The sequence below is a fragment of the Ruegeria sp. YTSA075 genome, from assembly GCF_059610245.1.
Window position 1 is genome coordinate 53,980 of the sequence record NZ_JBXWNG010000012.1, and the last position, 55,354, is coordinate 109,333.

The following is a 55,354-nucleotide window of genomic DNA, read 5'->3' on the forward strand; positions in this document are numbered from 1 at the left end:
GGGGGGTCAAAGTGACCTTGGTCGAAATGGCCGAGCGTATCTTGCAACGTGTCGCTGCGAAGGAAACCAGCGATTACTTCCGTGCGCTGCACAGCGAATACGGTGCGGATATCCGCGAAGGCGTTGGGTTGGATCGGCTGATCGGTGACAGCGGCAGAGTGGTCGGCGCCGTTTTGACGGACGGGTCCGAGATCGAGGTAGATTTCGTGGTTGTCGGTGTTGGCATCGCACCATCGACGCAACTGGCCGAGATGGCGGGGCTGGAACTGGACAACGGCATTAAAACCGACGCCCACGGCCGTACCTCTGACCCATCGATCTGGGCGGCAGGCGATTGTGCATCCTTCCCGCATGGCGAAGGGCGTATTCGTCTTGAAAGCGTCCCAAACGCTATCGACCAGGCCGAGACCGTGGCTCAGAACATGCTGGGTGCCGCCAAGGACTACACCGCAACGCCGTGGTTCTGGTCAGATCAATATGACGTCAAACTGCAAATCGCTGGGCTGAACACGGGGTATGACCGGGTTGTGACCCGCAAAGGCGAGGGCGCGACGGTGTCGTTCTGGTACTATAAGGGCGATCAGTTAATCGCGGTCGACGCAATGAACGACCCTCGCGCCTATATGGTTGGCAAACGCCTGATCGATGCAGGCAAGACAGCGGATCCATCGGTGGTCGCAGACCCGGAAGCGGACCTGAAACCGCTGCTCAAAGCGTGAGGATCATCGCCGGAGACTTCCGGGGCCGCGCCTTGGCCTCCGTCGGCAGGGGCGATGCGGGCGCGCATCTGCGCCCCACCACTGACCGGGTGCGTGAAAGCCTGTTCAACGTCCTGATGCATCAGATCGACTTCGACGGTCTGCGCGTGTTGGACCTGTTTGCAGGCACCGGCGCACTGGGGCTTGAGGCGCTGTCGCGCGGCGCGTCCCATGTCACGTTTGTCGATGACGGTCGGGTTGCGCAGGGTTTGATCCGCAAGAATATCGAGCTGACGGGCAGCCGGACGCAGAGTGATCTGATCCGGCGCGATGCAACCCGCCTTGGTGACAATCCCGGCGCGCCATATGACCTTGTCTTTCTTGACCCGCCCTATGGCAAATCCCTGGGCCAGAAGGCATTAGCCATGGCGGGGCAGGGCGGATGGCTCGCCACCGATGCCCTGATTGTCTGGGAAGAGAGTGCCTCGATGCCTGCGCCCGAAGGGTTCGATCTGCGCGACCAGCGAAAATATGGCGACACGCATATCTCACTGATGTGGCGCACAGAGGGCTAAGATGCACGATCTGGTAATCTTCGATTGCGATGGCGTTCTGGTCGATAGCGAGCCACTGATGAACCAGGTGATGATCGATAGTCTGGCCCAGTATGGCCTGCACCTGACCATGGCCGAGTGTATGGATACGTTCGTCGGCACCACCATGGCCCGCGCGCAGGAGATCGCGGGCGAAATGGGCGCCGCCCTGCTCGGCGACTGGATCGATGAAGTCTACGCAGAAACCTATGCCCGGCTGCGCAACGGTGTGCCGCTGGTCAAAGGCATACCCGAATTGCTGACAATCCTGGACACGCAAGGCCTGCCGTTCTGCGTCGCTTCAAATGGCCATGTCGAGAAGATGAAGATCACGCTGGGCCAGCATGGTCTTTGGGACCGGTTTCAGAATGTGATGTTCTCGGCCTATACAATCGGCGTTGGAAAACCGGACCCGACCATGTTTCGCACCGCTGCCGCGCAGTTTGGGGCCAAATCTCCGGTTGTGATCGAAGACAGCGCCAGCGGTGTGACCGCAGCCATCCGCGCCGATATGCGTTGTTTGGCTTACGCACCACATGGGGGTGGCGCGAGCCTTGCAGAGCTTGGGGCGGAGGTCTTTGAGGATATGGCAGCAGTTCCCGATCTTTTGGGGATTTGATCGAACCGTGCTATCGTCGGCGCTATGGACCGCGCCTTATCCCTGCCAATCTGGAGCATTGCGCCAGATACCGATACAGCGACAAACCCGCCGCCAAAGCCACGGAATGCGCCGGTGTTGATCCATGATGCTGTCACGCCATGGGGGGCAGAGACGATGTTGCTGAAGCTTCTGCGCGAACAGGCCGCCGATCAGGACGAGTAGGTCGGGTGATACTTCCCGCCAGGTGACAGGGTGAAAATCTCAACCCCATCTGCCGTGACACCTACTGAATGCTCAAACTGCGCGGACAAGGATTTGTCGCGGGTTACGGCGGTCCAGTCATCGGCCAGCGTTTTGGTTTCGGGACGTCCCAGATTGACCATTGGTTCAATGGTGAAGAACATGCCCTCTTCCAGCACCGCGCCGGTTCCCGGACGGCCGTAATGCAGAACGTTCGGCGGTGCGTGGAACACTCGGCCCAGACCGTGGCCGCAAAAATCGCGGACAACGCTCATCCGGTGCGCCTCAACATAGGCCTGAATGGCGTGGCCGATATCACCGAACGTGTTGCCGGGCTTGACCATCTCGATGCCCTTGAACAGCGCGTCATGGGTGACCTGGATCAGGCGCTCGGCTTTGCGAGGCAGTTTTCCCGCCACGTACATGCGCGAGGTGTCACCGAACCAACCATCGACAACGACGGTCACGTCGATATTCAGGATATCGCCCTCTTTCAGCTTCTTGTCGCCGGGGATGCCATGGCACACGACGTGGTTCACGCTGATACAGCTGGCGTGCTGATAGCCTTTGTAGCCGATGGTCGCCGAGGTCGCGCCTGCATCCTCGACCATCTGCGTGATCAGCCCATCAATCGCGCCGGTTGTCTGACCGGGAAACACATGCTCGGCAATGTCATCGAGTATCCGCGCAGCCAAGGCCCCTGCCGCATGCATGCCAGCAAAGTCACCCTGTTCATATATGCGAATGCCGTCCTTCGTCATACGGCCGCGATGCTCTTTCATCGACGCTCAGCTCCAAATATGTCGCGCAGCACTTTATTTACGCTGCTTGTGCAGAAAGTTCCAGAGGGCGTGGGGCTGAGATCCCCAAATTGGCGGGTGTGTCGCAGTGTTCAAGTATCGCCAGCAAGGGCGTATTGCCTTAAATTTCTTTCACGAAGTAGTGCATATGCGGGCGCAGCATAGGTTGGTCTTTGTAGGTTGTCGTCTCAATTGGTTCATCCAGTTCTACAAAGCCCAGTTTTGGATAAAGGCTGCGCATTTCGACATTGGGCGTCAGCGTATCGGCGACCAATCGTGTCAGACCCATCGCGCGCGCGGCCGTTTCTCGGGCTTCGATCAGTGCTTTTCCGGTGCCTGTTCCTCTTGCGCCCTCAACAACAAAGACTCTCTTGAGTTCACCAGTCTGGTCATCAAGCCGTTTCAGCATGCCACATCCGATGATTTCACCGGCGGCATCTCGCGCCACAACGATGCAGCCGTCCGGAGGCAGATAATCGTTCGAATTGGCCCAGAATTCGGCCATTGCGCTTTCGGGTGCGGTTGGGTCTATGTCGAAACCCATTTCCTGCATTCGTTGGACGATGAGGCCATAATACTGCGATAAAATGCTGTTGAATGCGTCCTTTTCCGGTAACTCGGTACAGGTTTCAATCGATACTTCTACCATCAGGGGGCTCCTAGCTGGCCGTACTGGCTTTTGCCGCGAACAGGTTTCACCGACATCCTGCGATCATATCTTGGTTTCAGATCCGATGCAGGCATTTGTATCAACCCAAACGCCCTCGGGCGTTATCCGAGTGCCATAGGCCAACCGTTCCACTCCTTTCACCTGTGCAGCCTTAAACGCCGCCGCATAGGCTGGATCGATGTCTGCGGCCAGCGCGAAGCGTTCGCAATCGGTGCGCTGCACCAGATACAGCATGATCGCCCGGTGCCCTTGCTCGACCATCGCGGCCAACTCGCCCAGATGTTTGGTGCCGCGTGCGGTGACGCTGTCGGGGAACTCGGCCAGCCCGGGTTCACGAGACAGGGTGACGCTTTTGACCTCGACATAAGCATCGGGCAGGCCGGGACCGGATAGCAGGAAATCGATGCGGCTGTTCTGGCCGTATTTCACCTCGGCCCGGACGCTATCATAGGCGGCCAGTTCGGGAATCTCACCCGACTGCAACACCAGACGCAGGGCTTTGTTGGGCACGGATGTATCGACCCCGGTGAAATGTCCGTTCTCATGGTCAACCAGCCGCCAACCGTATTTCAGCTTTTTCTTTGGATCGTCATTCGGTTCCAGCCAGATTTTCTGCCCAGGTTCCGCCAGCCCCAACATCGAACCAGGATTGGCGCAATGGGCGGTGATCTGGCTGCCGTCCTCCAGTGTGCAATCGGCCAGAAAGCGTTTGTAACGGCGGATCAGGCGGGCGGGGACAAGAGGGGTTTCAAATCGCATAGCCTAGGGCCTATACCTGCCCCTAAGGTCGATCAAGAGGGGAAGCGCTATGGCCAATCCAACCGCTGCAATGCTGGTGATCGGGGATGAAATTCTATCCGGCCGGACGCGCGATGCGAATATGCACTACCTCGCTGGAGAGCTAACCAAACACGGTATCGACCTGAACGAAGTGCGCATTGTCAGCGATGATGCCCCGGCGATTGAGGCCGCTGTGAAGGCTTTGTCCGGCAGCTATGACACTGTGTTCACCAGCGGTGGGATCGGCCCGACCCATGATGACATCACTGCCGATTGCATAGCGCGCGCTTTTGGGGCGCATATTGATGTGCGAGATGATGCAAGGGCCCTGTTGCAGGCACATTATGACAAATCGGGATTGGAGCTGAACGAAGCGCGCCTGCGCATGGCCCGTATCCCCGATGGTGCGGCTCTGATTGACAACCCGGTCTCAACCGCGCCGGGTTTTACCATCGAAAACGTCCATGTCATGGCTGGGGTGCCATCGGTGTTTCAGGCCATGGTGGCGAGCGTTTTGCCCAAGCTGACCGGAGGCAGCCCGCTCTTGTCTCAGACCCTGCGCGTGGACCGGGGTGAGGGCGACATCGCGGCGACTTTGGCCTCTTTGGCGGACACCTATGATGACCTGTCGATCGGTTGCTACCCGTTCCAAGTTAACGGGGTTTTCGGCGCAAACGTCGTGATCCGTGGAACCGAAGGGACACGCATCGACGCCGCCATGACCCAACTGGCAAAAGAGCTGGAATTGTGAGCGTCAATTGGGCCGAGGTTGTCGATGGCACCTGGCCCGCGGCTGGGTATGGGCAGTTGGGCCCTTTTCAGCTGCGCCGGGGTCAGGGCGGCGGGTCGCGGGTTTCGGCAGCCAGTGCCGTAGGCCTGGTCAGCGAAGCGGATATTGATGCGGCAGAACAGGCAATGCTTGCCATGGGGCAAAAGCGCATCTTTTGCCTGCGCCCAGGTGATGAAGCGTTGGATGCGCAGCTTGCCGCGCGCGGTTATCAGGTGCTGGACCCGGTTAACATCTACACCTGCCCTGTTTCAGAACTGACAGATCGCCCGATCCCGTTGGTCACCGTTTTCCAGATCTGGGAACCGCTTGCAATCATGCGGGAAATCTGGGCCTCCGGTGGGATCGGCCCTGAAAGAGTGGCGATCATGGAGCGCGCCAAAGGGCCCAAGACCAGCCTGCTCTTGCGCCATTCGGATCAACCTTGCGGAGCTGCATTTGTTGCGATGCACGAGAACATCGCCATGCTGCATGCGCTTGAGATTCTGCCAGATCACCGACGGCAGGGTATGGGCGAATGGACGATGCGGGCCGCTGCCATATGGGGGCGCGACAACGGTGCGCAAACGCTCAGCGTGATCTGCACCAAGGCGAACCAAGGGGCAAATGGTCTCTACCGCGCGCTTGGGATGGAGATCGTGGGCGAATACCATTACCGTCAACTTATCTGACGAAGAGAGGTCCCCGTGACACAACAAGATATGCCTACCGCGCTGGACCTGCCTATGGTCGATCCGCTGCCACCTGAGACGCAGAAATACTTTGATATCTGTGTCGAGAAACTGGGCATGGTGCCAAATGTGCTAAGGGCCTACGCGTTCGATATCGATAAGCTGAACGCCTTTACCGCCATGTATAACGACCTGATGCTGGCCGATAGCGGGCTGTCCAAACTGGAACGTGAGATGATCGCGGTTGTCGTGTCATCAATCAACAAATGCTTCTATTGTCTTGTTGCCCATGGTGCGGCAGTGCGGCAGCTGTCGGGTGATCCGCAATTGGGAGAGATGCTGGCGATGAACTATCGCGTTGCACCTTTAGATGCGCGTCAGCGTGCCATGCTGGATTTTGCCGCCAAAATGACCAAGGCCAGCGCCGAGATTGAAGAACCTGGCCGTCAGCACTTGCGCGATGTGGGGTTCAGCGACCGTGACATCTGGGACATCGCCAATGTGGCCGGGTTCTTCAACATGTCCAACCGGGTCGCCAGCGCCACCGCCATGGCACCAAACCCCGAATACCACGCGCAATTTCGATGATCCGAACGCTTGTATCTGTTTTGCTGGTTTGTGCTGGACCTGTGGTGGCGCAAGAACTGACCTTGCCGCAGACGGCACAGCAGATCAGCGACCGCAGTTCGGCCCTGGACAGCTATGATCTGCCAACCGGATCGTTTGCAGATGGGGCTGTGCCATCACGAACCGTCGAAGGGAAGGTTGAGCGGTACACTTGGCGCCTGCAGGCCGGGTCCAGCACGACCCTGCAGTTGCTGGCCCCACTGCGGGATCAGATCGAAGCGCAAGGATATGACATCCTTTTCGAATGCGAGGCCCGTGTCTGTGGCGGTTTTGACTTTCGGTTTGGAACCGAGGTCGTACCCACGCCCGACATGTATGTGGCCATTCAGGACTACCGGTTTCTGGCAGCACAGAAAGGGCAAACCGTGCTGAGCCTGCTGGTCAGCCGGAACACGCCCGACGGCTATGTGCAAATGATCCGCGTCACACCGGCCGATCAGCCCGTGCCAGAACCTATTGTTGTTGAACAATCCGTCGACGGAACCGAGGGCCTTTTGGTCGAGTTGCAGAAAAACGGGCACGTCATTCTGGACGACCTGCATTTCCGAACGGGTGAGGTGGCGCTGGGCGACAGGCCATTTTCCTCGCTCTCGTTGCTGGCTGGATTTCTGGCTGACAATCCAGGCATGCGTTTGGCGCTGGTTGGCAACACCGATGATACCGGCGATCTTGACGCGAATATCCAGGTCAGCACACGCCGGGCCGAGGCGGTCCGTAGCCGGTTGATCGAAGCGCATGGCGTGGCTGCTGACCGGATCGAGGCTCAGGGCGTGGGATATCTTGCCCCGATCACCTCGAACGCGACGCCCGAAGGGCGCGACCTCAACCGCCGGGTTGAGGCCGTTTTGCTGGTCAACTGACCCACCACAGGTAAAGCGGCAATCCGACGGTGATGTTGAACGGGAACGAAACACCCAACGAAAGCGTCAGGTAAATCCCGGATTCGGCCTTCGGTAGCGCGATTTTCATGGCAGCCGGAACCGCGATGTATGAGGCGGAAGCCGACAGCACCATGAACAGGAACAAGCTGCCCTGTGGCAAACTGATCATGGTTCCGACCGCCCATGCCATCAATGCACCGATCAGAGGCATCAGAACGCCAAAGGCAAACAGACCGACCGACAGCTTGTCCCGATTGCTGATCAGGCTGCGTCCAGCCGACAGGCCCATATCCAGCAGAAACAGGCACAGGATGCCGGTAAAAGGTGTGACGATGAAGGGCGCGATCATTTGCATTCCGTCACCACCGGTAATGGCCCCGATCACAAACGCACCGGTGAGCAGAACAATCGAGCCATTGGCCAGCAGGTCCCGCCACAGCTTGTCATCCTTGACGCCATTGCTGCCGGTCTTGTGCGCAAGCCAAAGCGCCGACAGAATGGCTGGAACCTCCATCGCTGCCGCAACGGCCACCATGAAACCGTCATGACTGATGCCCACAAGATCCAGCAGGCTGGTGGCAGTGACAAAGGTCACAATCGAGATGGACCCATAGTGCCCTGCAACCGCTGCTGCGTTCAGCGGATCCAGCCGTGTCATGACCCTAAGCATACCAAAGGCAACAAATGGGATGGCAAATGACAAGGCAACACCGCCTATCAGGGTCAGGAACAGTTGCAGGTGAATGCCGTGGGCGGCCAGGCTGGCCCCTCCTTTGAACCCAATGGCCAGCAGCAGATAGAGCGACATGAACTTGGCCGCTCCTGCTGGAATCGACAGATCGCTGCGCACGAAGGCCGCCAGAAGCCCAAGGGCAAAAAACAATATGGTAGGCACCAGCAGATTGCTGGACAGCGTCTCGATCACTCCGGGCATTTATAGGCTCCTGTTCCCTCGGTTTCGGGCTAGGTGCCTTGCAAATTCATTTTCGCCAAATACTATCTTTCTAAATTATAATTAGTTTAAGGCTATGAAATGCGCCCAACCTTGCGTCAGTTGGAATACATCGTCACGGTCAGCCGCCTTGGGCGGTTCAGCCTCGCGGCTGAAGTGCTGAATGTCAGCCAACCCAGCCTTTCGACACAAATTTCGACTGTAGAACAAGAGCTTGGCACTCGCATCTTCGAGCGCAACCGAGGTGGAATTCAGGTGACGACAAAAGGGGAAGAGTTCATCTCGCGCGCTCAAAAGATTCTTGCGGACGTCAAAGACCTTCGCCACGCGATGACCACTGATATGCCGGTCGGGGGAAGGTTGAGACTGGGCGTCCTGCCGTCAATCGGACCATATTTGTTGCCGCAAGCCATCAAGGAGGTGCATCGGCAGCGTCCAGGGTTGCGCATTGTCGTGCGCGAGGAAAACACATTGGATCTGGAGCAGGGCCTGAAATCTGGCCGATTTGATTTGATCCTGTCAACACCAGAAGACCACGCCAACACGCTGCAATACCGTTTGTTCAACGAAACGCTTTGGATCGCCGTGGCAGTGGATGACGTGTTGGCGCAAGATATCCATGGTGTCAGCGCTGCGGATTTGCAGAATCGATTGTTCCTGACCCTTGATCAGAGTCACCGCTTGTCGCGCATCGTCTACGGGTTGGCGGCAGAATGTGGAGGAGTCGTTTCGGATGAATATGAGGGCACGACCCTCGATTCCATTGTCCTCATGGCCGCCTCAGGTGTTGGTGTTGCGATTCTGCCTGATCTATTTGCCCGTAGACAAGGGATTTACCGTGACGAGGTGCGGTTGCGTCCGTTGTCCATTCCCAACGCCAATCGTGATATCGCCCTGCTGGCACGCAATTCTGAGACCCCACCGCCGGGTCAAAATGTGCTGAAGGACGCTTTGCGCTCTTCCGCCCGGTCTATAGGTCTGTCGATAATCCGCCCATAAAAAAAGACCCGCACATTTCTGCACGGGCCGTTCCAGTTCACAGGGAGAGACTTACCAATCCATCGGACCCTTCTCGTTGAAGGACTCGACCAGAAAATCGATGAATGCGCGCACTTTCGGCTGGGTAAAGCGGCCGGGAGGATAGACCGCATATACTCCCTGCACCTCATCCGGTAGCGATGGCATAGCATCCAGCACAAGGCCGGATTTCAATGCTTCCGCATAAAGGTAGCTAGGCAGGTGGGCGATGCCCAAGCCCGAAATTGCGGCATTCAAAAGAGACTGCCCGTCATTCACACTCAGCCAGCCGGCGGTGCGGACCTGCCGTTTTTCACCCGAAGGTGCGGTCAGTTTCCACACACTGCCCGAGGACTGGCTGGAATAATGCAGCAGTTTGTGTTCGTTCAGATCGTCGATCTTTTGCGGGCGTCCGAACTTTTCGATGTAGCTGGGCGCCGCAACCATGCGTTTGACGGTTTCCGTCAGCTTACGGGCGCGCAGGGTGCTGTCTTCCAGCTCTCCAATGCGAACGGCCACGTCAAAGCCTTCGGATATCAGCTCAACATACCGGTTATTCAAAACCATGTTCACGGTGATGTCGGGATAGGCTGACAGAAACTCGGACAGGACTGGCGACAGGTGATTGACGCCAAAATCGGTTGCAACGCTGATGCGCAGCAGGCCCGATGGTGCCGATTGCATCGAAGTGACCAGCGCATCCGCCTCGCCCGCATCATTCAGAACGCGGCGCGCGCGGTCATAATAGGCCAGCCCGATCTCGGTTGGTGAAACCCGACGCGTGGTGCGGTTCAACAGCCGTGCACCCAGCCGCGCCTCAAGGCTCGACACGTGTTTGGACACTGCCGATTTGGAGATACCCATCTTCTTGGCCGCATCGGTGAAGCCACCTTGGTCCACCACGTTAGCGAAGGCTTCCATTTCGGTCAGTCGATCCATACTCGTTCCCCAGGTCTTGCTTTCGAAGGTGATATTGGTTCCGAATCTGGGCGGAAACGGGGCAGACATGGGATAATATCAGGGTTTTGAATCGGATCGTTTGCAGTTCAGAAACGCGGAAACAGTGGTTTCCGGTCCGTCAGCATCGACGATAAGCACCGAATTCTACATAATTTCGCGTTTGTGCTATGGTTAGAATGGCAATTTTGTGACCTGGGAGGAGTCTATGAAATCGTTTCTAACCATCGCCGCGTTCTGTCTGAGCGCAAGTTTTGCCTGGGCTGGGGGCGAGACCCCTTCGAATCCCGATGCCAAGGTCTATTTTGTGAATCTTGCCGATGGCGACATCGTTCAATCTCCGGTCACTGTCGTCTTTGGCCTCAGCGGAATGGGTGTTGCGCCTGCGGGAACCGAGGCTGAGAATACGGGTCATCACCACCTGCTGATCAACCGCCCACCGATTGGTGAGGGCGAAGACGGAGAGGATGAGTTGGCCTATGGCCTGCCCGCCGATGACAACCACATGCATTTTGGCGGCGGCCAGACGGAGGTGACACTGGGCCTGCCTGCCGGACAACATACGCTTCAGCTGGTGCTGGGGGATGCGGGCCACGTGCCGCATAATCCACCTGTGATGTCCGAGGTGATCACGATTACCGTCGAATAAGCGGCGCGATTGCGGTCGCTGTTTACATCCTATCAGAAGTGATGAACTCTGCGCGGACAAGTCGGAGGGGACCATGTCGCTTGAGTTTCTATTCACGTCTTTGATCGTTGTGCTATTGCCGGGTACGGGTGTGATCTACACGTTGGCGATTGGCCTCGGGCGTGGGTTCCGCGCCAGCGTCGCGGCAGCGGTTGGGTGTACTGTTGGTATCCTTCCAGCGGCTTTGGCAAGCATCGTTGGTCTGGCGGCACTCTTGCATACAAGCGCTTTGGCCTTTCAGGTGCTCAAATACCTTGGCGTGTTGTACCTGTTCTATATGGCCTGGGGAATTCTCCGCGATGGCGGTGCGATGGAAGTGAATGCCGATAAGTCTGCCCGGAGCTACCTTAAGATTGCCGTGACCGGCACTTTGATCAATGTGTTGAATCCTAAGCTTTCGCTGTTCTTTCTAGCTTTCCTGCCTCAGTTCCTACCAACTGACACAGCCCATGCGGGTGTGGCACTGATTCAGCTTGCCGCCATCTTTATGGTGATGACGTTTATTGTCTTTGTTGTGTATGGCGCATGCGCTGCGTTTGCGCGTGACTATATAGTCCACCGACCATCGGTCATGGCGTGGATCAAACGCTGCTTTGCCACAACCTTTGGTGCGCTTGGGGTCAAGCTGGCCCTATCTGACTGACAGCGCCTAAAGCGCTGCCGCCAACCTTGTCCCCTGGTTGATCGCCCGTTTGGCATCCAGTTCGGCCGCCACATCGGCGCCGCCGATCACATGCGGGGTGATCCCGCGATCAATCAGTGCATCGGCGAGGCTGCGGTCCGAGACCTGACCTGCGCACAGGACAATCGTGTCCGCCGCAATCACCGTAGGATCGGCGCGCTCTTCGCCAAAGCTGACGTGCAGGCCATCTTCGTCGATCCGCTCGTAATTCACGCCGCCAACAAAATTGACGTCCTTCATCTTCAGCGTCGCGCGGTGAATCCAGCCGGTTGTTTTACCCAAGCCTTTGCCATGTGCCTGTTTCTTGCGCTGAAGCAGGGTGATCTGACGCGCAGGCGCTTCGGGCTGCGGCCCTTCGGGTGCAAGGCCCGAGCGGTGTTCGGCAGGGTCCGTCACGCCCCATTCCTTCATCCATAGCGGCAGATCGGTGGTGGCGCTGTGCCCGTCTTCCAGAAGGAATTCAGAGACGTCAAACCCGATGCCTCCCGCGCCGATCACAGCCGCTGATCTCCCGACATCAGCCTTGTTGCGTAGAACGTCGATATAGCTGAGCACGTTGTCCCGATCCTGACCGGGGATTTCCGGATCACGGGGGATGACGCCGGTGGCGATGACCACCTCATCAAAGCCGATCAGGTCATCCACACCGACCTCGCGGTTCAGTTCCACGTTTACGTCCAGATCGTCCATCATGGTGCGGTACCAATCGACAAGGCCCCAGAACTCCTCTTTCCCCGGAACCTGCTTGGCCATGTTTAGTTGCCCGCCGACCTCGGGCGCGCGGTCGAACAGGGTGACGCTGTGGCCGCGCTGGGCCGCAGTCATCGCAGTGGACAGGCCTGCGGGGCCCGCGCCTACGATGGCTACGGATTTCGGTGCGTCGGCTTTCTCGATCACCAATTCGGTTTCGTGGCATGCGCGCGGGTTGACCAGACACGAGGTCAGCTTGCCGCTGAATGTGTGATCCAGACAGGCCTGATTGCAGGCAATGCAGGGCGCGATTTGCGCCGACTGCCCCGCGATAGCCTTGTTCACAAAATCCGCATCCGCCAGCATTGGCCGGGCCAGCGACACCATGTCGGCACAGCCGGTGGCCAGCACCTCTTCGGCCACTTCGGGCGTGTTGATCCGGTTCGAGGTAATGACCGGGATCGTTACCTTGCCCATCAGTTTCTTGGTCACCCAAGCAAAAGCCGCACGTGGAACGCTGGTTGCAATGGTTGGAATGCGCGCCTCATGCCAGCCGATGCCGGTGTTGATGATTGTGGCCCCAGCCTTTTCGATCTCTTGCGCCAGTTGCACGACCTCGTCATGAGTCGAGCCATTGGGCACCAGGTCGATCATCGACAAGCGATAGATGATGATGAAATCCGTGCCTACAGCTTCGCGCGTTCGGCGCACCACCTCAATCGGCAGGCGCATGCGGTTTTCATAGGACCCGCCCCAGCGATCCTCGCGCTTATTGGTGTGCGTCACCAGAAACTGGTTCAGGAAATACCCCTCGGACCCCATGATCTCGACCCCGTCATAGCCCGCCTTTTGCGCCAGCACGGCGGCGTTGACGATGTCGCCTATCTGCTTCTCGATGCCGTCTTCGTCCAGCTCGGTCGGCGGAAAGGGTGAGATCGGAGACTTGATCGGGCTGGGCGCCACGCATTTCGGCCCATAGGCATAGCGGCCCGCATGCAGGATCTGCATGGCGATCTTGCCGCCCGCCTGATGCACCCGGTCGGTGGCGATGGAATGGTTGGCCACATCCTTGTCGCTGGTCATCATCGCGGCTCCGGGCAGGACCGAGCCTTCGAGGTTCGGCCCGATGCCGCCCGTGACCATCAGCGCCACGCCACCACGCGCGCGGGCGGCATAGAACTCGGCCACCCGATTCCAGTCACCGGTTTCTTCCAGTCCGGTATGCATCGAGCCCATCAGCACGCGGTTCTTCAGCGTGGTAAAGCCCAGATCCAGCGGGGCCAGCATGTTTGGGTACGCAGTCATGGCGAAACTCTCCCTCCCGAAGTTGTGGTCTAAATTGACCTGCACGTCACCTTTGTCACGCAAAACCTAACGTCACCCCCTTTGCGTGCGCTTTCACCCTTGTTAGAGGTTGGCCTCACAAGTGACGAGGCCGCATATGACCCCTGAAGAGATTGCCAAACTGCCCTATCGCCCCTGCGTCGGGCTGATGCTGATGAATGCCGAGGGCAAGATCTTTGTGGGTATGCGAAACGACGGCCCACAAGACGCATGGCAGATGCCGCAGGGTGGGGTGGACAAGGGCGAAGACCCGCGCGATGCGGCCTTGCGAGAGCTTTGGGAAGAAACCGGGGTGACCGCTGATCTGGTCGAGATCATCGCCGAAACCGACGGCTGGCTGCCATATGATCTGCCGCATGACATCGTTCCGAACATCTGGAAAGGCCGCTATCGCGGGCAAGAGCAGAAGTGGTTCCTGCTGCATTTCAAGGGGACTGACGATCAGATCAATATCGCCACGGATCATCCCGAATTCACCCAGTGGAAATGGCAAGAGCCGAACCAACTGGTGAACGAGATCGTGCCATTCAAACGTGATGTTTACGAACAGGTTCTGAGCGCGTTCAAAGCGCATCTGTCCTGAAGGCACCGTTTGCGCGGCGTCTAACGTCGGGGAAGATTGGACATTTCCCAGGCTGGTGGTTAGCGCCGAGATGACATTTCCGGATTTCTCATGACGTATACGACCTATCCAAGCACCTCTCAGGCACACCGTAGTGCAGACATGGCCGTTCATGCGGTCGGGTTGCTGCTGATCCTGTCAGCAGGCAGCGTTCTTTTGATCAATGCCTATGCCCGACTTGAGACGGCTTTGTTTCTTGCGGTTGTGGTCTATGTTCTGTGCGCGTTGGTCTCGAACCTGGCGTCCTGGGCCTATCACTTCGCCCCCTGGCATGATCGTCGCATGGTGTTGCGCCGGATCGATCATGCAGCAATCTACCCCAGTATCTGCGGAACGTTTACGCCCTTCTTCGTTCAGGCGGGCACGACGTGGACCATGACCTTGCTTTGGGTCTGCTGGGGTCTGACCATCGTGGCTGTCTGGAACAAGATCGCCAACGAAACCATCAAATCCAAATGGTCGACCGCCTCTTATCTGGGGCTTGGGGCCATCGGGTTAAGCGCGATGCCCGATATGACGACCGTACCGATGGCGACCCTGTGGTGCATCGTCGCCGGGGCCTCCAGTTATGTGATCGGAACGGTTTTCTACGCGCAAAAAACCATGCCGTTTCGTTATGCGATCTGGCATGTCTGTGTGAATCTCGGCGGGGTATTCATGTTCGCCGGAATTTGGCTCGCGCTGTTCTCGGACAAATGAAAAAGGCCGGAGCGTGCACCCCGGCCTTTCTGAATTCAACCAGAAGACCCGGCTAAAGCAGCCCTTCGCCTTTCAGCAGTTCAACCATGTTTGCCTCGGGGCGCGGGCCGATATGGCTGATCACTTCGCGGGCGCAGACATTGCCGATCTTGGCACATGTCTCAAAATCCCGGCCCGTGGCCATGCCAAACAGAAACCCGGCGGCGAACTGATCGCCTGCACCGGTTGCATCCACCGGAACCACCTTTTCGACGGGCACATTCACGCGCTGACCATTATGCAGCACGGTCACGCCGTCGCCCGACCGTGTACACACGACCAGCGGGCAAATACCGGCTGTTTTGGCCAGCGCCTCCTCCAGATCGTCGGTTTCGAACAGGGATTTGATCTCGGCCTCATTGCCTATCACGAAGTCTAGCTCATTCTCGATCAGCAGCAGGAAATCGACCCGATGACGTTCCACGCAGAACGGGTCAGAGATTGCGATCCCTGCTTTGCCGCCACCTTTGTGGCAGGCACGTGCGGCTTCAAGAAATGCCGCCTTGCCTTTTTCCTTGTCGAACAGATACCCCTCAAGGAACATGATCTGACTGTTGCCCGCGACCTCGTCCGACACGTCCTGAGACGACAGTTCCGAGGAAATCCCCAGATAGGTGTTCATCGACCGCTCGCCATCGGGCGAGACGAAGATCATTGAGCGTGAGGTCGGCAGCTCGCCACCCGGCACAGGCGGGTTGACGAAATCCACGCCGTCTTCGTTCATCGCATCGGCATAAAAGCGACCCAGTGCGTCATCATGCACGCGGCCAATAAAGGCGGCATCAAGACCCAGGGCACCCGCGCCCGCAATGGTGTTCGCGACCGAGCCGCCCGGCGTCTGCACCCGACCCTCCATCGAGGCATAGAGCACTTCGCCGCGCTCCTGCTCGATCAGTTGCATGATGCCTTTTTCGATGCCCATCAGTTCCAGGAAACTGTCATCGGCTTGGGAAATGACGTCCACAACGGCATTTCCGATGCCGGTCAGTTGGTAGGTCTTCATAGGTTCTTGTCCTCAAATTCGCAGAGATCGCGGATGATACAGGTTCCGCACATGGGTTTGCGCGCTTTACAGTGATAGCGACCGTGCAAGATCAGCCAGTGATGCGCGTGGAGTTGAAAGTCAGCTGGAATGTTGTCTTCGACGGCGCGTTCGACCGCGTCGACATCTTTGCCGGGGCAGATGCCGGTTCGGTTGCCGACGCGAAAGATGTGGGTGTCCACCGCTTGTGCGGGTTGCCGCCACCACATGTTCAGAACCACATTGGCTGTCTTGCGCCCCACACCGGGCAGCGATTGCAGTGCGGCGCGGGAATTGGGAACCTCACCGTCGTAGTCATCGACCAGAATGCGGCTCAGCTTGATGACATTTTTGGCTTTCTGACGGAACAGGCCGATGGTCTTGATATGTTCGATCAGGCCCTCTTCGCCCAAATCCAGCATCTTTTGCGGGGTGTCGGCGATCTTGAACAATTCGCGCGTGGCCTTGTTGACGCCCGCATCGGTCGCCTGCGCCGAAAGCGCCACTGCCACGACCAGCGTATAGACGTTCACATGCTCCAACTCACCCTTGGGTTCGGGGTCGGCTGCCTGAAAACGCGTAAAGATCTCTCGGATCGTATGATAATCGAGTTGCTTGGCCATCCGGGCCTTAATGCCGCCTTGGTCTGGACTAGACAAGCCAAAAGGTTTTGCGCGGTCATTGCGCATGTTCCGGGTCGCACGCAACGGGCGCGCGCGATATGGTCAGCACAACGAATGAGGTGACCGCCATGAACGTCCAGACCCCCGAGACCGGATACCATTACAACGTTATGCGCCGCGCTATTGACCTGATTGATCAGGGTGGTGAGTTGTTGAGTCTTGAAGATTTGGCCCGTCAGATGGATATGAGCCCGGCCCACTTCCAGCGCCTGTTCTCGCGCTGGACCGGGGTATCGCCGAAGCGCTATCAGCAATATCTGACGCTGGGCCATGCCAAGGCGTTGCTGCGTGAACGGTTTACGACGCTCGAAACCGCACATAATGTCGGCCTGTCCGGCAGTGGGCGCCTGCATGATCTGTTCCTGAAATGGGAATCGATGAGCCCCGGTGAATATGCGCGCAAAGGTGCGGATCTGACGATCTATTGGGGCTGGTTCGAATGCCCCTTTGGTCCGGCCCTTGTTATGGGTACGGACAAAGGCATCTGTGGTATGGCCTTCGGAGCTGAAACAGGTGAAGAGGCCGCGATGAAGGATATGACCGCGCGCTGGCCCAAGGCCAGTTATGTCGAGGACACAGAAAAGTTGCGCCCATGGGTCGAAGCCTCATTTGGGTCTGACCGGTCCGAGACGCCTTTGCACCTGATCGGTTCACCCTTGCAGATCAAAGTGTGGGAAGCGCTGATGCATATCCCCTCGGGTCAGGTCACCACCTATTCCGAGATCGCGCAGCGCGTGGGGTCCCCTCAGGCTGTTCGCGCGGTAGGTACCGCCGTTGGCCGTAATCCCGTCAGTTGGCTGATCCCATGCCACCGTGCGCTGCGCAAATCGGGTGGCCTTGGTGGGTATCACTGGGGTCTGCCGGTCAAGCGGGCGATGCTGGCCTACGAGGCGGCGCAAGCAGACGCCTGATTGACAAGCCATACAGATATCGCCAAAAGGCGCGGCAGGTTCGGGTCTCCTGCCGTTCGCAGCCTTTGGCTTTGGTGAAACCCGGTTGAATGAACATCTGTTGCCCTTTTCTGGCGCGTGGATGGAAATGCGAACCCCGTTCTGACTTCGCGCCCGTTGCAGAAAACGAGGCACATGATGACACGATCTGACTCAATCGCTCCGGTGGTGGAGCTAAAATCACAAGCGAAACGCCTGCGGGAGGCTTTGAAAACCACCGGGGTAGTTGTTTCGCACAGCGCGGCGCTGGAGCTTCTGGCCCGGCAGCACGGTGTACGGGATTGGAACACGCTGACGGCAATCGCGGGAAACCGGATGCATCTCAGCGTGGGTGACCGGGTACAGGGCCGATATCTGGGCCAGCCCTTCACGGCCGTAATTCGCGGATTGACCGTTCTGGGTGATGGCGCGAAACGCCGTTTGACCCTGCATTTTGACACGCCCGTGGATGTGGTGCGGTTCGACAGTTTTTCGGCGATCCGGCAGCTCGTTACAGGCGTGATCGGTTGGGATGGCCGATCCACCCGGTGCACCTCGGATGGCGAGCCTCAGCTTGTGGTTCAACCGGCCTGAAAAAACGCGGCGAGGCAAAGGATGCGCCTCGCCTTTTCATAGCTAGATACGCGCTGAGTTACTCGGCAGCCCAGCCGCCAACAGCTTTGACTTCCAGGAAATCTTCCAAACCCCAGATGCCGCCTTCGCGCCCGTTTCCGGATTGCTTCATACCCCCGAACGGAGAGCCTGCGCTGCGCGATTTGCCGTTCATCTCAACCATGCCCGACCGCAACACCCGCGCCATGCGGTTGGCGCGTGCAACGTCCTGCGTCTGGACATAGTTGGTCAGACCATAGGGCGTGTCATTGGCGATCTCGATGGCCTCTTCTTCAGTATCAAAAGGGATCATGGTCAGAACCGGGCCAAAGATTTCCTCGCGCGCGATGGTCATCTGGTTATTGGCGTCGGCAAAGACCGTGGGGCGGACATAGTAGCCCTTGTTCAGCCCGTCGGGTCGCCCGGTACCACCGGCGACAAGGCGGGCACCTTCATCGATGCCTTTTTGGATCAGGTCCTGAATCTTGGTCCACTGAAGTTCGTTCACCACGGGTCCGATATGACGGCCTTCCTCCGCTGCGCTGGCGACTGAAACGGAATTGGCCACTTCGGCCGCGGTTTCAACGGCCTGATCATAGATCGGGCGCTGCACCAGCATCCGACTGGGGGCGTTACAGCTTTGGCCCGTGTTGTTCATCATATGCAGCACACCGCGCTTGACGGCTTTCTCATCCGCATCGGCGAAGACCACATTGGCGCCCTTGCCGCCAAGTTCCAGATGCACCTTCTTCAGGGTATCCGCTGCATTCTTGGAAATGGCCGTCCCGGCGCGAGTGGAACCTGTAAAGCTGACCATATCCACGTCCGGATGTGCCGACAGTTGCGAACCAACCCCGACCCCGTCGCCGTTCACAAGGTTGAACACGCCGGGCGGGAAACCTGCTTCATCCATCATCTCGGCAAAGATCATCGCGTTCAGCGGGCTTTGTTCCGATGGTTTCAAAACCATGGTGCATCCCGCAATTGCAGCCGCACCCACCTTGAGCGTGATCTGGTTCATCGGCCAGTTCCAGGGGGTGATCAGGGCGGCGACGCCAACCGCTTCATAGATGATGCGGTCATTTGGTGCGTGATCACCCAAGGGCCGTTCAAACGAAAACGCCTTGGCGGCTTTGATGAAGTTTTGCAGATGCCATGTTCCGGCGCCAGCCTGCTGCGTGCGGGCCATATCGATGGGCGCGCCCATCTCAAGTGACATGGCTTGGGCCAGATCTTCGCTGCGGGTCTGGTAAATCTCGATCAGTTTTTCGACCAGCGCGATGCGCTGTTCAACCGGCGTGGCCATCCAGCCGGGCAGCGCGGATTTGGCTGCTGCCACGGCGGCATCTGTGTCTGCCTCTGACCCCAGTGAAATCACTGCACAAGGGTCTTCGGTTGATGGGTTGATCACCTCAAAATCATGGGCCTGGGACGGGGTGGTCCATTGACCATTGATATAGAAATTACGCTTTTCGATCATGGCGAATTCTCCTGGTCGTGATGTCCGAAACTGGGGTTGCGCACACACTGTCATTGACCCTGGCGCGCGACAAGAGGGGAATTTGATCAAATTTCTTACGGATGTGTTTTCAGAAAAAAACAAAGCCGGATTTGCGAAAGGTTTAACTCTGGCACAAAGTGGTTAGGTTCACAGCAATCGACTCGGTCAGCAACCAAAGAAGGAGATGCCCCATGGGTTTGCGCATCAACGACACGGTCCCGAATTTTACCGCAGAAACAGATCAAGGCACCATTCAGTTTCACGATTGGATTGGTGACAGCTGGGCGATCCTGTTTTCGCATCCCAAGGACTTTACCCCGGTTTGCACGACCGAGTTCTCAGCTGTTGCTCAATTGAACGACGAATGGGCTGCACGCAACACCAAGGTGATTGGCGTTTCAGTCGATGGGGTTGAGGACCACAAGAAGTGGAAGAAGGACATCGAGGAATACGGTAAGGCCAATCCCGGCTTTCCGATCATTGCGGATGATGGTTTGGCTGTGTCCAAAGCCTTTGACATGCTGCCCGCCGAAGCCTACCTGCCCGATGGCCGCACCCCGGCCGACAGCGCAACCGTGCGGTCCGTCTTTATCATCGGTCCCGACAAGCAGTTGAAACTGTCGATGACCTACCCGATGACCGTGGGTCGGAACTTTGCCGAAATCCTGCGGGCGCTGGACGGGTTGCAGATGTCGTCCAAGGGTGTTGCGACACCTGCGAACTGGGTTCCGGGCGAGGATGTGATCATCCCGCCGAGTGTTTCAAACGAAGATGCCAAGGCGAAATTTGGTGAGTTTGAAACGATTTTTCCCTATCTGCGTAAGACCAAGGCCCCGTCGTAAGGCGGGACCGGGTCAGGGGGGCTGTCTGCCCCCCGCCGCGCCTGTTGGCGCGCCTCCCCCCGAGGATATTTATGGCCAGATGAAGCACGTGGGGCCGGACTTTTGGGGATACATGCTGCCCCCATGCAACTGACACGGGGGCCGTCTGACCGAGGAGCTTTCGCAGATCAGAAGCTGTAGCGCAGCCCGAAATTCACACTGAACGTTTCCAGATCATCTTCGACCGTGCCGGTCAGCGCGCCATTGGGGGTCGAGCGATCCGATGACACATCGAAAGCGCGTGAATAGCGGGCATCAACCGTGAAGGCAGTGTCTGAGTTGATTTCATAAGCCACACCCGCGATCAACTGCGCAGCAAAATTGGTGTCACTGTCATCAAGCGCAACGCCTGGGCCGTAGGCAAAGTCGATGTCAGAATAGGTAGCGCCCAGACCAAAACCAGCAAACGGGGTAACCTTACCGGACTGTTTGAAATCAAACAGAACATTGGCAAACAAAGAGGTTTGCGCGATATCGCCCGAGATATTGCCTTCTAGCGCTGGCCCGTTGCCCGAGAAGTTTACGCCATCGACATCATTGTCGCGATAGGACAGTTCCAGCTCCAGGCGAGTGCCGATCCGGTCATTTGACCATTGCGGAATTTCTTTTCCGATCGCGATACCAATGCCATATCCTGCATCGAAATCGGTATCGACAGACTGTGTTGTGCCTCCGACCGTGCCGGAGAAGTCACTGTCCTGAAGCTGACTATAGCCCAGAAACCCCTGTATATATGTACCTTCACTCAGGTTTTGAGCTGAGGCATGAGTTGCGACAAGGGCCAGCGTTGCCGATGCCAGGATACCGCGAATGACCATAATCGTTGTCCTTTGTTCCGATTGGCTTCTGGCGGCAATATGAGTGCGGTGGCGGAGATAAAAAGGCAGCGGGTCTTCACATTGGATCACTCTAATTTATGCGCCTGTGAGAGAATAAATCTCTGCTCCAAGCTGTTCTCACGGGTCGTGCGCGTTGGTTGCGAAATCGGCAAGCTCTTTGTTTCGGGCTACGCTGCTTTCTCATTGGCGGGGCGATGATCATCCCATTGCGGAGTGGTCAGGACAGATTGCAGAGCCCGCACCTCGTAAGGTTTCAACACAGGGAGAACAGTTGATCCGTAACCCCTCGTACCTTTTACCAGGCTCGGGAAAAGTTCGAACAACTCTCGACGTGTGGCTGGGGTCAGAGCGTCAATGGTGGTGTCCCCTGGAAAGAAGGATTCCGACCAGACACCTTCGACATTCACCAACTCATGCTTGTCGAACAGGATGTGAATGTACTCAACACCGTTTTCCGGTGTCTCTTGAAGGATGGTTTTCTGGTTGATCATCCCTTTGGCCGGGGCCAGCATAAGTGGTTCGCAATGCGTCAGCTCCATCACGGGGGACGCAACGGCGATCCGGTGTTGTGGAGAGACCAGCAAATCGCGGCAGGGGCAACCGGGGCCAAAGCTGTTTGTCTTGATCCGAACCGGGCACAAATGGGGGTTGGCCTGCAAATCGCGGCGGCTTAGGCGACGTCGCCCAATCCAGCGGATGATACGGGTTTCACCTTGGGCAACACAGGTCGGATCGCCGGGCTGGAGGTTTTCAACCTTGCGCAGGCCGCGGGGTGTCAGGATCAGCGAGCCGGATGTGAAACATACGAAGGAAGGCAGGGTTTGATACGCTGCGGGCTGCGCGGTTCCGGCAAAGCCCGTATCCGAGATCGTGTCCCCCAGCGCAGCCTGACCTGAGGTGACAATGATGTAGCGTGGATTGCTGAACTGGATCAGGGTAAATCGAACAGGGGCTCCGTTGACGGTACCTGTATAGCTTTCAAACGTGCTGAAATTCTGGGATGAGCCTGAAAATCCAGGCAGAGATGCGAGATCAAGCTGCGCACTGTCGGGATCAGGGTCTTGGAGAAATGCATCATTGTCGATGATCTCAACTGAATACGCCTGCGTGATGTCGACGCTACGATTGCTGAACGGATCCGCGCTGATTTCGAATACGGTAACTGAGGCCACGGTCGAAAGGCACCCTTAGAAACGACAAAATAAATCTTAAGCTTGAGCAAATACACGCAATACGAGTTAACAATTGATTTACCAATCCAAGGTGCAGTCGTGTCATGGGCGGAGCTGCGCGAGAAATACCGTGCCATTCAGTGGACGGTCGATTGTAGCGATGCGGGACGAAACCGACTTTGCGCAACCCACGGCCAGAGTCTGCTTTCGATGTGTCAGGTAGCTACCATATCAACTTCGGCAGTCGAAAAACCGAACGAAGCGACCATTTCCCGATGAGCATCGGTCCCAAGAAACCGCGAAAGAACTGCATCGACTTCTTTGATCAGGTCTGTGTCGCTCAAACCAAACGCGAATGATCCGAACGCGGGAGGCTTTTCTGAATCTGGCACTAGGACCAGTTCCAGCCCCCATGACGGGTTCTGCTCGATAAAGCCGCTATGCGCTCGACCAACGCTCGCATAGGCGTCGGCAGTACCTTCGCGAACAGCTCGTGCGGCTTCGGTGTACGTTTCGAAAATCATGATGCGGTCTACACTGACGCCAAATTCAGCCGCCGAGCGATGCTGAAACTGATCGCGGATTACAGCTAATCGGACGTCAGAATTTTCGGCGACGGATTGATAGCCGCTCAAACCCTTCTGATTCCCGCTTGCCACCAAGAGCCCGTCCGGCAATGCCCAGATCGGTCGACTGAACAATGCGTTCTTCTTGCGCTCATCTGTTCCAAAAAGACCGGTCGTCATGCGCCATCGGCCATCGCCGACACCGGGCAGTAGTTCAGCAAATTCCGTCTCTACCGGCTCAAAATCTGCAATACCAAGCTCTGCCAATACATATCGTGCAAGTTCCACATCGCAGCCAGTGACACGGCCTGTCGCATCGATGTAATTGAACGGCGGTTCGATAAGGTAGGCAAACTTCATGGGTCATCCTCTGACGTGTCCTCGCCATAGCTGGCGATCTTGATGGCAAGGATGCTCTCGCATTTTTCGAGCGTTGCGCGTTTAGCCTTCAGCGTTGCCGCATGATCCAAAAGGATCTGGCGACGTTCTTCGATACCGGCAACGCCTGCTTTGGCAAGCGTCGTGAACCGGCGCATTTGCTTTAAGGGCATGCCGGTTTCGCGCAGCCAGTACAGCAGATTCAGCCATTCGATCAAACGAGGCGTGAACCGACGTTGGCCATCGGGACCACGCTCGATCTCCGGCAGCATTCCCGACTTCTCGTAAAATCTTATCGTATGTGCAGACAGCCCACAGGCTTCCGCCGCCTCAGCAATTCTCATCTTTGCAAGTGTTCCTCTGACCTCTAGATACCGAGTTAGAGTAACTCTAAGTCAATGGCGATTTTGGAGAAAGCTGACCTTCGTGCGTCGTGCAAGCATCAAGCAAAGTGGGCTCGTAGCCGACATCGGGAATGAACTGAGCACCTGTGGGGAAGCGCGCTACCACAAGCGACCATACAAAAAGGCCCCGGTCGAAACCGGGGCCTTTGATGTGGGAAAAAAGGGCAGTTTATTCTGCGTCTTCTTTCTTTTCTTTCTTCTCGGGAACGATCTCTTCGCCGGTTTCCTGATCGACTACTTTCATCGACAGGCGGACCTTGCCGCGGTCATCAAAGCCCAGCAGCTTGACCTTTACGTCCTGACCTTCCTTCAGAACATCCGACGGATGGTTCAGGCGGCGGTTTTCGATCTGGGACACGTGCACCAGACCGTCGCGCTTGCCAAAGAAGTTCACGAAGGCACCGAAGTCGACGATCTTGACGACCTTACCGGTGTAGATCTGACCCTCTTCCGGCTCAGCCACAATCGAATAGATCATGTCATAGGCCTTCTGGATCGATTCACCGTCGGGCGACGCGATCTTGATCACGCCATCGTCGTTGATGTCGACCTTGGCGCCAGATGTTTCCACGATCTCGCGGATGACCTTACCGCCCGAACCGATCACTTCGCGGATCTTGTCGGTTGGGATGTTCATGGTCTCGATGCGCGGAGCGTGGACAGAGAATTCGTTGGTCTCGGACAGGGCTTTGCCCATCTCGCCCAGGATGTGCATCCGGCCGTCCTTGGCTTGCGCCAGGGCTTTCTCCATGATCTCGGGCGTGATGCCCGCAACCTTGATGTCCATCTGCAGCGAGGTGATGCCGTTTTCGGTACCAGCCACTTTGAAGTCCATGTCGCCCAGGTGGTCTTCGTCACCCAGAATGTCCGACAGGATGGCGTATTCGCCGTCATCTTCCAGGATCAGACCCATGGCCACACCAGCAACCGGTGCTTTCAGCGGAACGCCCGCGTCCATCATCGACAGCGAGCCGCCGCAGACCGATGCCATCGAGGACGATCCGTTGGATTCGGTGATCTCGGACACGATGCGGATCGTGTAGGGGAAGTCGGTCGCCGCAGGCAGAACCGCCTGCAGGGCACGCCATGCCAGCTTGCCGTGGCCGATCTCACGACGGCCAGGGCCGCCCACGCGGCCAACTTCTCCAACCGAATAGGGAGGGAAGTTGTAGTGCAGCAGGAAGTTCGATTTGAAGTTTCCATGCAGCGCGTCGATGAACTGCTCATCGTCGCCGGTGCCCAGCGTGGTCACGGCCAGCGCCTGAGTTTCACCGCGGGTGAACAGGGCAGAACCGTGGGTCCGCGGCAGCATCGAGGTTTCTGCAACGATCGAACGGATATCGGTGGTCGACCGACCGTCGATCCGCTTGCCGCCCTTGACGACGTCGCCGCGTAGAATGCCAGCTTCCAGCTTTTTCATCGCGGAACCGAGGTTGCCATCTTCCAGCTGCTCTTCGGTCAGAGCTTCCTTGATCGCTTCACGGGCCGCGGCAACAGCGGCGGTGCGATCTTGCTTGTCGGTAATTGCGAAAGCGGCGCGCATCTGCTCTTCACCAGCGGCCTTAACGGCAGCGTACAACTCGGAATAATCCGGGGCCTGGAAGTCAAACGGCTCTTTCGCGGCTTCTTCGGCTAGGCTGATGATCAGGTCGATCACCGGCTGGATCTGCTCATGCGCAAAGTTCACCGCGCCCAGCATTTCAGCTTCGGACAGTTCATACGCTTCCGATTCAACCATCATCACGGCGTCTTTGGTACCGGCCACAACCAGATCCAGACGCTGTTCAGGGTTCAGGCGCAGGTCCTGCATGTCGTCTACGGTCGGGTTCAGGACGTATTCGCCATCCTCAAACCCAACACGGGCACCGGCGATCGGGCCCATGAACGGCGCGCCGGAAATGGTCAGCGCAGCGGATGCAGCGATCATCGCGACGATGTCGGGGTCGTTGACCAGGTCGTGGGACAGCACGGTGCACATCACCAGAACTTCGTTCTTGAAGCCGTCAACGAACAGCGGGCGGATCGGACGGTCGATCAGACGCGCGGTCAGTGTCTCTTTCTCGGTCGGGCGCGCCTCGCGCTTGAAGAAGCCACCTGGAACCTTACCGGCGGCGTAATATTTCTCTTGGTAGTGCACGGTCAGCGGGAAAAAGTCCTGACCGGGTTTTTGCGCCCGCGCAAAGGTCACGTTTGCCATGACGCTGGTCTCACCCAGCGTGGCAATCACGCTGCCGTCGGCCTGACGGGCAACCTTGCCGGTTTCCAGTGTGAGCGTCTCTTCGCCCCACTGCATTGATTTCTTCGTTACATCAAACATATGCGTATCCTAGAACGGAGCACTCCCGCCCCTGCGGGTCTCCGGTTTGCATGGCGGCCCCATTGCCGCCGACCCCACTTTATCTTCCATTCGAGTGCCGGGGTCAGGGCACAACGTCTCAGATAGCGCGCGCATACAGGAGAATGGGGCCGAAGGGAAGCGAAACCGCACAATGCGGCGGTGGGCCGCCATCCCGCATGCATTGGTTGCCCGGATGAACACCCGTGGCAAGGGGCGAGGAATTGATTACATAGTGATTAACTCCGATATCTGGGGATACCATGACCTTTTGTCAGCGGTTTCTGACCGTCCTCATACTGGCCCTTTTAGGTGCGCCATCACAGGCAGCGTCTATCCAACCTGTTGAGTGGTCCGCCTTGCCGGATCCGGCCGTGCAGGTTTTCGAGGATCCGTTTCGTGATCTGAATGACGAGCAGGCCGATGATATCAGGTTTGCGCTTCGATTGCGTGGGCGATTGCAACAGGATGTCGGCAGCGTGGAAGAACGGCTGAATTGGCAAGAGATGTTGGATGAAACCGAAGAAGCTCTCGCGGTCGACCAAATCGATATCGATTGGCTTATGTCTCAGCGCGAGGCGGTGATCCAGCGGCGTGAGACTGCCAATAACACAGGCAATCCCGCGATCGACGATCAGATCGTTTCGATCGCTGGTTATGTCATCCCCGCAGCGCCCGATGAACAGGGGCGTGCCATTGCCTATCTGGTGCCACAGCCTGGTATGTGCAGTCATCTGCCGCCCCCACCGCCCAATCAGATGATCCGCCTCCTGCTATCAGATCATTGGGCCCCGGACAGCTATTATGAGCATGTGCGTCTGACCGGTCGTCTGGCGATTGCACCAACCGAGTATGAGATGTTTGTCATCGACGGTCCGGTCCCGATGCGCGCAACCTTCACCATGCAGGTGCAAGAGGCCGACATTCTGGACGGTGGTGAGGAACAGTTTAATGAATTCCTGACGCTGCATGATCGTCTGCGCGCAGCGCTTCGGCACAAATCCAGTGACGCTGCCGATGCCCCTTAGCCAGTGCGATGAGGCGAAAGATACATTCGAAAAGCAGAATAGTTTTGTGTAAATTTAGTGACAGTGTAGGCTTGGACTACAAGACCTATGGTCGTGAGGACGGTAACGCGCCAAGGTAACACAAAACAGATGCCGCCTCCGACCGAAGACCTTGGCGTTTGCACCTAGCAAACTGAGGGTAAGTCGAATGGCACAAACCAAGAAAATGCTGGATCCGGATCCACGGATCTATGATTTTGAGACCGAATACGAGCTGGGGCAGGATAATGTCCGACCCTTCGGTCTGGACATCCACAACCCGGTCTTTTTGATCTCAAGTATCCTGATCTTTGCGTTCGTTCTGATCGCTTTGGCCAATCAGGAATCCGCTGCTACATTCTTCGGTTGGCTGCGGCCCTGGCTGACCAGCACGTTTGACTGGTTTTTGGTGCTTTCAGTGGATGCAATCACCCTGTTCTGCCTTGTTCTGATCGTCCTGCCGGTTGGCAAGGTGCGGATCGGGGGCAAGGATGCCAAACCTGACTATTCCTATGCCGGATGGATTGCGATGATGTTCGCGGCCGGTATTGGCATCGGTCTCTTGTTCTTTGGTGTGATGGAACCGGTCTATTACAACTTTGCCGAAGGCGGAAACGCTGTGCCATTGGGTATCGACATCGCGGTTCCGGGCAATGAATACGCCGGTATTGTGGGGACGATCCACCATTGGGGTCTAGAAGGCTGGGCGGTGTACGCAGCTGTTGGTCTGAGCCTTGCGATCTTTGCCTATAATCTGGACCTGCCGCTGACCCTGCGGTCGGCTTTCTACCCGATCCTAGGCGAGCGCGTTTGGGGCTGGTGGGGCCACCTTATCGACACGCTGGCGGTATTTGCCACATTGTTCGGTCTGACAACCTCGCTGGGTCTGGGCGCACAACAGGTTGCGGCTGGACTGAACGAGGTGTTTGGTATCGAACCCAGCCCGACCGTGACTGTTCTGTTGATCATCGGGATCACGCTGATCGCTTTGGGGTCGGTCTTGATGGGCATGGATGCAGGTGTCAAACGGCTGAGCGAGATCAACATGATCATGGCCGTCGGCTTGTTCATCTTTGTGATCGTCGTGACCGGCGTCGGCACTGCCATCGCGCGATATTTCAACGTCATGGTCGACTATGTCTACCACCTTCCGGCCTTATCCAATCCGTTCGGGCGCGAAGACACCAGCTATTTCCATGGCTGGACAACCTTTTACTGGGCCTGGTGGATCGCGTGGTCACCCTTTGTGGGCATGTTCATCGCCCGCATCTCAAAGGGTCGCACGGTGCGTGAGTTTATCCTGTGCGCGCTACTGGCTCCGACAGCGGTCTGCGCGCTGTGGATGTCAACCTTTGGCGGCGCCGCCATCGACATGCTGAACGCGGGCGGAGCCGAAGGCGTGCGTGCCACGGTGATTGACAGCTATGCGCCCGAAGGTGCCTTGTTCGGCTTCCTGAAAGAGCTGCCGCTTTACGGGATCGTCGCGCCCATCGCGTTGGTCCTGATCGTAGTGTTCTTTGTCACCTCGTCGGACTCGGGCTCGCTGGTGATCGATACGATCACCGCAGGTGGCAAGATGGACGCGCCGGTGATCCAGCGGGTCTTCTGGTGCACGCTCGAAGGTCTGGTCGCCATCGCGCTGTTGCTGGGTGGCGGATTATCTGCCCTGCAGGGTGCCGCGGTGTCTACGGGCATACCGTTCACGCTGGTGGTTTTGATCATGTGCTACTGCCTGTGGCTGGCACTGAAATCAGAAAAGGCGAAGATGTAAAACGCCTTAAGCCATGAGAAAATGAAACGTCCGCCTATTTGGCGGGCGTTTTTTATGTGTGAGGTTGACCACAGAGAAAATCCAAAACCCGTCTATTCTACCCGCGTTGTTGTTTCATAGTTTAGCAAAGGTTTTCTCATGCAGCTTCATTCCGCCTCAGGCATTTCATTCAATCCCGATGTGTTCGATGAATCATTTGTCGATATGCTCGACAATCTTCCCGAAGATGCGGTCGAGGATATTGATATAGACGAAACTACTGAAATGCCGCTGATGACCGCCGCGCCAACCGCCGAGCCAAGTGACGCGGATGTTGCCGCGATCATGGAAAGCGCGTGGCAAGAGCTTTATAACTCTGAAGAGGGGGCCGATATCCGGTCGCTTCCCGAAGAACAGCAGGCACAGATTAAGGCGCGTTTCCTGTCGCCGGACCCGATCTCCGAAGCTGATGCCGCGACTGTCCCGATCGATGATGCGCCTTTCTCGATTGAAGAAACGGCGGACAGTCTAATCCTGATGCAAGGCAATACGCCACTGCTGGGCGCGCCTCTTGGGTCCAGCAAAAGCCAGAAGAAAAAGGCTGCATTGAATACGTTTATCGGCGCGGCAGCAAAGGCTTTTGCCGATATCATCACCATGGCGATGGCCGCCTTGGGGGTCTATCAAGCGCTAGGCAGCAAAACCGTGACAAAGGCAGGTGCCGGTATCGCTGTCAAATGTAGCAAACCGATTGCCCGCCATGCAGGTGCCATCGCAAAGGCTGGCAAAGCAGGCGGTGATGTCGCCAAGATGAAGGCCATGCTGGGCGTGGCCAAAGCATCGGTCGGCTTCACCAAGCTGGCAGGTATCGTTCTGACCGATATGAGCGGTCTGGAAAAGGCGGCCGCGATTGCCACCTGCGTGGGCGGCATGACACTGGCTTTGGCTTCGGCCAGCGGATCGTTCTGGCTGTCGATGGTCGCGATGGTCGCTGCGGTGGCGATGTTCGTAATCGATACCGCGCTGGCGGTTGATACCTACAAAAAGTGGCAGGCGATCTAGGCCGGAAACCAAGAACGCCCGCCAAAGTGGCGGGCGTTTGAAATCTGCAAGCGGTGAGATCCAACCTTAGCGGCGGATGCCCAGCTTTTTGATCAGGTCCTGGTAACGCGCTTCTTCTTTGCCCTTCAGATAGTCCAGCAGCTTACGGCGCTGGGCAACCATTTTCAGCAGACCGCGACGACCGTGGTTGTCTTTTTTGTGGGTCTTGAAGTGCTCGGTCAGGGTGTTGATACGCGAGGTCAGGATGGCAACCTGGACTTCTGGCGAACCGGTGTCGCCGTCCTTGGTTGCGAATTCTTTCATGACGCGTGTTTTTTCAGCGGCAGTGATCGACATCGGGGTCTCCTTCAAAGGTTAGAGTTAATGGCGCAGGCCGGGATGTCGTCCAGCGCAGGCCCATGGAGAAAACCGCACCGATTCCGATGCGGATGGGCGCGTATAGGCGCTTTTGCAAGGAATGGCAAAGGTTTTCTGGGGCTCTAGCCCATCGATCCATATTGGGCCAGTTCGGCCTCGGTGATCAGCTGAATATCATCAAGGCTGATACCGTCTGCGCCAAAGACCTGGGCAACTTCCTCTCCGTCTACAACGATGCGGGTCAGGCTAGGAGTGTCCTCATCCTGTTCGATCTGAATGTCGGGATTGGTCTGGTCTTCCCAGGTGATAAACAATTTGTCCTCACCCGGTTCAAAGCCCATGATTGTGACATCCTCGGCCTCCGAACTTAGGATAATGTCATCAGCCCCTTCGCCCCCATTGGCCACATCTGATGTATGGGCCACGATGGTATCGTCGCCATCACCCCCATTTAGAAAGTCGGTCTGGTCGAACGCTTCGTCGTCACCGCCGAGCAGCAGATCATCGCCATCGCCCCCGAATAGCGCGTCGTTGCCCGCGCCCCCCGTCAGCCTGTCATCGCCATATCCGCCATGCAGCGCGTCATCGCCTTTGCCACCCGCCAGTTCATCATCGCCCTGACCACCGTAGAGCGTATCGTCGCCCGCGCCACCGTCCAGTTCATCGTCACCGAAATGACCCGCAAGTAGGTCGTCGCCCTGATTGCCGAACAGCAGGTCGTCACCATCTTCACCGTGCAGCGTGTCCTCCCCATGACCGCCTGAGATCAAGTCCTGCCCATCGCCGCCATGCAAAACGTCATTGCCGCATCCGCCGTTGATCAGGTCATCGCCGGCATAGCCGTTGATCTGGTCGTCGCCCTCCTGCCCGCTGATCTCATCCACGCCATCCGTTCCTGCGATCACGAGATCGCCCAGATGTTCGGAAATCACCGTACCTGTTGAAATGTCGGGGATGTCTTCTGTCGCGGGTGGATCGACATTTTCGCCGACCACCAGAAACTCACCTTCGGGGATGTCGTCGGCGATGATGTCCTGTGGTTCGTCTTCGTCCCGCTCGTCTTCTTCTGAGGTCAGAACATCGCCAATCGCATATGCTGCGCCACCAACGGCTGCCAATCCAATTAGTCCGGCCAGAAACATGGGAACCCTCTGAAAGCAAACTGCTCCGAGGGTGAACTATCCCATCCGACCTGTTGGTTGGTCAAAGCCAAGCTGGAGGTGTGGTTAACCCTTTGTCACCAGGCTTCGGGCTGTTGGGTGTAAGCGATGTAGAGCGGATGCTTGGGGTGCCCGTCTTTCGTCAGGCCCAGATTGAACAAAGGCTGGCCGGTGCTCCGCAGCAGCGCTTCAACCGCCGGGCCACGATCCAGATGCGCGCCGTGGGCACCCCAGGCGGCCACGACTTGATCGGCCCAGGTAACCCCGTCCAGAATGGCTGCGTCATTCGCGGGCCCCACCGGATCGGCAGCCGCGCGCATCTTGCGCGGGTCAGTATCGCGCCAGGCAAAGATGTTGGTCACCTGAAACGCGCCGAACCCCAGGGCCCGCGCCCGGCGTTCACAGCGCTCGACCGTTGGGTCATTCTGCACTTCGGTCGCAGTCGAAGGATTCAGCATCACAAACAGCGCCTTGCGCCCGGTCGGGTCCCAGATGCGGGTCAGGCTATAGCGGTATTTTTCGCAATCGGAATAGATGGCGGTCGAGGGCGCGTCGCCCTTGGTATGGGTTCGGGTGATCATGCCCTTCGCCTAGCACGTGGATCAGGCAACGAACACCCGGCTGGGGTGCAATTCGCCGGATTTGTAGATGCCCACAGCCACGGCCTTGCCATCCAGCGAGGCCCAGGCCTCATCGCCATATTCCACGTCGCTGGCCAGTACCATGCCCGGATTACCATTGCGCAGGCGGGTGGCGCCCTCGGCGCTGCATTTCAGTTCGGGCAAATCGGACAACCCGGTTTCCAGCGGGTGCAGGTAGTCATCCAACGCAGTGGTTTTGGCCATCTCGTCGATTTGTTCGATGCTCAATCCATCCTGGGCCTCGAACGGGCCGGACCAGATGCGGCGCAGCTCACGGACGTGTCCGTGACAACCCAAAGCCTCACCCAGGTCACGGGCGATGGACCGCACATAGCCGCCTTTGCCGCAGGTCATCTCGAGCGTAACATGATCATCATCGGGCCGGTCAGTCAGAACCAGCTCCTCGACCCATAGCGGACGGGCCGCCAATTCCACGTCCTCGCCGTCTCGGGCCAGTTTATAGGCGCGCTGGCCGTCGATCTTTACAGCTGAAAATTTGGGTGGGACCTGCATGATTTCGCCGATAAAGGGCGCAAGTGCCTCTTTGATCTCCTCATCCGAGGGGCGCGCATCGCTTTCGGCGATCACCTCACCTTCGGCATCGTCGGTATTGGTGGCCTGACCCAGCCGCACCGTGAACGTATAAGCCTTCAAAGCATCGGTGATATAGGGAACGGTCTTGGTCGCCTCGCCTAAGGCCACAGCCAGAACGCCGGTGGCTTCGGGGTCCAGTGTCCCCGCATGGCCCGCCTTCTTGGCGTCGAGCGCCCAACGCACCTTGTTGACCACTGATGTTGATGTCATGCCCGCAGGCTTGTCCACCACCAGCCAACCAGAGATATCGCGACCTTTGCGTTTGCGTCCCATTTTGCACCTAGAATCTTGCTGAGGCGCGCGAGTTAGCGGATCGCCCAGACGCTGTCAATTTACAGGCGTTTCCTCGACCACGCCGACGATCGGACCCAGCGAAAACCCGACATCCGACCGGTTGCTGGCGCGTTCATACATACGCGAGATATTGCCGTCAAAGAACAGCGCATTTGGTGTTTTCAGAACATCCCGAAACAGGCTGCCGAATTCGTAAAAAGTGACGTAGTCATCCGAGATCGCGAACACTGCGCGCGTCCCTTCCGCGCTGGTGCCGACCCCATTGCGCACATAGACCGAGGTCGAATCGGGCAGAAAGCGCGGGTGTAGCGCACCATCGATCACCAACATCGGACCGGATTGAGTGGCAAAGCGGCATTGGGGCGCCTGCTCGACAAAGGACATGGTCTCAAACACATCGGCGCGCCCGTCGCGGATGCAGAACACGCCATTAGGCAGCAAGCCGAAATTGCCGGGGCCCGGATTGGCAATCACGCGCATCTGCTCGTGACCCTCTTCAACATAGTGGCCGACGGGAGAGCGATCATCGTGATACATGCCAGCGTTCATTGCAAAGGCCAGACGTTCGCCACCGGGGGCAAGCGCCTCGTTCACCGAGGAAAAATGCCCCAGCAGATCGCCGGTTTCATCGTTCAGAAACAGGCGCAGGTCTTCGTTGGCGGCATCTACTTCGCAGATCGTATAGCGCTTGTCCTGATGCGTGACCTTCTCGCACGTCACCGCCCAGGCCTGCGCGGCCCAGAGGATTGCGCCTGATGTGACGGCCAGACGGATCACTCGTCCAGATCGCGGCGCACCGCGTCCTGTTCGAACATGCGGCGGGTGTCATCGAGCCGGTCGAACGTGTCATCCAGCCGAAACCGCAGATCGGGCGCAAACTTAAGACCGACTTTCTTGCCGACCATGCGGCGTAACTCACCCTTGTTGCGGGCGAGCAGTTCGATCACGTCCTCCTGCCCCTTGCCGCCCAGTGGCAGCACATAGGCGGTGGCGATTTTTAGATCCGGCGAGGTGCGTACTTCGCCGACTGTAATAGACATGCGGTTCAGGTCGGGGTCGTGGACATCTCCGCGCGCCAGAACCTCGGACAGGGTGCGGCGGATCAGTTCGCCGACACGCAGCTGTCGTTGGGACGGGCCGGGGCCATCATGGAATTTGTTCTTTGCCATGTCTCCGATCTAAGCACAAAGCGAGGCTTTGCCAAGCGGGCGCGAACGGGGTAGGAGGCTTTGAGCAGTTTGCAGCAAGGGAACATCGCCATGACCCATATTCCGGGGATCGTCATCACAGGGGCTTCGGGCCGTATGGGGCAGATGCTGATCAAGACTGTCACCGACAGTGATCAGGCGCGACTGGTTGGTGTGGTCGAGCGTACGGGCCATGACTGGATCGGTCAGGACGTTGGCGAAGCCATAGGCGGGCAGGCGCTGGGCGTGACCGTCACGAATGACCCGCTGGAGGCGTTTGCCCAGGCGCAGGCGGTGATCGATTTCACCGCGCCCGAGGCGACGCTGGAGTTTGCTGCGCTGGCCGCACAGGCGCGTTGCGTGCATGTTATCGGAACCACCGGAATGAGTGATGAACAAGTCGCGGCGCTGGAACCCGCGTCGCGGCATGCGGTGATCGTGCGTGCTGGAAACATGAGCCTCGGCGTCAACCTGCTGATGCAGCTGACCAAAAAGGTCGCGGCGGCGCTGGATGAAGATTTCGATATCGAGATCATCGAAGGCCACCACCACCACAAGGTCGATGCGCCCTCGGGCACAGCCCTTATGCTAGGTGAGGCCGCCGCCGAAGGGCGCGGTGTCAAACTGGCTGATGTCTCGGATCGGGGTCGCGACGGCATCACCGGCGCGCGCAAGCGTGGGGATATCGGATTCCACGCCATTCGTGGTGGCGACATTGTGGGGGAACATGACGTTCTGTTTGCCGCCCCTGGCGAACGCATTGTCCTGCGCCATCTGGCCACCGACCGCGCAATCTTTGCCCGAGGCGCGCTGAAAGCCGCGCTTTGGGGACAGGGCAAGCAACCGGGTCAGTATGACATGGTGGATGTTCTGGGATTATAGTGGCTAGAACAGCAATCTCAGATAACTATGTAAGACAAAGGCCGCACTCCAGAACAGGATCGCTGTTTTCCAAGACGCACACCCTAGGGCTAAACTCAAAACCAGATTCCTGTTGGGTATAAGACGTATCGCATTGGTGGTGTGCTGATCCCAGCACTTTTCAGCCATGAAGAAATAGTTGCCTGCGCCATATGCGTTTAGAATGATCCGTCTGCGCGAGGGTGGGGTGCCGCGTGTTCTGATCCAGAACGAAATAAATTCATCCTTGAAATTGAAGGCTGGGCAGACTGAGGTGAGAAAAATCATGGCTGCAAAAACTGACAGACTCATGAGGGTTAAGCAGCCGAGTATTAATAACAGTACAGTCAGCAAGTCTGCCTCCGATCCGACGGATTCTAGAGTGCATCCCGTAAGAGAGGAATGCAATCACCCCGTGTGCAGAGCATAGGCCTGCTCCGCAAAGCTCGGCAGATGTTTGCAAAACAGTTGGCAGGCTGAATTCTGTGATCAACCCTCGCCAAGATGCCGGTCCACCATCCGCTGCACCATCGGGGCAAAATGAGCGAAATCCGGTGTTTCCATATCCGCGCGCTTGCCGGCTTCGTCGAGGTAGCGCACCTGAATGATCTCTTTCAGGTTTGGATTGGCCTCGAAGTCTTCCACTTCCTTGGCGCTCATGGGGCCACCTTGCAGCTCAAGCGTATGGACGGACGCGGTTGACAGCCGGTTGAAATATTCCGGCTTGGTGGCGCAGAGATAGCGCTTGGCCGCGACGTGATACCGGCAGCAATCGGTGATGACCGAGGGGAAGAACTGCTCCAGCACTTCAGCCCCGGCATCCTCGTGATGGCGGTCTTCGGTGTCATCGGGGTGATACGTGCCGAACTCGGACGTGAAGTGCCCGATATCGTGCAGCAATGCGCCTACGATGATCTCTTCGGGCATTCCGTTCTGTTCTGCGATTGTAGCGCCCTGCAACATATGCTCGGCCATGGTGACCGGTTCTCCCAGATACTCTTCACCGCCGCGACGTTCAAAGATGTCGCCGATGAAGGCCACGATATTGTCGCGGTTTAGGGTTGTGAAATCGGGTTTCATTCCGCAGCCTCCGGTTGGGCAATTTCCATTGCGGCCAAGGTCGACAGCAAGCCATCTTTGTCGGCGTAACATCCCTGCAGCCAACGTGAGCCCGCGCCGGAATAGCCCAGACGAGCGTGCAACACGCGAGTGTTGTCGACGATGAAGCTCTCACCCGGTTCCAGCTTGAAGGATACGCCCATCGCCGGATCATCGATGATGTCACCCAGTTGGCGATAGGCAGCGTAGTAGGCTTCCATCTTGTCAAAGGGCACGTCAACAAACGGGGCCGAGGAACGGTTGTTAAAGCGGATGCCGATCAGCTCACCATCTGGTGACAGTTCGATCATCGGGCGGCGCGAGCGCAGGCAGACGCCATCTGAGCCCTTGTATTCAAACCGGGCAGGGTAGCCCGTCAGCAGGGCAAAACCTTCGGGGTTCTGATCGCGCAGCTTTTCGGCCGCACGGAATCCATCGACCACGATGGAGTCGCCACCCTCGGCAGAGTTTTCCAGACAATAGAGGATTTGCAGCGTTGGCACCGGGTCGCGGTAAGGGTTGTCGGTATGGGCCTGTAATCCAAGCCCGGTATAAGCCAGGTTGGTCGGGTTCACCTCGGTTCGGACCTCAAAATAGGGGCCATAGTTGGTTTCGCGCACATAGCCGAACAGGTCGGCCACTTTCAGCAGCGATTCCGCCTCGGCCGGGCCGCCGGTTAGCTTGGCAAAACCAAACTCGGCGATCGCTGCCAACCAGTTGCGCTTGGCGGTGGGGGTTGCGTGAACCTCGGACCAATCACCGCTGGGCGCATCAATGCCGCGTTCCCATGTGGTGAGGCCATGCGCGACGCGGCCCAGTGCGGCATCGTGATCGCGGTCATAGCAATGTTCCGCCAGCCAGTCGGCGGGGAAAGTGACCGTCTTGTCTTCGGGCTGAAACGTAACGTGCAGATCGCCCGCAACGACCTGTGCCGCGCTGACCGAGACGTCGGAGGGGATGTCACCGATGGTGATCAGGCGTTGGCCGTTGCCGGGCGCGCGAGTGTCCGGGTCCAGCGCGTTGTCGCGCAGCCAGATGGCGTGAAAGCGGGCCTCGGCCCCAGTGTCAAACACGACAGTGACGACCGAGGCGGTGTGAGTGGCTGTGCGCAGCATTGGGGTTCTCCTGTTCGGCGCGAGCTTTGGTTGAGCAGATACGCCGTTCATGGCATTACCACAATTAATCCTTCTTGCGGCTGAGGCTTGGAAAATCTTATGGCTAAGAAAAAGATCGGATTGCCGCCCTTGGACTGGTTACGCGTGTTCGAGGCTGCGGGCCGGTTGGGCGGGTTTTCGGCGGCGGCGAAAGAGTTTGGGCTGACTCAGGCGGCAGTCAGCCAGCGCATTGCCAACCTCGAATCCTGGCTGGGCCGGTCCTTGTTTGTGCGTGAAGCACGGGGCGTGTCACTGACGGTCGAAGGTGAAAGCTATCTGCCGCTGGTGCAGGACAGTTTACAGGCGCTGGAACGTAATACAGAAGATTTGTTCGGCAAATCCCCGCGCGAGCTGCGCGTCGCAGGGCTATCGTCGAGCATTCATGCGCTGGTTCTTCCCAGTCTGGACCGGTTTCAGGGCATGCGTCCCAAAGTGCGGGTGATGACCGATTCAGTGGCGCGGCGGTCATCGTTGGATGAGGAACGGACGTGGCTGCAAATCCGCTATGGGCGCGGGACATGGCCGGGGCGCGATGCTGCATTGATCGCGTCCGAAATACTGGTGCCGATAGCCGCGCCCGGTGTAGTTTGGGGCACACCGCTGATTGATCTGCGTGGCGAACGCCCGGGCTGGCGGGACTGGGCAAGGAAAACGGGCGGGGTGGAATTGCCACCGTCAAAAGTGAGCTTTGATTCGATGGAGCATGCGATTTCCGCAGCCCGTCAGGGGCAGGGTGTAGCACTGGGTTCGGTGCCTCTGGCACAAGCGGATTTGCGGTCGGGTCGATTGCGCAGGCTCGATTTGCCAGAATTGCAGACCAAGGATGGCTATTGGCTGACATGGCCCGAAGACCGAGCCAAGTCCAAAAAACAGCGTGCGTTGCTTCAGGACTTTCTGCAGGCGCTGCGCGGCTAGGCGCCTAGAAATCGATGGCGATGCCTTTTTTCTCCCAATCACCATAGCGGGCAGGGTCAGGTCCGTCGCGGCCGCCCAGTTCCTTGGGCAGTTCTTTTGCTTTGGCCTTTTTGCGGCGTTCCTCGGCCTCGGCCAATGCGCGCTGGGCGGCGGGGGGCAGGTCTGTGCGGTCGTCATTCATGACATCGGGTTCCTTTCCGTGCAGGGGCTTGATATACGCCCCCGTCCGCCCTTGGCAATGCGGGCGAGGGTCACATCAAAGGCGGTTCCATGTCCGACAACGCAACGGCGGCGCGACGCAGCGCGATCTATCTGCTGGATCAGATTCTGGGAGAAGGGCGGCTGCTGTCCGAATGTCTGGCCGTCGGCGCGTTGGACCGGCTGGGCCCCGAGGATCGAGCGCGGGCGCAGCGTCTGACGCTGGAAACCCTGCGCGGGCTGGAGCGCGCCGACCGGCTGCTCGACAATCATTTGAACCGGGCGCCTGCCCTGACGGTCCACAACGCTCTGCGCTTGGGGGCGGTCGAACTGTGCAATGGCGAAGCGGCCCATGGGGTGGTGAATTCCATGGTCGAGATCATCAGCCGGTCACGCAAGCACGGGCGGCTGAAGGGTCTGGTTAACGCGGTATTGCGCAAGGTGGCGGCTGAAGGGCCCGAAGCATGGCCCAAGATGCGCGTTCCGCGTCTGCCCGAATGGTTGCGTGATCCCCTGATCACTGCTTGGGGCACGGATGCCGTTACTGGAATGGAACAGGCTCATTTTACCGGGGCTCCGTTGGATCTGACCGTGAAGCCGGGGGCTTCTGTCCCGTCGGGTGAAACCCTGCCAACTGGATCGGTACGTATCAAAGAGGCGGGTCAGATTTCGACCTTGCCAGGATATAAGGCCGGGGAATGGTGGGTGCAGGATGCAGCGGCCGCCCTGCCGGTGCGGGTAATGGCGCCAAAACCGGGAGAACGGGTGCTGGACCTTTGTGCCGCGCCGGGCGGCAAGACGATGCAACTGGCCGCTGCCGGAGCGGATGTCACGGCGCTGGATATCTCAGAGGCGCGTATCGAGCGGGTTCGAGAGAACCTTGTGCGGACCGGCCTGACTGCAACGGTTGTTGTCGGCGACGCGCTGGACCATGCGGGCCAATATGATGCGATCCTTCTGGATGCGCCCTGTTCTGCCACCGGCACCATCCGCCGGCACCCTGATCTGCCTTTTGCAAAGGACGGTTCCGAATTCGGTGGTCTGATTGACCTTCAGGCGCGAATGCTCGCCCATGCCTGGGGTCTGCTGAAACCGGGTGGTCGTTTGGTTTATTGTACCTGCTCCTTGTTGCCGGATGAAGGCGAGGTGCAGGTCGAAGAGGCGTTGGAAAGTCATCCCGACATGACTGTGGATCGCGCGGCGCTCAGCTTGCCGGGCGTGGACAGCAACTGGATCACCGAAGAAGGCGGCTTGCGCCTGCGGCCGGATTATTGGGCGGATCGGGGCGGCATGGATGGGTTCTACATCGCGTGCCTGAGTAAATCCGCCTGAGGTCACGCTTTTCGATGACTTGACGATCAGCCCGGTCTATCGTTGGGTCGCAAGCGCCAGCAGAGCGCAAGGGGCAGAGTAAAACGCGTCATGTCAGAAACGGACACCATGACCAGCCGGTGGATGCGGTTTCAGAACCGGTTTTATGCGCGTCTAAGTCAAAGACAGCGGGCGGTGACCGGGTTTGTTTTACAGCCTGAACCGCGTACCGTTGGGTCTTATGCGCGGGGGCGTCAGCTGGTCGCCGGAAACCTGCTGTTCTCCGGCTATCTGGTCGAGGCGCAAGACACTGGTTTGTGGGAAGTCGCGGCCCCAAGTGTTGGATTTGATGATGAACGCCACGGCTTTGCCTGGCTGGATGATCTGGCTGCGGTTGGAGACAGTCGTGCGCGGGAAAAGGCGCAGCGCTGGGTCTGGGGCTGGATCGCTGCCCATGGCCGCGGCCGCGGGCCCGGGTGGGTGCCCGATCTGACGGGCCGACGGGTTATGCGCTGGATCAACCATGCGCTGTTCTTGCTGCGCGGCGTCGATGATGCCCAAAGCAAGCTGTTTTTTCGGTCTCTGGCGCAACAAACGTGGTTCCTGTCCAAGCGTTGGCATGCGGCGACGCCGGGCCTGCCACGGTTCGAAGCGCTAGCTGGGCTGGTGCAATCGGGGTTGGCTTTGGAAGGGCTGGAGGCAATGGCTGACCCGGCAGTCCGCGCTCTGGCGCGGGAATGCGAACGTCAGGTGGATGCGCAAGGGGGCATCCCGACCCGCAACCCCGAGGAGTTGTTGGAAGTCTTCACCCTGCTCAGCTGGACCGCCGCCGCCCTGAACGATGTGGGCCGGGGTGCACCTGTGGCGCAGGCCAGCGCGATCAAGCGGATTGCTCCCACATTGCGCAGTTTGCGCCATGCGGATGGAGCCTTGGCCCGGTTCCATGGCGGCGGGCGCGGGGTCGAGGGACGGCTGGAACAGGCGCTGGCGCAAAGCGGGGTCAAACACAAGGCGGCGACCGAGCTGCCGATGGGGTATTCTTGCCTCTCTGCTGGACGGACCACGGTTGTTATCGATGCCAGCCCGCCGCCATCCGGTGCGGCCTCGTTCAACGCGCATGCCTCGACCTTGGCATTTGAACTAACGTCGGGCCGTCGGCCTCTGATCGTCAATTGCGGGTCTGGGGCCAGTTTCGGGCTGGATTGGCGACGGGCGGGCCGGGCAACGCCGTCGCATTCCACCTTATGTCTGGACGGCTATTCCAGCGCCCGGTTGGCCCAGCCGGTTCCAGGCAGTGAGCAGCAGGCGCTTGTAGATGCCCCACGCAGCGTTCCAACAGATTTCGAGGATGCAATCGCAGGCATCCGCTTTATGTCCGGGCATGACGGTTACGCCAAAGTGTTTGGCCTGACCCATGCGCGCACGTTTGAGTTGCGTTTTGACGGGCGTCAATTGACGGTCGAAGATATCCTTCTGACCGCAACCGATAAGGCCAAACGGCAATTTGACAAGGTAATGGATGCCTCGGGCCTCTCGGGTATGCCCTTTGATATCCGTTTTCACCTGCATCCGGATGTGGACACAGCGGTTGATCTGGGTGGCGCGGCGGTGTCGATGGCGCTCAAGAGCGGCGAGATCTGGGTTTTCCGCCATGATGGCATAGGAAAATTGGACGTTCAGCCAAGCGTTTACCTTGAAAAAGGCCGCCTAAAGCCACGCGCGACAAAACAGATCGTTCTATCTGGCCGCGCAATGGAGTATGCGACGCGCATCCAGTGGACGTTGAGCAAGGCGCAGGATACTGCCTATGCCGTGCGTGACCTGCACCGGGACGAGCCAGAATTCGACTGACGCCAAAAGGACCTTTGGACCCATGACAGATTTTCACCCCGTGCGCCGCGCGTTGCTTTCCGTTTCCGACAAGACCGGGTTGATCGAGCTGGGAAAGGCATTGGCCGAGCGCGGGGTTGAGTTGTTGTCGACCGGCGGTACTGCCAAGGCGCTGCGTGACGCGGGGCTTGAGGTTAAGGACGTCAGCGATGTGACCGGCTTCCCCGAGATGATGGATGGCCGTGTCAAGACGCTGCACCCTATGGTGCATGGCGGCTTGTTGGCGCTGCGTGACAACGACACCCATGTCGCCGCGATGGACGAACATGGCATCGGTGCAATCGACCTGTTGGTTGTGAACCTCTACCCGTTTGAGGCCACTGTCGCCAAAGGTGCAGGCTATGATGAATGCATCGAGAATATCGACATTGGCGGCCCAGCGATGATCCGCGCGGCTTCAAAAAACCATGCCTTTGTGAGTGTTGTTGTGGATGTCGAAGATTACTCGTCCCTGCTGGATCAGTTGGAAGAGAATTACGGCAAGACCTCATACGGGTTCCGGCAGTGGCTGGCCCAAAAGGCCTATGCCCGCACGGCGGCCTATGACACAGCGGTGTCGAATTGGATGGCTGACGCGCTGCAGCTTGAGGCGCCTACGCGCCGTGCCTTTGCTGGCGAACTGAAACAGACCCTGCGCTATGGTGAAAACAGCCATCAGCAGGCAGCGTTCTATACCGATGGTAGCGACCGTCCCGGTGTAGCGACCGCAGTTCAGCATCAGGGCAAAGAGCTGAGCTATAACAACATCAACGACACTGACGCGGCCTTTGAGCTGGTGGCGGAGTTTGACCCGGCACAGGGCGCGGCCTGCGCCATCATCAAACACGCCAACCCCTGTGGCGTAGCGACGGGCGCGACGTTGTTAGAGGCGTATAAATCGGCCTTCGATTGTGATCGGACCTCAGCCTTTGGGGGCATTGTGGCGCTGAACCAACCGCTCGATGCGGAAACTGCGCAAGAAATCACCGGGATCTTCACTGAGGTCGTTATCGCGCCGGGCGCGTCGGATGAGGCCAAGGCGATCTTTGCGGCCAAGAAGAATCTACGCCTGTTGACCACCGAAGGTCTGCCGGATGTAACGGCGGGCGGTAAAACCGTGCGTCAGGTGGCCGGTGGCCTGCTGGTTCAGGACAAGGATAACGGTTTCGTTGGCATGGATGACCTGAAGGTGGTCACCAAGAAAGCGCCGACTGAAGACCAAATGCGCGATCTGCTGTTCGCCTGGAAAGTGGCCAAGCATGTCAAATCCAACGCTATCGTTTACGTCAAAGGCGGTGCTACCGTAGGCGTCGGTGCTGGGCAGATGAGCCGCGTGGACTCGGCACTTATTGCGGCCAAGAAAGCCGAACGCATGGCCGAGGCGCTAGGCTTGGCCGAATCGCTGACCATCGGCTCGGCCGTGGCGTCGGACGCGTTCTTCCCCTTCCCCGACGGTCTGATGGAAGCGGCCCAAGCCGGTGCCACCTGCGTGATCCAACCGGGTGGCTCAATGCGCGATGATGAGGTGATCGCAGCGGCAGATGAGGCCGGGCTGGCGATGGTCTTCACCGGCATGCGGCACTTCCGGCACTGATGTCCTATCGGCTGCTCTACTGGGCTGCACTGGCAGCCATTCTGATCGACCAGATCAGCAAGTATCTGGTCGTTCGGGTCATGCGCGTGGCCGAACAGCCAGGCGGTATCGACGTGTTGCCGCCTTTGGTTGTGTTCAAATACGGTGAAAATCGCGGCATCAATTTTGGTCTGTTTCAGGGTGATTCCGATGCCGCGCGCTGGGTTCTGGTCGCGATTTCCGTTGCGATTTGTATCGCCGTTTTTGTCTGGCTGCGCCGTTCAACACCGTCCAAACTGATGCTGATCTGCGGTGGGTTCTTGATCGGTGGAGCGCTGGGCAATGTGGTCGACCGGGTGCTTTATGGTTTTGTTCTGGATTTCCTGAACATGTCTTGCTGCGGTATCAACAACCCGTATGTGTTTAATTTGGCGGATGTTTTTGTCTTCGCAGGGGCCATTGGGCTCGTTCTGTTCGATGGGAAAAAGCCCTCGTGACGCGCCGATGGATTTGCGGTAAAACGTCCGAAACTGGTTGGAGACTCTGATGCGGTTGTCGCGCGCACCCTATGTTTTGATCTTTGCCGCTGCGGTTGCGGCGTGCTCGAACCCTGGTTTGCGCGAACTGACGCCTCCGGGGGATGGCCCCGATGAGTTCTCGGTGCTGCCGGTCAAACCTCTGACAGAACCCAAGGATTATGCATTTCTGCCCGCCCCAACCCCGGGTGGTAGTAATCTGACAGATCCGAATCCCAAGGCAGATGCGGTTCTTGCACTGGGTGGTAACCCGGCAGCGACGAATCCGAACGGGGCGATCCCGGCCTCGGATTCCGCGCTGGTGACCGCGACCAGCCGCTATGGTGTGCCGGCGAATACGCGCCAGATCGTTCAGGCCGAAGACGATGAGTTCCGCCAGCGTCGTGGCCGGTGGACCGGCCTGCGCCTGTTCCCGGTGGATCGCTATCAGCAGGTCTATGAACGTCAGGCGTTGGACCCCTTTGCGCAGACGGAAGCTGCCCGTCGTGCCGGGCTCGAAACGCCCTCGTCACCGCCAGATGAATAAATTTTAACTTTTTGTCATCTGACTTGAACCTGCCGCGTACCACCGTAGTTTATGCTCATAACGAAACGGAGGATGCCCCATGGTTCGGGCCTTGGCACTTTCTGCCGCCCTGATTGCCGCGACCCCGGTTTTTGCCGAGGATGGTCAAGAAGCGGTCACGACATTTACGCTTGATAACGGAATGGAAGTGGTCGTGGTCGAAGACCACCGTGCGCCTGTCGTGCAGCATATGGTCTGGTATCGGGCGGGGTCGGCGGATGAGCCTGCGGGTGTATCAGGTATCGCGCATTTCCTGGAACATCTGATGTTCAAAGGGACGGACACCCTGAAACAGGGGGAGTTTTCGGCTACGGTCGCAGCCAATGGCGGCGATGATAACGCCTTCACCTCATACGACTACACCGCCTATTTCCAGCGCGTCGCTGCGGATCGGCTGGAGCTAATGATGCAGATGGAATCCGACCGGATGCGAAATCTGCGTCTGACCGAAAACGATATCACCGCTGAACGCGGCGTGATTCTGGAAGAGCGGAACCAGAGAACCGAAAACAACCCACGTGCCTTGTTTGGCGAACAGCTGAGCGCGGCACAGTATCTCAACCATGGCTACGGCATGCCAATCATCGGCTGGATGCATGAGATGGAGGCGCTGGACATGGACGATGCGCTGTCCTTTTACGCAGATCACTATGCACCAAACAACGCCATCCTTGTAGTCACCGGTGATGTGGATCCTGAAGAGGTGCGCGCGTTGGCCGATCAATATTATGGCGTTATCCCATCAAATCCCGAGATTGCCGAGCGTGCCCGCCCACAGGAACCACCGCAGACAGCGGAGCGTCGCCTGACCTACAAGGACCCGCGCGTGGCGCAACCCTATGTGCACCGTACCTATCTGGCACCCGAACGTGACCCGGGCGCGCAGGAGAAAGCCGCCGCCCTGTTCCTACTGGCCGAACTGTTGGGGGGCAGCACAACCTCGTATTTAAACGAAGAACTGCAATTCGATCAGCAGATCGCCGTCTATACCGGTGCGTTCTATCGCGGCGTATCGCTGGATGACACGACCTTTGATCTGCTGGTTGTCCCAGCGCAGGGCGTAACGTTGCAAGAGGCCGAAGACGCCATGGATCAGGCCGTAGCAGACTTCATCGCTGAAGGCGTGAACCAAGAGGATCTGGACCGGATCAAGATGCAGCTCCGCGCCTCACAGATCTATGCCCGCGACAATGTAGATGGGATTGGCAACCGTTATGGCCGTGCCTTGGCCAGTGGTCTGACCGTTGAAGATGTACAGGCCTGGCCGGATGTTCTGCAGAATGTCACGAGCGAAGAGATCATCGCTGCCGCGCGCGAGGTTTTGCAGCGCGAAACCTCGGTGACCGGCTGGCTGATGCGCGACGATGAGGTGACGCAATGAAACGGCTTTTTACAACTCTGGTCGCCCTTTTGGTTGCGCTGCCCGCATGGGCTGAGATCGAAATCAAAGAGGTGACGTCGCCCGGAGGTATCACCGCCTGGCTGGTCGAGGATCACGCGATCCCGTTCACCGCGCTGGAATTGCGGTTCCGTGGTGGGACATCACTGGATGACCCCGAAAAACGCGGTGCGGTATACCTGATGAGCGGTTTGATCGAAGAAGGTGCAGGCGATATGGACGCCCGTACCTATGCCCGCGAGCTTGAAGCGCTGGCCGCGTCATTCAGCTACAACGCGAGCGATGACACCGTCTCGATCTCAGCGCGCTTTCTGACCGAGAACCGCGATGAGGTGACGGACCTTCTGCGCACCACGATCCACGAACCCAGGTTTGATGAGGACGCGGTCGAGCGGGTCAAGGCGCAGATCCTATCCGGACTCAAATCAGATGCCAACGACCCCAATGACATTGCTGGCCTTAGCTTTTCGGCCATGGCATATGGCGATCACCCCTACGGGACCGAAGGGAAAGGCACCATCGACAGTGTTGCATCCCTGACCCGCGATGACGTGGTCGAGGCGTATGACAATGTCTTCGCCAAAGACCGGCTTTATGTCGGTGCGGTTGGTGACATCACCGCCGAAGAACTGGGCGTGCTTCTGGACAAATTGCTGGCTGATCTGCCTGACAGCGCAAAGCCAATTCCGGGCAAGGCAGAAGTGTCGATCGAAGGCGGGGTCACCGTTGTCGACTTTGACACGCCGCAATCGGTTGCCTTGTTCGCCCAGAAAGGGATCGACCGGGACGATCCGGATTTCTTCGCGGCCTATATCTTGAATCACATCCTTGGCGGCGGTGGGTTTGAAAGTCGCCTGATGCAGGAGGTGCGCGAAAAGCGCGGCCTGACTTACGGTGTCGGCACCTATCTTGTGCCCAAGGATTTGGCCTCGGTCTATATTGGATCGGTCTCATCCTCCAATGATCGCATCGCCGAAGCGGTTGAGGTCATTCGTGACGAATGGGCACGCGCCGCTAGCGAAGGCGTGACAAAGAAAGAACTGGATGATGCCAAGACCTATCTGACGGGGGCGTACCCTTTGCGCTTTGACGGCAATGGTCAGATCGCCGGGATCATGGTTGGAATGCAGATGGAAGGTCTGCCTATCGACTATATTGCAACCCGCAACGATCAGGTGAATGCGGTGACCTTGGAGGATGTGAATCGGGTCGCGAGTGAACTGCTGGACCCAGAAGGTTTGCATTTCACCGTTGTGGGTAAGCCGGTCGGCCTGGACGGATAACGTTCAGGCCGCGGCCGCCAACATCGTGCGCGCCTTCACCGTGTGATTGTTGCTGCTCAGCAGTTTCTGGCGCGCATGCCGGAAATGCGCGGCCTTGAGCGCATCGTCGATCTGTTGGTTGCGTCGCAATACTTGGCCAAGGCGCTGGCTGTCAAAGACCAGACAGGTGGTCGGTTCGTCGGTGCGCACCGTGGCTGTGGCGGGCAGGCCGATGCCGAATGTCAGCTCTCCCAATATCTGATCGGGGCCACATTGATTGATGACCTGACTGTTCTTCAGGATCGTTGTTCGGCCCGACAGGACGTAAGCGAGAAAGTCAATGGTCATGCCGTCTTCGATCAGGGTAACGCCGGGTTCGTATGTGATCAGCTTTGCCGTATTCAGCAGCTTGCGCGCGTGATGGGGTTTGAGCGTTTCAAGGTAGTTGTCAACGAACTGTCGTTCGGGCTCGGAAAATCGCACCAGATGATGCGACAGATATCCGCGCAACAGGCCCAGCACCGAGATCAGGATGTAAGCCAGCTGGATGATTGATCCTGCCAGATTGAACTCTTCCGCCATGCTGATCAGCACGCAACTTGCCGCAACGATGACCAGAACGGGATATAGAACGCCGGACCCGCGCACGATCCCCATCTGCAAAAGAAAGTAGTTGAGGATGTATAACCCGGCTCCAAATACGCCGATCATAACGATCAGCTGTGCAATGTCTGTGACGTCTGTCGGCAGTGTTAGCATCTTCAGGCCCACCCTTGCGATGTGATGGGCCCAAGATTGTGTTCAAGACCATGCGCTGTATATGAACAGCTTCACAGGCTATTAATCATTAAGTCCGTGTTTTTGCCTGAGCGCGCAGCATACCCCCCATCATCTGCCCGAACTTTCCCGAACCGCGCTGATAAAGCGCTCCGTCCACGGCCATTACCGTTCCGCTGATGTAACTGGCCAGGTCCGAGCTGAGAAACAGACAGGCATTGGCCACATCCTGCGGCTGCCCCCAGCGGCCTAGTGGGATGTCCTTGCGAATTTCTTCATGCGCGTCTTCGGAAGGTGTCAGGCGCTTGGCGCCTTCGGTTCCTTCGATGAACCCAGGCACGACCGAGTTCACCCGGATGCCTTCGATCCCCCATTCCATCGACAGCGTCCGCGTGATTTGGTCTACGCCTGCTTTGGCGGCGCAGACATGGGATTGGCCTTCGTAAGGTAGATAGGATTGTGGGGCTGAGATGTTGATGATGCTTGCGCCGGGACGTTTCAGATAGGGGTAGGCCCCTTTCATCACATGGATCGTGCCCATCAGGTCGATGTCAATCACCGTCTTGAAGGCGTTGATCGACATCTCAGCCGCCAGCGCCGGAAAGTTGCCCGCCGCGCCCGAAACCAGAACGTCGAATGCGCCGAGCGCATCGTGGAACTGTTTCAGGCCTTCTGCAACGGCCTCGGGATCGCGCACATCAAAGGCTGCTCCGATGACCTGTTCAGCGCCCGCCTCTTTCAGAGCTGCGATGGTATCATCCACTTTTTCCTGCGACCGGCTGGCCACAGCCAGTTTCGCGCCCGAGGCTGCAAAGGCCTCGGCAATGCCACGATTAATACCGCTGGTCCCGCCAATGACGATGACGGTCTTTCCTGAAAAATCCATGTAGGCCTCCGTTGGCAGGAGCCCTACTCGCCGTAGGGCACCCAGATGTTTTTGACTTCGGTCGCAGCTTGCAGGAAGCGGCGCGACTGGTCCACGCTCCAATCGATTGCTGTCGCGTTATTGACCCAGGTCCGTTTCAGGTTCCCGGCTGAGACGGCTTCGATCTCTTTCGAGAGGTCGGTGGATGAGAAGGACCAGACCGCGTCCACGTTCAGGTGTGAGGCCAGCGGTTTCGCCAGTTCGTTATGGCTGCCGGTCAGGATGTTGACCACACCGGCGGGCACGTCCGAGGTTTCGAGGATCTGGTAGAAATCCGTCGCGGCCAGCGGATAGGGCTCAGAGGCGGCCAGAACCACCCGGTTACCCATCGCAATCGCCGGGGCCATGGCCGAGACCAGGCCCAGCAGCGGGGCCTCATCCGCGCAAAGCGCGCCGATCACGCCAACGGGTTCTTTCATGGCGATGGCCACGCCCCGGATCGGTACACCATGCACCTGACCGTCATATTTGTCGGCCCAGGCAGCAGCGGTGAACAGGCGCTGGATTGAGGTTTCGACCTCTTTCGCGCCATCCTTCTTGCCGGTCATGCTGTCAATACGCGCAGCGAACTCACCGGCGCGGGCGGAGAGATTCTCGCCGATATAGTACAGGATCTGTGCCCGCAGATGGCCGGTGGTCTTGGACCAGCCTTTGGCACCCGCCGCAGCCTCAACCGCGTTTCGCACATCCTTGCGATTGGCAAGACCCACATGGCCCAACAGGCCGGATTTACCCCAGATGGGCTTCGAGTATCCACTATCGGGTCGCGCTTGTTTACCGCCGATATACATCTTGGCGGTCCGGTCGATGGGGTCGACCGGAGCCCCTTCACCCATGACCGCCTCGACCTTGGCCAGAGGTTTCGCCTTGCCTTTGGGTTTGGTATAGGCCGTCAGCCCCTCCCAACCGCCTTCGCGACCAAAACCGCTTTCGCGTACACCACCAAACCCGGCGGCGGCGTCGAACAGGTTGGTGGCGTTGACCCAGACCACGCCCGCAACAAGCTTGGGCGCGATGTCCAGTGCAAGGTTCACATTCTCGGTCCAGACCGTCGCGGCCAGACCGTAACGGGTGTTATTGGCCAGTTCGACCGCCTCCTCCGGGGTGCGGAAGGTGGACGACACCAGAACCGGGCCGAAGATTTCCTCCTGCATCAGCGGGTCCGAGGTCTCAAGCCCCGAGATCAGCGTCGGCGGGTAGTAACAGCCATTTTCCGGCAACTCACAGGCGGCTTGATGCATCTGCCCAACAGTGTTGCTTTCGACCATGCTCTTGATGGTCTGCAACTGAACCGGGTCCACAACCGCGCCGACGTCGATGCATTTGTCCAGCGGATCACCGACGCGCAAGCCGTCCATCCGAGCGCGCAGTTTCTCGTGGAACCGGTCGGCGATGCCTTCCTGCACCAGCAGCCGCGAACCAGCACAGCACACCTGACCCTGATTGAACCAGATCGCGTCGACCAGCCCTTCGATGGCGCTGTCGATATCAGCGTCGTCGAACACGATGTAAGCCGACTTGCCGCCCAGCTCCAAGGTCAGCTCCTTGCCCGAGCCTGCCGTCGCCTCACGGATGCGGCGACCCACGACGGTCGAGCCGGTAAAGGCGATCTTGTCCACGTCTGCGTTCACGATCATCTCACCCACTGCACCGTCTCCGGTCACGATGTTGATCACGCCCTTCGGCAGACCGGCCTGCGTGCAGATATCGGCAAACAAAAGCGCGGTCAGCGAGGTATATTCGGCCGGTTTCAGAACCACCGTATTCCCCATCGCCAGCGCAGGCGCGATCTTCCACGCCAGCATCAGCAGTGGGAAGTTCCACGGGATGATCTGGCCGCACACGCCCAAGGCCTGCGCGTCGGGCAGCTCGCTTTCCATCAGCTGCGCCATGCCCGCGTGATAGTAGAAATGTCGCTGGGCCAGTGGGATGTCGATATCGCGCGACTCGCGGATCGGCTTGCCGTTATCCATGCTCTCCAGCACCGCAAACAGGCGGGAATGCTTCTGCAACAGACGTGCTATGGCATAGAGATACCGCGCACGGCCTGCGCCGCCAAGTTTCTCCCATTTCGGTTGCGCCTTGCGGGCGGCAGTGACTGCAGAATCCACATCAGCCTGCTTGGCCTGGGTCAGCTTGGCCAGCACCTCTCCGGTTGCGGGGTTGCGGCTGTCGAACCCCTTGCCGGGTTTGGTGAAGGCCCCGTCGATGTAGTGGCCGAACTTGTCGCCCTGATCGACCAGCCAGGCCAACGCCTCAGCAGCACTTTCTGGGGCAGGGCCATAATCCATGGTTTCGAAAATCTCTTTGACTGTCATTGTTTTGACCTCAGCCCATGGAGTGACGATAGCCAGCGGAGTAGGACCCGGTGACATAATGTTCCAACTGCCGCTCGATATCGCCCAGCAGCGACGAGGCGCCAAAGCGGAACAGGTCGGGTTGCAGCCAGCGGTCACCAAGTTCGTCCTTGATCAGCGAAAGGTAAACCAGCGCGTCCTTGGCCTTGGAAATCCCGCCCGCGGGCTTGTAGCCCACGCGATAGCCGGTGCGGTCGTAATAGTCACGGATTGCCCGGATCATCACCAGTGACACAGGCAAAGTGGCATTAACGCTTTCTTTCCCGGTCGAGGTCTTGATGAAATCCGCGCCCGCCATCATGCAGACCAGCGAGGCGCGGGCGACGTTGCGCAGGCTGCCCAGCTCTCCGGTTGCCAGAATGGCTTTGACATGGGCATCGCCACAGGCGACGCGGAACGCCTTCATCTCATCATACAATGCTTGCCAATCGCCCGACAGCACATGACGGCGTGAGATGACGATGTCGATCTCTTCGGCCCCGGCTTTCACGCTTTCCTCGATCTCGGCCACGCGCAGGTGAAATGGCGACAGGCCAGCCGGAAACCCGGTGGAAACGGCAGCCACCGGAATCCCAGTGCCCTTGAGCGCATCGACGGCGGTTTCGATCATGTCGTGATACACACAGACCGCGCCAGTAGTGATCGCAGGCATGTCCAGCGCCTGTAAAGTGGCGGTTGCAACCGGTTGGCGTGCCTTGGCGCACAGTCGACGCACCCGTCCCACAGTGTCGTCACCCGACAGTGTGGTCAGGTCGATCATAGTGATCGCTTTCAGCAGCCAAGCCGCCTGATAGTCTTTCTTCACCGATCGCCGGCCGGGCAAGGTTGCTGCGCGGCGCTCGATCGCTGAGGTGTTTGCCTGCACGGCGCGGACCCATTCCAGATCGAGGTCCATCCCGGGGTTTCGGGGTTCGGTCACTTGCGGCAGATGCGCGGTGCGCACGGGGCTGTCTGAGCTCTGCGTTTCCATAGTCACGTCCTTTGGGAGGTTTGCGCCAAAATCGCACGGGCCGCGCCCAAATGGAAGGCATCAGAACCGCGAGGTACGGAATTATTTGACCATTTGGACAAATAATGTGGAATTTGTTGCGAATAGTTCTCAATAGCGTTGACTTAATTGCGAATGGTTCTCATATTCAATCTCAACTGAACGCCTGATCCGAGGTCTGAATATGATTCGTCGTCATTTCCTTGCCGCATTGGCCGTTGCTGCATCGCTTCCGCTCGCCGCATGGGCCGAAGCTCCTCTGAAAGTCGTCGCAACAACCGGCATGATCGCAGATGCGGTGCGTCAGGTTGGCGGGGATCAGGTGGACGTGAAGGGCCTGATGGGGCCAGGCGTTGACCCGCATGCGTATCGCCAGACCCGCAGCGACATCGTCGCAATGACCCGTGCGGATCTGGTTCTGTGGCATGGCCTGTATCTGGAAGCGCAGATGGAGGACTTCTTTGAAGACCTCGCGCGCAAACAAACTGTGGTTGCTGTGGCAGAAAGCGTCGATAAATCCAAGCTGCGCGCCCATGACGACTATGCCGACAAATACGACCCGCATATCTGGATGAGCCCAGCCTTGTGGGGCGAGGTTGTCGCTGAGGTTCAGGCCACATTGACCGAAGCCCGCCCTGACTCGGCAGACCTATTCGCGGCAAATGCCGAGGCTCATCTGGCCGAGTTGGACGCTTTGGCGGCTTATGCAGAACAGTCTTTGACGGCGGTGCCGGAAGCAAGCCGTGTTCTGCTGACGGCCCATGATGCTTTTGGCTATTTCGGTGCGGCCTATGGCTATGAGGTGATGGGCGTTCAGGGGATCTCCACCCAGTCTGAGGCCGGGTTGAACCGGATCGGAGAGCTGGTCGATACGTTGGTCGACCGTCAACTGACCGCTGTCTTCGTGGAAAGCTCAGTCTCCGACCGTTCGATGCGCGCGCTGATCGAAGGGGCTGCGGCCAAGGGGCACGAGGTTTCGGTTGGGGGCGAGCTGTTTTCGGACGCCATGGGCGTCGATGGCACCTATGAAGGCACGTATGTCGGCATGCTGGACCATAATATTACCGTGATTGCAGGTGCTTTGGGCGCAGACGTGCCCGAGCGCGGTCTGAACGGCAAACTGTCGGCGGGGTTCTGAGCGATGCTGGAACTGGCCGCTTCACAGGGTGTTTCGATCGAAGATCAGAGCGTTGAATCCAGCCCGTTGGCCGTGCGAGGTCTAACCGTTTCTTATGGTCAGAAACCGGCGGTGTTCTCGGTCGATATGACCGTTCAACCCGGTGCCATGACAGCGATCATTGGTCCAAACGGCGCGGGAAAATCGACCCTTTTGAAAGCGGCGCTTGGGATCGTGAAACCTCTGTCCGGTCGGGTGACCGTGTTCGGAAAGTCGCTGGAAGATCAGCGCGCCCGGATCGCTTATGTACCGCAACGCGCCAGTGTGGATTGGGATTTCCCTACCCGTGTGATTGACGTGGTGTTGATGGGTTTGTCGCGGCAGTTGGGCCTGTTGGGCCGGGTTCGAGCGCGCCACAAAGCCCGCGCGATGGACTGCCTGAACCGCGTTGGCATGCGCGATTTTGCGGATCGCCAGATCGGGCAATTGTCGGGCGGGCAGCAACAAAGGGTCTTTCTGGCCCGTGCTTTGGCGCAGGACGCTGATCTCTATCTGCTGGATGAACCCTTTGCCGGGGTCGATGCGGCGACGGAAAAGGCCATCATTGCCGTGTTGAAGTCGTTGAAAGAGGCGGGCAAGACCGTGGTGGTTGTGCATCACGATCTGGCAACCGTCACCGACTATTTCGAACATGTCTTCCTGATCAACACCCGTAAGATTGCTGAAGGTCCGGTATCTGACGCGTTCACTGCTGAAACCCTGCAATCCGCTTACGGTGGGCGTCTGGCAACCGCGCAGATCGATCAGATTTCGCGCGCAGTCGGGTAACATATGCTTTGGGATGCGCTTAGCCTGCAGCTTGGCTATAACGCCACGCTTGTTGCCATTGGTGCGACCCTGCTGGGGGTGTCAGCAGGTGTCACCGGAACCTTCCTGTTTTTGCGCAAACGCGCGCTTGTCAGCGATGCGATCAGCCATGCGACCCTACCGGGTGTGTGCCTTGCCTTCATGCTGCTGGTCGCATTCGGTGGGGATGGTCGCAATCTGTTGGGCTTACTGGCCGGATCGGCGGTTTCGGCCTGGATTGGTCTGCTGTGCATGAATTGGCTGACACGCCACACGCGGCTGGCCGAAGATGCCGCGATTGGCGCGGTTCTGTCGGTGTTTTTCGGCTTTGGCATTGTCCTGCTGACCGTCATCCAGAGCATTGGCGTTGGTCGTCAGGCAGGGCTCGAAGGGTTCTTGCTGGGCTCGACCGCCGGGATGCTTTGGGCGGATGCGATGATCATTGCGATTGGCGGCGCGGCAACGCTGGTGCTGGTGATGATTCTGCGTCGTCCAATGACGCTGGTAGCGTTTGATTCTGACTATGCGACGGCCCAGGGCTTGCCAGTGCATCGGATTGATCTGGCGATGATGGGGCTGGTGATGGCGGTGACCGTGGTCGGGCTGAAGATCGTTGGCCTGATCCTGATTGTCGCCCTGCTGATTATCCCGCCTGTCACGGCGCGGTTCTGGTCTGACCGTTCTGATCGTGTGGTGGTCCTTGCCGGTATGGCAGGTGGAGTGGCAGGCTATATTGGGGCCGCGTTGTCCGCCACAGCACCGAACCTGCCGACCGGACCGATCATTGTTCTGGTCAGCTTTGGTTTCTTTGTCTTGTCGCTGCTATTTGCCCCGATCCGAGGTGTTTTGGCCGCTGTTATGCGTCACCTGCGGTTTCAGCGCCGTGTGCATATCCGGCAAGGGCTGCTGGCCCTGGCACAAGATCAAAAGATATACGAGCCGCTCACGCTGCGCCTGCTGCGTCGTGCCGATCTGGTTCGTGCTGATGGGGTGGCAACCGAGGCCGGAAAGGCGCGGGCGGCCAAGGCGTTGCGAGACGAAAAGCGTTGGGAAGTTGTGCGCGCGGATCAGGCGCATGAGGCGACGGCAGCGCTCTATGACGGTTTGAGGGACA

At 58.4% G+C, this 55,354-nt stretch carries 58 protein-coding genes (2 of these 58 running past the window's edge); 31 read left to right on the forward strand and 27 right to left on the reverse strand.

Annotated elements, in window-relative coordinates; translation table 11 throughout:
- The 4 genes in view from AC2FGE_RS17640 to AC2FGE_RS17655 are tightly spaced (at most 24 nt apart) and all read left to right on the forward strand, a layout consistent with a single transcriptional unit that may run on beyond the window.
- On the forward strand, positions 1-719 hold the 3' portion of the coding sequence (locus tag AC2FGE_RS17640; RefSeq protein WP_496820573.1) for an NAD(P)/FAD-dependent oxidoreductase. The gene continues 493 nt to the left of window position 1, outside the view; 719 of the gene's 1,212 nt are visible here — the last part of the coding sequence; its start codon lies off the left edge, out of view; it ends in the stop codon at positions 717-719.
- On the forward strand, positions 716-1,273 hold the full coding sequence (rsmD, locus tag AC2FGE_RS17645) for a 16S rRNA (guanine(966)-N(2))-methyltransferase RsmD (RefSeq protein WP_496820574.1): 558 nt from the start codon (positions 716-718) through the stop codon (positions 1,271-1,273). The genes AC2FGE_RS17640 and rsmD overlap by 4 nt, the downstream gene beginning before the upstream one ends.
- 1 nt (position 1,274) lies before the next feature.
- A complete protein-coding gene (locus tag AC2FGE_RS17650) occupies positions 1,275-1,910 on the forward strand; it encodes an HAD family hydrolase (protein ID WP_496820575.1) in 636 nt (211 codons plus the stop codon).
- A 24-nt stretch (positions 1,911-1,934) separates the two neighbouring features.
- Positions 1,935-2,114, forward strand: coding sequence for a hypothetical protein (locus AC2FGE_RS17655; RefSeq protein ID WP_496820577.1), 180 nt, complete (start codon positions 1,935-1,937; stop codon positions 2,112-2,114).
- Here AC2FGE_RS17655 and map read toward each other — a convergent pair.
- The 3 genes from map to sfsA all read right to left on the reverse strand — a co-directional run bounded on the left by map (position 2,102) and on the right by sfsA (position 4,361).
- The gene (gene map / locus AC2FGE_RS17660) at positions 2,102-2,914 is read right to left on the reverse strand and encodes a type I methionyl aminopeptidase (protein ID WP_496820579.1); all 813 of its coding nucleotides are present in this window, start codon (positions 2,912-2,914) and stop codon (positions 2,102-2,104) included. The two genes, AC2FGE_RS17655 and map, sit on opposite strands and share 13 nt — an antisense overlap.
- Before the next feature lie 139 nt (positions 2,915-3,053).
- On the reverse strand, positions 3,054-3,581 hold the full coding sequence (locus AC2FGE_RS17665) for a GNAT family N-acetyltransferase (RefSeq protein ID WP_496820581.1): 528 nt from the start codon (positions 3,579-3,581) through the stop codon (positions 3,054-3,056).
- Positions 3,582-3,644: 63 nt separating this feature from the next.
- Entirely contained in the window at positions 3,645-4,361 is a 717-nt protein-coding gene (gene sfsA, locus AC2FGE_RS17670; RefSeq protein WP_496820582.1) for a DNA/RNA nuclease SfsA, read from the reverse strand.
- Positions 4,362-4,410: 49 nt separating this feature from the next.
- On the opposite strand from sfsA, the gene AC2FGE_RS17675 reads away from it, so the two are divergent.
- From AC2FGE_RS17675 to AC2FGE_RS17690, 4 genes are read left to right on the forward strand one after another with little or no spacing between them, the layout of a single operon-like run.
- Positions 4,411-5,133, forward strand: a complete 723-nt coding sequence (locus tag AC2FGE_RS17675; protein WP_496820583.1) for a competence/damage-inducible protein A — start codon at positions 4,411-4,413, stop codon at positions 5,131-5,133.
- Positions 5,130-5,840, forward strand: coding sequence for a GNAT family N-acetyltransferase (locus tag AC2FGE_RS17680; protein ID WP_496820584.1), 711 nt, complete (start codon positions 5,130-5,132; stop codon positions 5,838-5,840). The genes AC2FGE_RS17675 and AC2FGE_RS17680 overlap by 4 nt, the downstream gene beginning before the upstream one ends.
- 30 nt (positions 5,841-5,870) lie before the next feature.
- Complete coding sequence (locus AC2FGE_RS17685) at positions 5,871-6,428, forward strand: peroxidase-related enzyme (RefSeq protein WP_496820648.1); 558 nt, start codon at positions 5,871-5,873, stop codon at positions 6,426-6,428.
- Positions 6,425-7,327, forward strand: a complete 903-nt coding sequence (locus AC2FGE_RS17690) for an OmpA family protein (protein WP_496820586.1) — start codon at positions 6,425-6,427, stop codon at positions 7,325-7,327. The genes AC2FGE_RS17685 and AC2FGE_RS17690 overlap by 4 nt, the downstream gene beginning before the upstream one ends.
- Here AC2FGE_RS17690 and AC2FGE_RS17695 read toward each other — a convergent pair.
- The gene (locus AC2FGE_RS17695; RefSeq protein WP_496820587.1) at positions 7,320-8,282 is read right to left on the reverse strand and encodes a sodium-dependent bicarbonate transport family permease; all 963 of its coding nucleotides are present in this window, start codon (positions 8,280-8,282) and stop codon (positions 7,320-7,322) included. The two genes, AC2FGE_RS17690 and AC2FGE_RS17695, sit on opposite strands and share 8 nt — an antisense overlap.
- Positions 8,283-8,381: 99 nt before the next feature.
- Here AC2FGE_RS17695 and AC2FGE_RS17700 point away from each other — a divergent pair, with 99 nt between their 5' ends.
- The gene (locus AC2FGE_RS17700) at positions 8,382-9,299 is read left to right on the forward strand and encodes a LysR family transcriptional regulator (RefSeq protein WP_496820588.1); all 918 of its coding nucleotides are present in this window, start codon (positions 8,382-8,384) and stop codon (positions 9,297-9,299) included.
- A gap of 51 nt (positions 9,300-9,350) precedes the next feature.
- Here the strand turns inward: AC2FGE_RS17700 and AC2FGE_RS17705 are convergent, their stop codons facing one another.
- On the reverse strand, positions 9,351-10,256 hold the full coding sequence (locus tag AC2FGE_RS17705) for a LysR family transcriptional regulator (RefSeq protein ID WP_496820589.1): 906 nt from the start codon (positions 10,254-10,256) through the stop codon (positions 9,351-9,353).
- A gap of 226 nt (positions 10,257-10,482) precedes the next feature.
- Between AC2FGE_RS17705 and AC2FGE_RS17710 the strand changes: the two genes are divergently transcribed.
- Both AC2FGE_RS17710 and AC2FGE_RS17715 read left to right on the forward strand, forming a co-directional pair.
- Positions 10,483-10,923, forward strand: coding sequence for a DUF4399 domain-containing protein (locus tag AC2FGE_RS17710; protein WP_496820590.1), 441 nt, complete (start codon positions 10,483-10,485; stop codon positions 10,921-10,923).
- Between the two features lie 73 nt (positions 10,924-10,996).
- Positions 10,997-11,605 (forward strand): LysE family translocator, encoded by a 609-nt coding sequence (locus tag AC2FGE_RS17715; protein WP_496820591.1) that lies wholly within the window; start codon positions 10,997-10,999, stop codon positions 11,603-11,605.
- 6 nt (positions 11,606-11,611) lie between these two features.
- Here the strand turns inward: AC2FGE_RS17715 and AC2FGE_RS17720 are convergent, their stop codons facing one another.
- Complete coding sequence (locus AC2FGE_RS17720; RefSeq protein WP_496820592.1) at positions 11,612-13,639, reverse strand: 2,4-dienoyl-CoA reductase FMN-binding domain-containing protein; 2,028 nt, start codon at positions 13,637-13,639, stop codon at positions 11,612-11,614.
- A gap of 136 nt (positions 13,640-13,775) precedes the next feature.
- On the opposite strand from AC2FGE_RS17720, the gene AC2FGE_RS17725 reads away from it, so the two are divergent.
- Together AC2FGE_RS17725 and trhA are read left to right on the forward strand one after the other, a co-directional pair.
- Positions 13,776-14,261, forward strand: coding sequence for an RNA pyrophosphohydrolase (locus tag AC2FGE_RS17725; RefSeq protein WP_496820593.1), 486 nt, complete (start codon positions 13,776-13,778; stop codon positions 14,259-14,261).
- Between the two features lie 90 nt (positions 14,262-14,351).
- Positions 14,352-14,999 (forward strand): PAQR family membrane homeostasis protein TrhA, encoded by a 648-nt coding sequence (trhA, locus tag AC2FGE_RS17730; protein ID WP_496820594.1) that lies wholly within the window; start codon positions 14,352-14,354, stop codon positions 14,997-14,999.
- A 52-nt stretch (positions 15,000-15,051) separates the two neighbouring features.
- Here the strand turns inward: trhA and AC2FGE_RS17735 are convergent, their stop codons facing one another.
- Positions 15,052-16,041: an adenosine kinase gene (locus AC2FGE_RS17735; RefSeq protein ID WP_496820595.1), complete on the reverse strand. Its 990-nt coding sequence runs from the start codon at positions 16,039-16,041 to the stop codon at positions 15,052-15,054.
- On the reverse strand, positions 16,038-16,682 hold the full coding sequence (gene nth, locus AC2FGE_RS17740; RefSeq protein WP_496820597.1) for an endonuclease III: 645 nt from the start codon (positions 16,680-16,682) through the stop codon (positions 16,038-16,040). Before nth ends, AC2FGE_RS17735 begins: the two co-directional genes overlap by 4 nt.
- 128 nt (positions 16,683-16,810) lie before the next feature.
- Between nth and AC2FGE_RS17745 the strand changes: the two genes are divergently transcribed.
- Together AC2FGE_RS17745 and AC2FGE_RS17750 are read left to right on the forward strand one after the other, a co-directional pair.
- Positions 16,811-17,653: a bifunctional helix-turn-helix domain-containing protein/methylated-DNA--[protein]-cysteine S-methyltransferase gene (locus AC2FGE_RS17745; RefSeq protein WP_496820598.1), complete on the forward strand. Its 843-nt coding sequence runs from the start codon at positions 16,811-16,813 to the stop codon at positions 17,651-17,653.
- Positions 17,654-17,830: 177 nt separating this feature from the next.
- Positions 17,831-18,265 (forward strand): glyoxalase superfamily protein, encoded by a 435-nt coding sequence (locus AC2FGE_RS17750; RefSeq protein WP_496820599.1) that lies wholly within the window; start codon positions 17,831-17,833, stop codon positions 18,263-18,265.
- Positions 18,266-18,323: 58 nt separating this feature from the next.
- Here AC2FGE_RS17750 and AC2FGE_RS17755 read toward each other — a convergent pair whose 3' ends face one another.
- Positions 18,324-19,763, reverse strand: coding sequence for an aldehyde dehydrogenase family protein (locus tag AC2FGE_RS17755; RefSeq protein ID WP_496820600.1), 1,440 nt, complete (start codon positions 19,761-19,763; stop codon positions 18,324-18,326).
- Between the two features lie 212 nt (positions 19,764-19,975).
- Between AC2FGE_RS17755 and AC2FGE_RS17760 the strand changes: the two genes are divergently transcribed.
- Complete coding sequence (locus tag AC2FGE_RS17760) at positions 19,976-20,626, forward strand: peroxiredoxin (RefSeq protein WP_496820601.1); 651 nt, start codon at positions 19,976-19,978, stop codon at positions 20,624-20,626.
- A 167-nt stretch (positions 20,627-20,793) separates the two neighbouring features.
- Here AC2FGE_RS17760 and AC2FGE_RS17765 read toward each other — a convergent pair whose 3' ends face one another.
- From AC2FGE_RS17765 to pnp, 5 genes are all read right to left on the reverse strand, one after another.
- Positions 20,794-21,483: an outer membrane protein gene (locus AC2FGE_RS17765; RefSeq protein WP_496820602.1), complete on the reverse strand. Its 690-nt coding sequence runs from the start codon at positions 21,481-21,483 to the stop codon at positions 20,794-20,796.
- A gap of 188 nt (positions 21,484-21,671) precedes the next feature.
- Positions 21,672-22,676, reverse strand: a complete 1,005-nt coding sequence (locus tag AC2FGE_RS17770) for a Hint domain-containing protein (protein WP_496820603.1) — start codon at positions 22,674-22,676, stop codon at positions 21,672-21,674.
- Between the two features lie 215 nt (positions 22,677-22,891).
- Positions 22,892-23,602 carry a transporter substrate-binding domain-containing protein gene (locus AC2FGE_RS17775; RefSeq protein ID WP_496820604.1) on the reverse strand — a complete coding sequence of 237 codons (711 nt, stop codon included), beginning with the start codon at positions 23,600-23,602 and terminating at the stop codon, positions 22,892-22,894.
- Entirely contained in the window at positions 23,599-23,964 is a 366-nt protein-coding gene (locus tag AC2FGE_RS17780; protein WP_496820606.1) for a MerR family transcriptional regulator, read from the reverse strand. The genes AC2FGE_RS17775 and AC2FGE_RS17780 overlap by 4 nt, the downstream gene beginning before the upstream one ends.
- A 229-nt stretch (positions 23,965-24,193) precedes the next feature.
- On the reverse strand, positions 24,194-26,341 hold the full coding sequence (gene pnp / locus AC2FGE_RS17785) for a polyribonucleotide nucleotidyltransferase (protein WP_496820608.1): 2,148 nt from the start codon (positions 26,339-26,341) through the stop codon (positions 24,194-24,196).
- Positions 26,342-26,622: 281 nt separating this feature from the next.
- Between pnp and AC2FGE_RS17790 the strand changes: the two genes are divergently transcribed.
- The 3 genes from AC2FGE_RS17790 (at position 26,623) to AC2FGE_RS17800 (ending at position 30,217) form a co-directional block, all read left to right on the forward strand.
- Positions 26,623-27,387, forward strand: a complete 765-nt coding sequence (locus tag AC2FGE_RS17790; protein WP_496820609.1) for a DUF3299 domain-containing protein — start codon at positions 26,623-26,625, stop codon at positions 27,385-27,387.
- A gap of 187 nt (positions 27,388-27,574) precedes the next feature.
- Positions 27,575-29,176: a BCCT family transporter gene (locus AC2FGE_RS17795; RefSeq protein ID WP_480826303.1), complete on the forward strand. Its 1,602-nt coding sequence runs from the start codon at positions 27,575-27,577 to the stop codon at positions 29,174-29,176.
- Positions 29,177-29,314: 138 nt separating this feature from the next.
- On the forward strand, positions 29,315-30,217 hold the full coding sequence (locus AC2FGE_RS17800; RefSeq protein ID WP_480826304.1) for a hypothetical protein: 903 nt from the start codon (positions 29,315-29,317) through the stop codon (positions 30,215-30,217).
- Between the two features lie 66 nt (positions 30,218-30,283).
- On the opposite strand, the gene rpsO is transcribed toward AC2FGE_RS17800, so the two are convergent.
- The 6 genes from rpsO to rbfA form a co-directional block, all read right to left on the reverse strand.
- On the reverse strand, positions 30,284-30,553 hold the full coding sequence (gene rpsO / locus AC2FGE_RS17805) for a 30S ribosomal protein S15 (RefSeq protein ID WP_170428415.1): 270 nt from the start codon (positions 30,551-30,553) through the stop codon (positions 30,284-30,286).
- 143 nt (positions 30,554-30,696) lie between these two features.
- Positions 30,697-31,716 (reverse strand): calcium-binding protein, encoded by a 1,020-nt coding sequence (locus AC2FGE_RS17810; protein WP_496820611.1) that lies wholly within the window; start codon positions 31,714-31,716, stop codon positions 30,697-30,699.
- Positions 31,717-31,811: 95 nt separating this feature from the next.
- Positions 31,812-32,315, reverse strand: coding sequence for a DUF1643 domain-containing protein (locus tag AC2FGE_RS17815; protein WP_496820612.1), 504 nt, complete (start codon positions 32,313-32,315; stop codon positions 31,812-31,814).
- A 21-nt stretch (positions 32,316-32,336) separates the two neighbouring features.
- Positions 32,337-33,242, reverse strand: coding sequence for a tRNA pseudouridine(55) synthase TruB (truB, locus tag AC2FGE_RS17820; protein WP_496820613.1), 906 nt, complete (start codon positions 33,240-33,242; stop codon positions 32,337-32,339).
- Between the two features lie 54 nt (positions 33,243-33,296).
- Positions 33,297-34,040, reverse strand: coding sequence for a phosphodiester glycosidase family protein (locus tag AC2FGE_RS17825; protein ID WP_496820614.1), 744 nt, complete (start codon positions 34,038-34,040; stop codon positions 33,297-33,299).
- Positions 34,037-34,432, reverse strand: coding sequence for a 30S ribosome-binding factor RbfA (gene rbfA, locus AC2FGE_RS17830; RefSeq protein WP_496820616.1), 396 nt, complete (start codon positions 34,430-34,432; stop codon positions 34,037-34,039). The genes AC2FGE_RS17825 and rbfA overlap by 4 nt, the downstream gene beginning before the upstream one ends.
- A gap of 90 nt (positions 34,433-34,522) precedes the next feature.
- Between rbfA and dapB the strand changes: the two genes are divergently transcribed.
- Positions 34,523-35,332: a 4-hydroxy-tetrahydrodipicolinate reductase gene (gene dapB, locus AC2FGE_RS17835; protein ID WP_496820617.1), complete on the forward strand. Its 810-nt coding sequence runs from the start codon at positions 34,523-34,525 to the stop codon at positions 35,330-35,332.
- A 507-nt stretch (positions 35,333-35,839) separates the two neighbouring features.
- Here the strand turns inward: dapB and tmpB are convergent.
- Both tmpB and tmpA read right to left on the reverse strand, forming a co-directional pair.
- Complete coding sequence (gene tmpB / locus AC2FGE_RS17840; protein WP_496820619.1) at positions 35,840-36,430, reverse strand: (R)-1-hydroxy-2-trimethylaminoethylphosphonate oxygenase; 591 nt, start codon at positions 36,428-36,430, stop codon at positions 35,840-35,842.
- Positions 36,427-37,563 carry a 2-trimethylaminoethylphosphonate dioxygenase gene (tmpA, locus tag AC2FGE_RS17845; RefSeq protein ID WP_496820620.1) on the reverse strand — a complete coding sequence of 379 codons (1,137 nt, stop codon included), beginning with the start codon at positions 37,561-37,563 and terminating at the stop codon, positions 36,427-36,429. The genes tmpB and tmpA overlap by 4 nt, the downstream gene beginning before the upstream one ends.
- A gap of 99 nt (positions 37,564-37,662) precedes the next feature.
- On the opposite strand from tmpA, the gene AC2FGE_RS17850 reads away from it, so the two are divergent.
- Positions 37,663-38,517, forward strand: coding sequence for a LysR family transcriptional regulator (locus AC2FGE_RS17850; RefSeq protein ID WP_496820621.1), 855 nt, complete (start codon positions 37,663-37,665; stop codon positions 38,515-38,517).
- A gap of 4 nt (positions 38,518-38,521) precedes the next feature.
- On the opposite strand, the gene AC2FGE_RS17855 is transcribed toward AC2FGE_RS17850, so the two are convergent.
- Complete coding sequence (locus AC2FGE_RS17855) at positions 38,522-38,698, reverse strand: DUF1674 domain-containing protein (RefSeq protein WP_496820622.1); 177 nt, start codon at positions 38,696-38,698, stop codon at positions 38,522-38,524.
- Between the two features lie 89 nt (positions 38,699-38,787).
- Here AC2FGE_RS17855 and AC2FGE_RS17860 point away from each other — a divergent pair, with 89 nt between their 5' ends.
- The 7 genes from AC2FGE_RS17860 (at position 38,788) to AC2FGE_RS17890 (ending at position 47,251) form a co-directional block, all read left to right on the forward strand.
- Complete coding sequence (locus AC2FGE_RS17860) at positions 38,788-40,047, forward strand: RsmB/NOP family class I SAM-dependent RNA methyltransferase (RefSeq protein ID WP_496820623.1); 1,260 nt, start codon at positions 38,788-38,790, stop codon at positions 40,045-40,047.
- A 90-nt stretch (positions 40,048-40,137) separates the two neighbouring features.
- On the forward strand, positions 40,138-41,877 hold the full coding sequence (locus AC2FGE_RS17865) for a heparinase II/III family protein (protein WP_496820624.1): 1,740 nt from the start codon (positions 40,138-40,140) through the stop codon (positions 41,875-41,877).
- 22 nt (positions 41,878-41,899) lie between these two features.
- Complete coding sequence (gene purH, locus AC2FGE_RS17870) at positions 41,900-43,489, forward strand: bifunctional phosphoribosylaminoimidazolecarboxamide formyltransferase/IMP cyclohydrolase (protein WP_496820625.1); 1,590 nt, start codon at positions 41,900-41,902, stop codon at positions 43,487-43,489.
- Positions 43,489-43,965 (forward strand): signal peptidase II, encoded by a 477-nt coding sequence (lspA, locus tag AC2FGE_RS17875; protein WP_496820626.1) that lies wholly within the window; start codon positions 43,489-43,491, stop codon positions 43,963-43,965. The genes purH and lspA overlap by 1 nt, the downstream gene beginning before the upstream one ends.
- Before the next feature lie 49 nt (positions 43,966-44,014).
- Positions 44,015-44,530 carry a DUF3035 domain-containing protein gene (locus AC2FGE_RS17880; RefSeq protein WP_496820627.1) on the forward strand — a complete coding sequence of 172 codons (516 nt, stop codon included), beginning with the start codon at positions 44,015-44,017 and terminating at the stop codon, positions 44,528-44,530.
- Between the two features lie 79 nt (positions 44,531-44,609).
- Positions 44,610-45,950: a M16 family metallopeptidase gene (locus AC2FGE_RS17885; protein WP_496820628.1), complete on the forward strand. Its 1,341-nt coding sequence runs from the start codon at positions 44,610-44,612 to the stop codon at positions 45,948-45,950.
- Positions 45,947-47,251: a M16 family metallopeptidase gene (locus AC2FGE_RS17890; protein WP_496820629.1), complete on the forward strand. Its 1,305-nt coding sequence runs from the start codon at positions 45,947-45,949 to the stop codon at positions 47,249-47,251. Before AC2FGE_RS17885 ends, AC2FGE_RS17890 begins: the two co-directional genes overlap by 4 nt.
- Positions 47,252-47,254: 3 nt before the next feature.
- Here the strand turns inward: AC2FGE_RS17890 and AC2FGE_RS17895 are convergent, their stop codons facing one another.
- The 4 genes from AC2FGE_RS17895 to deoC all read right to left on the reverse strand — a co-directional run bounded on the left by AC2FGE_RS17895 (position 47,255) and on the right by deoC (position 52,259).
- Positions 47,255-47,989, reverse strand: a complete 735-nt coding sequence (locus AC2FGE_RS17895; protein WP_496820630.1) for a Crp/Fnr family transcriptional regulator — start codon at positions 47,987-47,989, stop codon at positions 47,255-47,257.
- Between the two features lie 88 nt (positions 47,990-48,077).
- On the reverse strand, positions 48,078-48,893 hold the full coding sequence (locus tag AC2FGE_RS17900; protein WP_496820631.1) for an SDR family oxidoreductase: 816 nt from the start codon (positions 48,891-48,893) through the stop codon (positions 48,078-48,080).
- 23 nt (positions 48,894-48,916) lie between these two features.
- Positions 48,917-51,250, reverse strand: a complete 2,334-nt coding sequence (locus AC2FGE_RS17905) for an aldehyde dehydrogenase family protein (protein WP_496820632.1) — start codon at positions 51,248-51,250, stop codon at positions 48,917-48,919.
- Positions 51,251-51,260: 10 nt separating this feature from the next.
- Positions 51,261-52,259 carry a deoxyribose-phosphate aldolase gene (gene deoC, locus AC2FGE_RS17910; RefSeq protein ID WP_496820633.1) on the reverse strand — a complete coding sequence of 333 codons (999 nt, stop codon included), beginning with the start codon at positions 52,257-52,259 and terminating at the stop codon, positions 51,261-51,263.
- 202 nt (positions 52,260-52,461) lie between these two features.
- On the opposite strand from deoC, the gene AC2FGE_RS17915 reads away from it, so the two are divergent.
- The 3 genes in view from AC2FGE_RS17915 to AC2FGE_RS17925 are tightly spaced (at most 3 nt apart) and all read left to right on the forward strand, a layout consistent with a single transcriptional unit that may run on beyond the window.
- On the forward strand, positions 52,462-53,415 hold the full coding sequence (locus tag AC2FGE_RS17915) for a metal ABC transporter solute-binding protein, Zn/Mn family (protein ID WP_496820634.1): 954 nt from the start codon (positions 52,462-52,464) through the stop codon (positions 53,413-53,415).
- Positions 53,416-53,418: 3 nt separating this feature from the next.
- Entirely contained in the window at positions 53,419-54,222 is an 804-nt protein-coding gene (locus tag AC2FGE_RS17920) for a metal ABC transporter ATP-binding protein (RefSeq protein WP_496820635.1), read from the forward strand.
- Positions 54,223-54,225: 3 nt separating this feature from the next.
- A protein-coding gene (locus tag AC2FGE_RS17925; RefSeq protein WP_496820636.1) for a metal ABC transporter permease crosses the window boundary here: on the forward strand, positions 54,226-55,354 show its 5' portion. It continues 77 nt past the right edge of the window; only the first 1,129 of its 1,206 coding nucleotides appear in the window; the start codon lies at positions 54,226-54,228; the stop codon falls past the right edge of the window.

Bases quoted from the DNA above. Each gene is read 5' to 3' on its own strand.
- AC2FGE_RS17675 (WP_496820583.1), top strand. From the start codon at position 4,411: ATGGCCAATCCAACCGCTGCAATGCTGGTGATCGGGGATGAAATTCTA.
- AC2FGE_RS17700 (WP_496820588.1), top strand. From the start codon at position 8,382: ATGCGCCCAACCTTGCGTCAGTTGGAATACATCGTCACGGTCAGCCGC.
- AC2FGE_RS17850 (WP_496820621.1), top strand. From the start codon at position 37,663: ATGGCTAAGAAAAAGATCGGATTGCCGCCCTTGGACTGGTTACGCGTG.
- AC2FGE_RS17885 (WP_496820628.1), top strand. From the start codon at position 44,610: ATGGTTCGGGCCTTGGCACTTTCTGCCGCCCTGATTGCCGCGACCCCG.
- AC2FGE_RS17905 (WP_496820632.1), bottom strand. From the start codon at position 51,250: ATGACAGTCAAAGAGATTTTCGAAACCATGGATTATGGCCCTGCCCCA.
- AC2FGE_RS17795 (WP_480826303.1), top strand. From the start codon at position 27,575: ATGGCACAAACCAAGAAAATGCTGGATCCGGATCCACGGATCTATGAT.
- AC2FGE_RS17800 (WP_480826304.1), top strand. From the start codon at position 29,315: ATGCAGCTTCATTCCGCCTCAGGCATTTCATTCAATCCCGATGTGTTC.
- AC2FGE_RS17665 (WP_496820581.1), bottom strand. From the start codon at position 3,581: ATGGTAGAAGTATCGATTGAAACCTGTACCGAGTTACCGGAAAAGGAC.
- tmpA (WP_496820620.1), bottom strand. From the start codon at position 37,563: ATGCTGCGCACAGCCACTCACACCGCCTCGGTCGTCACTGTCGTGTTT.
- AC2FGE_RS17750 (WP_496820599.1), top strand. From the start codon at position 17,831: ATGACACGATCTGACTCAATCGCTCCGGTGGTGGAGCTAAAATCACAA.
- AC2FGE_RS17810 (WP_496820611.1), bottom strand. From the start codon at position 31,716: ATGTTTCTGGCCGGACTAATTGGATTGGCAGCCGTTGGTGGCGCAGCA.
- trhA (WP_496820594.1), top strand. From the start codon at position 14,352: ATGACGTATACGACCTATCCAAGCACCTCTCAGGCACACCGTAGTGCA.
- AC2FGE_RS17695 (WP_496820587.1), bottom strand. From the start codon at position 8,282: ATGCCCGGAGTGATCGAGACGCTGTCCAGCAATCTGCTGGTGCCTACC.
- dapB (WP_496820617.1), top strand. From the start codon at position 34,523: ATGACCCATATTCCGGGGATCGTCATCACAGGGGCTTCGGGCCGTATG.
- deoC (WP_496820633.1), bottom strand. From the start codon at position 52,259: ATGGAAACGCAGAGCTCAGACAGCCCCGTGCGCACCGCGCATCTGCCG.
- AC2FGE_RS17655 (WP_496820577.1), top strand. From the start codon at position 1,935: ATGGACCGCGCCTTATCCCTGCCAATCTGGAGCATTGCGCCAGATACC.
- AC2FGE_RS17720 (WP_496820592.1), bottom strand. From the start codon at position 13,639: ATGACTGCGTACCCAAACATGCTGGCCCCGCTGGATCTGGGCTTTACC.
- AC2FGE_RS17890 (WP_496820629.1), top strand. From the start codon at position 45,947: ATGAAACGGCTTTTTACAACTCTGGTCGCCCTTTTGGTTGCGCTGCCC.
- AC2FGE_RS17765 (WP_496820602.1), bottom strand. From the start codon at position 21,483: ATGGTCATTCGCGGTATCCTGGCATCGGCAACGCTGGCCCTTGTCGCA.
- AC2FGE_RS17775 (WP_496820604.1), bottom strand. From the start codon at position 23,602: ATGAAGTTTGCCTACCTTATCGAACCGCCGTTCAATTACATCGATGCG.
- rbfA (WP_496820616.1), bottom strand. From the start codon at position 34,432: ATGGCAAAGAACAAATTCCATGATGGCCCCGGCCCGTCCCAACGACAG.
- AC2FGE_RS17725 (WP_496820593.1), top strand. From the start codon at position 13,776: ATGACCCCTGAAGAGATTGCCAAACTGCCCTATCGCCCCTGCGTCGGG.
- AC2FGE_RS17880 (WP_496820627.1), top strand. From the start codon at position 44,015: ATGCGGTTGTCGCGCGCACCCTATGTTTTGATCTTTGCCGCTGCGGTT.
- AC2FGE_RS17860 (WP_496820623.1), top strand. From the start codon at position 38,788: ATGTCCGACAACGCAACGGCGGCGCGACGCAGCGCGATCTATCTGCTG.
- AC2FGE_RS17920 (WP_496820635.1), top strand. From the start codon at position 53,419: ATGCTGGAACTGGCCGCTTCACAGGGTGTTTCGATCGAAGATCAGAGC.
- rpsO (WP_170428415.1), bottom strand. From the start codon at position 30,553: ATGTCGATCACTGCCGCTGAAAAAACACGCGTCATGAAAGAATTCGCA.
- AC2FGE_RS17900 (WP_496820631.1), bottom strand. From the start codon at position 48,893: ATGGATTTTTCAGGAAAGACCGTCATCGTCATTGGCGGGACCAGCGGT.
- AC2FGE_RS17735 (WP_496820595.1), bottom strand. From the start codon at position 16,041: ATGAAGACCTACCAACTGACCGGCATCGGAAATGCCGTTGTGGACGTC.
- AC2FGE_RS17710 (WP_496820590.1), top strand. From the start codon at position 10,483: ATGAAATCGTTTCTAACCATCGCCGCGTTCTGTCTGAGCGCAAGTTTT.
- sfsA (WP_496820582.1), bottom strand. From the start codon at position 4,361: ATGCGATTTGAAACCCCTCTTGTCCCCGCCCGCCTGATCCGCCGTTAC.
- AC2FGE_RS17895 (WP_496820630.1), bottom strand. From the start codon at position 47,989: ATGCTAACACTGCCGACAGACGTCACAGACATTGCACAGCTGATCGTT.
- purH (WP_496820625.1), top strand. From the start codon at position 41,900: ATGACAGATTTTCACCCCGTGCGCCGCGCGTTGCTTTCCGTTTCCGAC.
- AC2FGE_RS17705 (WP_496820589.1), bottom strand. From the start codon at position 10,256: ATGGATCGACTGACCGAAATGGAAGCCTTCGCTAACGTGGTGGACCAA.
- AC2FGE_RS17815 (WP_496820612.1), bottom strand. From the start codon at position 32,315: ATGATCACCCGAACCCATACCAAGGGCGACGCGCCCTCGACCGCCATC.
- AC2FGE_RS17755 (WP_496820600.1), bottom strand. From the start codon at position 19,763: ATGATCGAAAAGCGTAATTTCTATATCAATGGTCAATGGACCACCCCG.
- AC2FGE_RS17690 (WP_496820586.1), top strand. From the start codon at position 6,425: ATGATCCGAACGCTTGTATCTGTTTTGCTGGTTTGTGCTGGACCTGTG.
- AC2FGE_RS17760 (WP_496820601.1), top strand. From the start codon at position 19,976: ATGGGTTTGCGCATCAACGACACGGTCCCGAATTTTACCGCAGAAACA.
- AC2FGE_RS17685 (WP_496820648.1), top strand. From the start codon at position 5,871: ATGCCTACCGCGCTGGACCTGCCTATGGTCGATCCGCTGCCACCTGAG.
- AC2FGE_RS17865 (WP_496820624.1), top strand. From the start codon at position 40,138: ATGTCAGAAACGGACACCATGACCAGCCGGTGGATGCGGTTTCAGAAC.
- pnp (WP_496820608.1), bottom strand. From the start codon at position 26,341: ATGTTTGATGTAACGAAGAAATCAATGCAGTGGGGCGAAGAGACGCTC.
- AC2FGE_RS17915 (WP_496820634.1), top strand. From the start codon at position 52,462: ATGATTCGTCGTCATTTCCTTGCCGCATTGGCCGTTGCTGCATCGCTT.
- truB (WP_496820613.1), bottom strand. From the start codon at position 33,242: ATGGGACGCAAACGCAAAGGTCGCGATATCTCTGGTTGGCTGGTGGTG.
- map (WP_496820579.1), bottom strand. From the start codon at position 2,914: ATGAAAGAGCATCGCGGCCGTATGACGAAGGACGGCATTCGCATATAT.
- AC2FGE_RS17650 (WP_496820575.1), top strand. From the start codon at position 1,275: ATGCACGATCTGGTAATCTTCGATTGCGATGGCGTTCTGGTCGATAGC.
- AC2FGE_RS17715 (WP_496820591.1), top strand. From the start codon at position 10,997: ATGTCGCTTGAGTTTCTATTCACGTCTTTGATCGTTGTGCTATTGCCG.
- lspA (WP_496820626.1), top strand. From the start codon at position 43,489: ATGTCCTATCGGCTGCTCTACTGGGCTGCACTGGCAGCCATTCTGATC.
- nth (WP_496820597.1), bottom strand. From the start codon at position 16,682: ATGGCCAAGCAACTCGATTATCATACGATCCGAGAGATCTTTACGCGT.
- AC2FGE_RS17745 (WP_496820598.1), top strand. From the start codon at position 16,811: ATGAACGTCCAGACCCCCGAGACCGGATACCATTACAACGTTATGCGC.
- AC2FGE_RS17790 (WP_496820609.1), top strand. From the start codon at position 26,623: ATGACCTTTTGTCAGCGGTTTCTGACCGTCCTCATACTGGCCCTTTTA.
- tmpB (WP_496820619.1), bottom strand. From the start codon at position 36,430: ATGAAACCCGATTTCACAACCCTAAACCGCGACAATATCGTGGCCTTC.
- AC2FGE_RS17855 (WP_496820622.1), bottom strand. From the start codon at position 38,698: ATGAATGACGACCGCACAGACCTGCCCCCCGCCGCCCAGCGCGCATTG.
- AC2FGE_RS17780 (WP_496820606.1), bottom strand. From the start codon at position 23,964: ATGAGAATTGCTGAGGCGGCGGAAGCCTGTGGGCTGTCTGCACATACG.